Genomic DNA, 57,379 nt, shown 5'->3' on the forward strand with positions numbered 1-57,379 from the left:
GGTCAGAGGCCGGCAAGCCCAAAAAGGAGAAGGCCGCGACTTGACCCGCAACCCCGCGGGCCTGACATTACCCCCACGACCCGGGTCACTTCTCGATGAAAACGCCGGGTCAACTCTCAGTGAAAATCAACACCCGAACGCCAGCCGGTTGAGCGTCGTCGACCCGGTATCCAGCGCGCCGTAGATATACAGCTGCTTGAACGTTTCCGAGCCGTAGCGGCTGTATTCGCCCGCGGTCCGGTTCGCCGCCTGCTCCATCGCCTGAACGATGTCGCTGCCGATCGTCCCGCCGCCGATCGCATCGAACGCGATCGTCGCGCCGGTCTCCGCGCAGGCATCCGCCAGCTTCCGGCGGAAGTCCGCGTCGCCGCTGTTCAGCACATGGGTCGCGCCGATTCCGCGCAGGATCGCCTCCTGCTCGGGCTTGCGCACGATGTTCACCAGCGGGACGCCGTCCGCCAGGCAGATCTTCTGGAGCATCTGCCCCAGGTTCGAGGCGGCGGCGGTATGGACGATCGCCTTGTGTCCCTCCGCGCGCATCGTCTCGACGAACGCCAGCGAGGTCAGCGGGTTGACGAACATCGCCGCGCCGTCCGCGGCGCTGGCGCCCGCCGGCAGCGGCACGACCTCGCGCAGCTTGGCCAGCCGGTATTCGGCGAACATCGCGCCCCCGATCATCCCGACCGTGCGCCCGACCAGCGCCGCCCCCTGCGCGCCCGCCGCGACGACGGTGCCCGCGCCCTCGTTGCCGACCGGCAGCGACTGCCCGATCCGCGCGCGCAGGCTCCCCATCCGCCCCTCGGGCACGCGGAAGCGCAGCGCCGGCCGGTCCGCCGTTCCGACCTCCTCCAGCGTCGCCACGTCCGCCGGTCCCAGCAGCAGTCCCAGGTCGGACGGGTTGATCGGCGCCGCCTCGACGCGCACCAGCACCTCGTTGTCGGCCGGTACCGGATAGGTCACCTGCTCCAGCGTCAGCGTCAGCCAGCCTTCGGCATCGACCGTCGAGCGCAGCTCAAGCCCCGTGACGTCGCTCATCCTCACCTCCTTGTCATGTCGCGACCGGCATGGTCGCACGCGCCCGCATGGTCAAACCCGTTCTCAACGCACGGGAACCACGCTACCGCAGCCGAATGTTCGACCTCGACGCCTATCTCGCCCGTATCGACCTGCCCGCGCGCCCGACCCGCGACGCCGCCGGGCTCTCCCGCATCCAGCACGCGCATCGTCTTGCGATCCCGTTCGAAAACCTCGACGTCCGGCTGGGCCGCACGATCGCGATCGACGGCGCGGCGGTCGCCGCCAAGCTCGTGACCGCGCGCCGTGGCGGTTATTGCTTCGAGCACAACCGGCTGCTGCTCGACGCGCTCGCCGCGCTCGACTTCACCGCGCGGCCGCTGCTCGCGCGCGTCTGGCTCGGTGCCACCGCGGTCCCGCCGCTCACCCACACGCTGTCGCTGGTCACGATCGACGGCCAGTCGTGGATCGCCGACGCCGGCTTCGGCGGCAGCTACGCGCCGGTCATGCCGCTCGCGGAGGGAGCGGAGGGCGAGGCGCCGGACGGCGCGCGTTTCCGCCTGACCCGCGACGATGCGCGCGCGGGGGAGGGCGGCTGGCTGCTGTTGCGCGACGGCGATCCGGCCACCACCGATGGGCGCGGCACGGGCGCCGGCTGGCAACCGCAATACAGTTTCACGACCGCCGCGGTGCACGACAGCGACCTGGCGATGGGCAATCACTGGTCGATGAGCGCACCCGCCAGCCGCTTCACGACCACCACCGTCACCAGCATCATCCTGCCGCGCGGCTTCGCCACCCTCACCGATCGCCAGTACCGCCGCCGCGCCTCGGAGACGAGCACCGAGGCCGAGATCACCGACCCGCGCGTCTACCGCATGCGCCTCAGCATGATGTTCGGCATCGACCTGAGCGCGGCGGAGGTGGCCGACCTCGGGCTGTTCGGCTGAGCCTGCCGTTACCCCATCCACGCCCGTCATTCCTGCCCCCACCCATCATTCCCGCCCCCCACCCGTCATTCCCGCGAAGGCGGGAATCCGGGATTTCTGACGTCTCGGCTCCGTCGAGGAACCTGCGTGTCTGGATCCCCGCCCCCGCGGGGATGACGTCCGCCTCCGCGGGATGACGTCCGTCGAACCTCATTCCGGCATCCCGCTGGCAACCGCTGCTTGGCGATCGGCCCGGCCCCAGCAGTGCGGCGGTCGCCAGCAGCATGGCGGGAAGCAGTCGGCGCATGGTCGCCTCCTCCGGAGACGGAACGTAGCTCGACAAGCCTCACGTCCGTGCGCACCCGGGGCGAGCGGCGGTGGAAGGACTGGCATTTGACGGAGTAATCTCTATCGTGCGGCACAAAGCGCGGGGTTCAAGCGCGCAACATGGATTAGGAGATCGATCGTGAACCACGCATGCCGCACCCGCCCGTCGCGCCGACATTTCCTGGGCGGCGTCGCAGGCGGCGCGCTGCTCGCGGGCACCGCCACGCCGGCGTTCGCGCTCAACACGTCGGCGCCCGCCACGGCCGCGCTCCAACCGTTCGACATGCGCGATGTCGACCTGCACGACGGTCCGTTCCTCCACGCGCAACAGCAGACCGAGGCGTATATCCTGCGGCTACAGCCCGACCGGCTGCTCGCCAACTTCCGCGTCAATGCGGGACTGAAGCCGAAGGCACCGGTCTATGGCGGTTGGGAATCGGAGCCGATGTGGGCCGACATCAACTGCCACGGCCACACGCTGGGCCATTATCTGTCGGCCTGCGCCCTCGCGTATCGGGCGACGGGCAACAAGCAATATCGCCAGCGCATCGACTATATCGCGGCCGAGCTGGCGGCCTGCCAGAAGGCGGCGGGCAGCGGCCTCGTCTGCGCCTTCCCGAAGGGCGCGGCGCTGGTCGCGGCGCATCTGCGCGGCGAGCCGATCACCGGCGTGCCATGGTACACGCTGCACAAGGTCTATGCCGGCCTGCGCGACGCGACGTTGCTTGCCGACAGCCAGGCGGCGCGCGCCGTGCTGCTGCGGCTCGCCGACTGGGGCGTGGTCGCCACCCGCCCGCTGTCGGACGCGCAGTTCGAGGAGATGCTGAAGACGGAGTATGGCGGCATGAACGAGGTCTATGCCGACCTGTTCGTGATGACCGGCAACGCCGATTACCGGCACCTCGCCGAGCGCTTCTCGCAAAAGGCGGTGCTGGCGCCGTTGGTGAAGGGGCAGGACCAGCTCGACGGCATGCACGCCAATACGCAGATCCCCAAGATCATCGGGTTCCAGCGCGTCGCCGAGGTCGGCGGCGACCCGAGCTATCATGCCGCGGCGCAATTCTTCTGGAAGACCGTGGCGCTGACCCGCGCCTTTGCGACCGGCGGGCATGGCGACAACGAGCATTTCTTCGCGATGGCCGATTTCGACAAGCACGTCTTCTCGGCCAAGGGGTCGGAGACCTGCTGCCAGCACAACATGCTCAAGCTGACGCGCCAGCTGTTCCTGCAGGATCCCAGCGCGTATTACGCAGACTATTACGAGCGCACGCTGTACAACGGCATCCTCGCCTCGCAGGACCCGGACAGCGGCATGGCGACCTATTTCCAGGGCGCGCGCCCCGGTTACATGAAGCTTTACCACACGCCGGAGGACTCCTTCTGGTGCTGCACCGGCACCGGCATGGAGAACCACGTCAAGTATCGCGACTCGATATACTTCCACGACGATCGTGCGCTCTATGTGAACCTGTTCGTGCCCTCGACGGTGCGTTGGGCGGAGCAGGGCGTGTCGCTGACGCAGGAGACGACGTTCCCGGCAGCGGCGCGCACGACGCTGCGCTGGTCGGCCAAGCGCGCGACGCCGATCGCGCTCAAGCTGCGCCATCCGCGCTGGAGCCGCACTGCGACCGTGCTGGTCAACGGGCAGGAGGCGGCGCGCTCCGACGAACCGGGCAGCTACGTCACCGTCGACCGCGCGTGGAAGGACGGCGACACCGTCGAGCTGCGCCTGGCGATGGAGCCCGCCGCCGAACACGCGCCCGCCGCGCCGGACATCGTCGCCTTCACCTACGGCCCGCTCGTCCTCGCCGGTGCGCTGGGCCGGCAGGGGTTGACGCCTGGTGCGGACATCATCGTCAACGAACGCAAGTACGGCGAGTATAACGACACGCCCGCCACGGTTCCGGTGCTGGCGGGCGAGGCGGAGGCACTGGCGCGCAATATCCGCCCGGTCGCGGGGGCGCCGCTGGAATTCACGCTGGCGGCGCAGGACGGCACCCCGGTGCGATTGATCCCCTATCACCGGATCGCGCATGAACGTTACGCAACCTATTGGAAGCTTGCCTGACGCCGGCTCGGCATGGCCATGTGGCTTCGCGCGTCCTATGCCGCGCGGGGACACATGGACGAAGGGGGCGCGGATGGAGACGATACGCTATGGCAGCGATGCGCCCGACGCGCCGGACAATTTCGACGAATATTTCACCTTCACCAACCTGTTCCGCTTCAGCCGCATCGCGCCGCCGCCGTTCCATGCGCAAGGCAGCTTCTGGACACTCGGTGATTTCGTGGTCACCGCGCACCGCATGGGCGCGGTCCATGCGCATCGCGGGCCCGAGCAGCTGGCGACCGCGCCCGCCGATCACCTGACGATGATGACGCTGTTCGACGGCACGTTGGTGCACGAGGCGGAGGACCGCACCGTCGCGCACGCCGGCGACGTGGTGCTGGTCGATTACGCGCGCCGCTTCGACTATCGCACCGACGGCCACGCCGGCGCGACCGTCAGCATGCCGCGCGCGCTGGTGGAGAGCCGGCGCGGCCCCATCCTCCGCCACGGCCTGCTGCCGGCTACCGCCGAGACGCGGCTCTTTGCAGGGTTTCTCCAGCATCTCGTCGCGCACTTGCCCGACCTCGCGCCCGAAAGCGCGGTGCCGGTCGCCGTCGTCGTCCACCGGCTGATGCTCGCCGCGCTCGGGCCCGACCATGCGCTGCCCGCACCCGGCACGGCGCGCGCGCGGGCGCAGGCCTATCTCGATGCGCAACCGCCCGGTGCGCTCGACGTGGTGCGCATGACTGCGGCGCTCGGGCTCAGCCGCTCGAAGCTTTACCGTCTCTTCGACGGGGAGGGCGGGGTGCGCGCCTTCGACCGCCGCCGCCGGTTGCGGCTACTCCACATGGCGCTGATCGAGGAGCCGCGCGACACGCCGCTGGGCGTGCTCGGCGCGCGCTTCGGCTTCCTCGACCTGTCCGGCCTCGCGCGCCAGTTCCGCGGCCAGTTCGGCTACAGCATGAGCGAGTTGCGCGATCATCTGTCGCCCGTCGGACGCGCCGCCGCGGTGCAGCCGCTCGACGATTTCCGCCGCGCCTTCGAGCGGCTCTCGCAGCGCACGAAGTGACCGGTTCGCCGCGGCAGCGCGCGTCAGGACGGCGGGCCCATTGTCTGGGACGCACGGCCTCACGGCCGCCGCCTGGGAGCGTTAAAATGATGGAGGCGGCGCGATAGCGCGTCGTCGGGGGGAAGCAACGGCGACCGGCTCGAGGGGGAGCCGGTCGTCGTTGTGCCGCTTCCGGCACCGTCCGATTCCACCCTGGTGACATCCCGCCTGCGTGCTTGCTACACGGCGCGCCCGTGCAGGTTGATCCTGCCCGAGCCGGGGAGGATAGCCGCTTGCCAACGCCGAAGGTCGTCATCGTCGGGGCCGGCCACGCCGGGGCACAGGCGGCGGTCGCGCTGCGCCAGCGCGGGTTCGATGGCGCGATCACGTTGGTCGGCGACGAGCCCGACCTGCCCTACGAACGCCCGCCGCTGTCGAAGGAATATCTCTCCGGGGCCAAATCGTTCGAGCGCATCCTGCTGCGCCCCCCGACCTTCTGGGCTGACAAGGCGATCGACCCGGCGCTGTCGACCCGCATCGTCGCGGTCGACCCCGCCGCGCATCGCGTGACCACCGCGACGGGCGGCACCCTCGGCTATGACACGCTGATCTGGGCCACCGGCGGCGCTCCGCGCCGGCTGAGCTGCGACGGGCACGACCTCGCCGGGGTGCACGGCGTGCGCACCCGCGCCGACGTGGACCGCCTGATGGCCGAACTGCCCGCGACCACCCGCGTGGTGGTGATCGGCGGCGGCTATATCGGGCTGGAGGCTGCGGCCGTCCTGACCAAGCTCGGCAAGCAGGTGACCGTGCTGGAGGCGTTGCCCCGCGTGCTGGCGCGCGTCGCCGGCGCGTCGCTGTCGCGCTTCTACGAGGCCGAGCACCGCGCACGCGGCGTCGACGTGCGGCTGGAAACGCAGGTCGCGTGCGTGCTCGGGGCGGGCGGGCGCGTCACCGGCGTGCGCATCGCCACGGGCGAGGTCGTGCCCGCCGACCTGGTGATCGTCGGGATCGGGATCGTGCCCGCGGTCGCGCCGCTGCTCGCCGCCGGCGCGGCGGGCGGCAACGGCGTGGCGGTCGACCCGCTGTGCCGCACCTCGCTGCCCGACGTCTACGCGATCGGCGACGCCGCGCTGCACGCCAACCCCTTCGCGGGTGGCGCGCAGATCCGCGTCGAATCGGTGCAGAACGCCAACGACCAGGCCGCCACCGTCGCCAGGGCGCTGACCGGCACTGAGGAGCCATATCACGCGGTGCCGTGGTTCTGGTCGAACCAGTACGACCTGAAGCTCCAGACCGTCGGCCTGTCGACCGGGCACGACCACGCCGTGATGCGCGGCGATCCGTCGACGCGCAGTTTCTCGCTGATCTATCTGAAACACGGCCGCGTCATCGCGCTCGACTGCGTCAACGCCACCCGCGACTATGTGCAGGGTCGCGCGCTGGTCCTGCGCGGCGCGACGATCGCTCCCGAGCTGCTTGCGGATACGGCCGTGCCGCTCAAGGAGATGATGGACGACACCCCCTCTCCTCCGGAGTAAGGGGAGACGGCCTCCGAGGCCGCGCTATAACTCCAGCCCCAACGCCGCCCGATCCGCCGTCGCCGCGGCCAGTTCCGCGCGCGCCGCCGCGATCCGCGCCTGCGCGTCGATCAGGCGCACACGTGCGTCATTGGCGGTCTCCTCGCGCTGGTTGACGAGGAAGAAGTCGCTCGATCCCAGCTCGAACCGACGCCGCTCCGCCACCGCCAGCCGTTCGGCCAGCGCGCGCTCCTGCTCCGCGATCGCCGCCAGCCGCTCGGCCGCGCCGACGCCGATCGTGATTCCCTCAACCTCGACCGCGATCTGGTCGCGCAGGAAGCGACCGCGCGCCGCTAGCGCGTCGATCTCCGCGCGCGCCTCGACGATCTTGCCCTTCGCCGCGCGGTTCTGGAGCGGCATGGAAAAGCGGAAGCCGATCGCCGCCTCCAACGGGGTGCGCGACGGCCCGCCCAGCCCGACCGCGCCGACGTCCTTGCCGACCTCGCCGCGCAGGTCGAGCCGCGGTCGCAGGTCGTTCTGCGCCAGCGCCAGCTTCGCCGATCCCTGATCGATCTTGGCCAGCAGCACCTGCAGGTCGGGGCGCCGGGCCGCGAAATCGCCGCGCGCGATCGCCGCGACCCCGGCCAGCGCATCGGCATCGCGCGGCAGCCGCTCGGGCGCGACCAGCACCGGCTCGCCGTTCGCGTCGCGATAATAAAGCGACAGCGCATTGGCCGCGGTCTGGAAATCGCCCTCGGCGCGCACCACCAGCGCGCGGCGGCGGACGAGATTCTGGTCGTTCTCCGCCAGCAGGATGTCGGGCCGCGCGCCCAGCTCGACCTGCCGGGCGATCCCGCCGCGGCGGCTTTCGGACAGCGCCAGCAGGTCGCGGTAGGCGCGCAGCCGCAATCCGGCCGCGACCCAGTTCTGATAGGCGTCGATCGCGCGTCGCTGCACCCCGATCGCCACCGCCTCGCGCTCGAACTGCGCGATGTCGATGTCGCCCGATGCCAGTGTCCGCCGGGTCCGCCGCTCGTCGATCAGCCGGTCGCGCAGCAGCGCATAGAGCGCGCCGACCTTCACCTCGCCGGCGCGATTGGTGTAATTCTCGTCCTCGTAGATCGGGAAGCCGCCGCGGCTGACCCGGTAGCCGCCGTAGACATAGCCGCCGTTGTCGCCCAGCGGCCGGGTGGCGCGCGCCGAGGCGACGGTGCCGTCGTAATAGCCGAGCGCGCGCGACTTGCCGTCCGCCTCGAACACCGTGTCGAACGCGCCCGCCGCGGTGATCGCGCGGCCCTCCGCGGCGCGGATCCTCGCCAGCGCCTCGACGATCTGCGGCGCGGCGCGCGCGGAGGCGCGCAGCACCTCGTCGAGCGTCAGCGGCGCGGCGGTCGGGGCAGGGGCGGGCGCGGGCGGCGGGTTCGCGCGGATACGCTGCGCCGCCAGCGGGGCGGGAGCCAGCGGCGCGACCACGGCCGCGCTCAGGAGCAGGAACCCTCGGATCATTTCGGCTTGCCCGCTTTCGTCGCGACCTTCCGGTCGTCTTCCTTGCCTGCGTCCTCCTTGCCGCCACCGTCCTGCCTGTCGGCGGTGGTCTGGCCGAATTCCAGCGGGAAGTCGTTGAGCTGGCGCCACAGTTCGTAGCCGACCGTCACGGTCTCGCCCTGAACCCAGCCATACACCTTGCCGCCCAGCCGGACGAAGCGCCGCCCCGGCCACGCGGGCTTGCCCGGCATCGGTTCCACCAGGATGCGGAACAGCCCCTGCGCATTGGCATTCGGGTCGATCGTGCGCACCCGGCCGTCGAAGAAGCCGTAGGCGACCGAGGGCCATCCGCTGAACTGGATCGCCGGCCACCCCTCGAACTCCAGCCGCACCGGCCGGCCGGGGCGCAGCAGCGGCACGTCGCGACCGTCGATCAGCAGTTCGACCGCGCGCTCGACCTGCTCGGGCGCCACCGTCGCCAGCGCGGTGCCCGCCGAGACATAGGCGCCGCCCGCCGCCGCGTTCAGGTTCTGGATCCGTCCCTCGCGGGGCGCGCGCACCAGCTGCGCGGACTGCCGATTCAGCTGGACGTCGATGCGGTTCAGCTTGGCGCGCGATTCCGCCAGCTTCGCGCCGGCATCGGTGACCTTGATCTGCGTCTGTTCATAGTCGCGCCGCGACGCCAGTCCCTCGGCATACAGCTGCCGCGTGCGATTGACGTCGAGCTGGGCGACCGCCTGCGACTGGCGCACCGACGCGATCTCGGCCTCCACCTGCGCGCGCTCGGCTGCCAGCCGGGACAGCAGATTGGGGTCGAGGTCGATGATCCGCGCGATCGGATCGCCCTGGCGGACGTGCTGGCCGTCATGGACGTACCAGCGCTCCACGCGGCCGGGCACCAGCGCGGTCACCTCCTGCGCGCGGTCGTCGGGATTGAGCGACACGACCTGGCCGCGCCCCTGCGCCGTCTGGAGCCACGGCACGAAAAACAGGATGAACACCGCCGCCGCCATGCCGACGACCAGCATCCACGCGATCGCGACCGTCACCCGGGGCGGGCGCAGCGCCGCAAGCGTGCGGAAATGCACGAGATGCTCAGGCTGATGCGACATCGCCACCCTCCCGGCCGCAGGCGTCGAGAAGCCCGGCGAGCTGCGCGAAGCGCCGCTGGCCGGTCAGCCCCAGATGGAGATAACCGTCCAGCACCACGTCCTCGGGCCGGCCCGTACACAGCAGCACGGTCGTCCCGTGCTCCTTCAGCAGGCGCAGCGCCGCCAGCAGCCGTTCGGGCGGCAGCAGGTCGAACAACTGCCCCATCAGCAGCAGCTTGGGACGCACCAGCAACGCATTGGCGAGCTTCAGCGCCATCGTCTCGCCCACGCTCAGCGGATAGCCGGTCGATCCCAGCGGCGTGTCCAGCCCCTTGGGCAGGCTCGCCAGCCGTTGCTCCAGCCCGACCGTCGCCAGCGCTTCCATCGCGCCCTCGACATGCGCGCCCGAGGCGAGCCGGAGGTATTCCCGGATCGTCACCTCGACGATCGTCGAGCGATCGAGCACCGTCACGTCGGAGCGCAGGTGGTACATGTCGAACGCGCCCAGGTCGCCGCCGCCGATCCGGATCAGCCCGCGCTCGGGCAGCGCGTGGCGCTTCAGCAGCATCGCCAGCCGCCGCTCGGCGCCGGGCTCGGCGACGGTGACGAGCTGCTCGCCCGCCGCCAGCGCCAGGTCGTAGCGCGCGCCGTCGAATGCCACGTCGGTCAGCTTGACCGATCCGTCGCGCGGCCCGCTGTCGCCCCGGATCTGCGGCTCCTGCGGGATCGAGAAGAGCAGCGACAGCTCCTCCGCGCTCGCGGTCAGGTCGTAGAAGGTGTCGAGATACCAGCCGAATTGCGAGATGCCGTAGAAGACGCCCGACAGGATCAGCTCGGCGGCGACCAGTTGCCCCAGCGACAATTGCCCGCGCAGGATCAACATCCCGCCCAGCAGCAGCAGCGCGGCGCTGGCAAAGGCGTAGATCAGCAGGAACGCGACCGTCTGCGCGAACTGGTAGCGGAAATAGCGTTTGTGCGTGCCGACATAGGCCGCCGTCATCTCCTCCGACCGGTCCATCGCGAAATCGAGATGACGGATCGACTTGTAGAAGCCGTTCGACCCGCCGACGCTTTCCAGCCACCGAGCGGCATTGTGCTTGGCATGGCTCAGCGCGACCGCGCCGCTGATCGCCCCGCGCCGCCACAGCAGCCACACCAGCAGCAGTGCGGCGACCAGCACCGCGTTGAACGCCAGGAACACCGGATGGTAGAAGCTGGTGATCGTCAGCCCGATCGCCGCCTGCAGCATGATCGTGAACGCGCCGATTATCAGGCTGGGTACAGATTTCTGGACGACCACCAGGTCGAAATAGCGGTTGAACAGGTCGCCGCGGTTGCCGTCGGCGAAGAACGGGTCCTGCGCATGGACCGCGCGCAGCGTCGCCTCGGCGACGACGCGCGCGAACAGCCGCCGCTCGAACGCGGCCATGATCCACACGCGCAGCGCGCTGAGCGCGGCGACCATCAGCAGCAGCAGCAACAGCACGCCCGACAGCGCCCACAGCGGCGCGGGCATCGCGGTGTTGGCGACGCTGTTGATGAGCAACTGCACCGAGATCGGCGTCGCGAGCGCCAGCAGGCTGATCGCCACGGTATAGACGATCCCGAGCCGGACATAGGCCGAATCCGGCCCGATGATCTGCCTCAGCCAACCGACCGCATCTCGGAAGCCCAGCCGTTCCGCTGCCAACGTCGTCCCCTTTTTCCGGTTCGTATCTCTTCGTTTCCGGCGAAAAACCGCCGATTTCACGCGATCATTCGCGGGGCGTTGTACGCACTGCAAACGCTATCGTCACGCACAGCTACCGCGAACGATGCGCCCCCGCCATTCGGAATATCGGGACAAGACTATAGATTTTGGCTATAGCATCGATGATGCCAACGCTCCGCCAGCTCGAATACCTCGTCACGATCGCGGACACCGGATCGTTCGCGCTCGCCGCACGGGCCGCCAACGTGGCGCAGCCGACGCTCAGCCAGCAGGTCCGCGCGCTGGAGGAGCGGCTGGGGGCGAAGCTGCTGGAGCGCAGCGCGACCGGCGCGATCCTGACCCCGCTGGGACGCAGCGTCGTGATCACCGCGCGCCGGATGCTCAGCGATGCCAGCGACATCGCCGCGCTGGCCGCCGGTGCCGCGACCGGGCTGACCGGCACGCTGCGGCTGGCCACCACCCCCACGCTCGGCCCCTACCTGCTGTCGCCGATCATCGCCGAGCTGCACCGCATGGCGCCGCGGCTGCGCTTGCACGTGCGCGAAGGGATTCCGGAAGAGCAGGTGCTCGAATTGTCGCGCGGCAACGTCGATGTCGTGCTGGGGCCGCTGCCGATGACCGGCGACGACCTGACGATCGAGCCGCTGTTCCGCGAGCCGTTGCATCTGGTCGCCGCGCTCGATCATCCGATCGACGCCGCCGCGCCCGCCACGCGCGAGACGCTGGCGGGCAGCGCGCTGCTGACGCTCGACCCGCGCCACCATCTGGCGCGACAGGCGCGCGAGGTCGCCGATCACTACGGCATGACGGTAGCGCCGGATTATTACGGCACCAGCCTGGAAAGCCTGCATCAGATGGTCGCCAGCGGCCTCGGGCTGGCGCTCCTGCCCAGCCTGTATCTCCGCTCCGACATCGGCGGGGCGGCGGGGCTGAAGGTGCTGCCGGTCGCGGGCTGGCGCGCGCATCGCTCGATCGCGGCCGCATGGCGGCGCCAGTCGCCGATGGGCGCGGCCTTCCGCCTGATCGCCGATCATGTGCAGGGCAGCGCCCGTCGGCTGCTGGGGCTCTAGGACCTGTCGCCGTGGCTCAGCGTCGACAGGTCCGGCACGAAGGCGGAGGGGACGGGGTCTTGCGCGACCACCCCCAGCCGCCCGCAGCGTCACCAACCGCGCCGGTCGCGTCGCGCCGCGGTCGATATGGAGAACGGTCGCGCCGCCGCGTCCGTGCCCCAGCGCGTGTCGGGCCGGTCGGTCATCGTGAACCGCAACGTGCCCCCGGCGCGGATTTCGGCATCACGCAGGAACGTACGCGTCAGCGGGCGGCCGTTGAGCGCCACCGCGCCGACATAGCGGTTCGACTCCGACAACCCGTCCGCCACCACCGTGAAGTCGCGCCCGTTCCCCAGCCGCAATTGCGCGCGGTCGACGAACGGCCGCCCGATCACATATTCGTTGCTGCCCGGCGCGACCGGATAGAAACCCAGCGCGGTGAAGACCATCCACGCCGACATCTGCCCCAGGTCGTCGTTGCCGCTCAATCCGTCGGGCGCGGCCTTGTACTGGCTCGCGACGATCTGCGCCAACCGCTCCTGCGTCCGCCACGGCGCACCGGCATAGTTATAGAGATAGGCGACGTGGTGGCTCGGTTCGTTGCCGTGGATATATTGCCCGATCAGCCCGGCGATATCCTCGGCATGGCTGTAGTCGACCGTCGACATGTCATAGTCGAACATCGCGTCCAGCTTTCTGATCGCCTTGGCGTCACCGCCCAGCAGCCGGAACAGCCCGGCCTGGTCGTGCGGCATGAACCAGCTGTACTGCCACGCATTGCCCTCGGTATAATCCGAGCCGTAGTTGATCGCGGTCGGATCGAACGGCATGCGATACGTGCCGTCGCTCCTGCGCGCGCGCAGCCAGCCGCTCTTCGCATCGAAGCTGTTGCGCCAGTTTCCGGCGCGCAGGTCGAACCGCGCCGCGATCTCGCCGCGGCCCAGCGCGCGCGCCATCTGCGCGATCGTCCAGTCGTCATAGGCATATTCGACCGTCTTCGACGCCGCTTCGGGCTCGCGGTCGATCGGAACGTACCCCAGCCGCATGTAATCGCCCAGGCCGCCATAAGGCGCATAGCTGGCGCTGGCGACCATCGCGTCCAGCGCGGCGTTCGCGTCGAACCCGCGTATGCCCTTCAGATAGGCGTCGGCGATGACCGGGACGGCGTGATAGCCGATCATCGTCCACGTCTCGCGTCCCGCGAACTGCCACACCGGCAGGATGCCGTGCGGGCTGTAGCGCTGGCTGGCGAGCAGCGAGTTGACGATATCGCTGGTCGTCCGCTCCGGCTGCACCAACGTCAGCAGCGGATGCTCGGCGCGGAACGTGTCCCACAGCGAAAAGGTCGACCGCTGCGTATAGCCTTGCGCCTGATGCACCTGATCGTCCGGCCCGCGCCACCGCCCGTCGGCATCGCTCCAGATGCTCGGCGCGATCAGGCTGTGATACAGCGCGGTGGCGACGATCGTCTTCATGCGCGCCGGCGCATCGAGTTCGACCGCGCCCAGCGCCTCGCGCCATGCGCCTTGCGTCCGCGCGCGCACCGCGTCGAAGCCGCCCGGCTCGGCATCCAGATTCGCGACCGCGCCCGCCTCGTCGACCCCCGACAGCGCGACCTTCACCTCCAGCGGGCGGTCGAGCGTGCCGAAGTCGAGCCGCGCCTCCAGCGCGCGCCCGAGCTTTTCGGCCAGCGCATCGCTCCCACGCCCCGGCGGCGCGAAGCCCTTGTATGCCACGTCCGTGTCGCGATCGAGCAAGGCGTGGCCGGTCAGGGCGGCGGAAAACCGCATCGCGAAGAACAGTTTGCGCCCCGGCGCCCAGCCGCGCGTCTCGCGAAACCCGGTCAGCGTACCGTCGCGGCGCAGGTGCAGCCCCGACCACAGCACCTTGCCCGGATAATTGTAGAGCGACGACCGCAGGTCGACGACCAGATGCGCCGCCGTGCCGGCCGGAAAGGCATAGCGATGCACGCCCACGCGCGTGCCGGCGGTCAGCTCGGCGCGCACCTTAGGCCCGTCGAGCGTGACCGCATAATAGCCCGGCGCGGCGCGCTCGCTGGCGTGCGAGAAGCGCGAGCGATACCCCGGCGTCTCGACCGTGCCGGGGTCCAGCGCGACCCGCTTCCCCGACACCGGCATGACCAGCACGTCGCCCAGATCGGAATGGCCCGCGCCCGAGAAATGCGTGTGGCTGAACCCTTCGATCGTCGGATCGTCGTGTCGGTAACCCGCGGCGTGGGAATAGCAGGCGCGGATCACGCACGAGGTGTCGGTGTCGGGCGACAATTGCACCATCCCGAACGGCGCCACCGCGCCCGGAAAGGTATGGCCTTCACCGCCGGTGCCGATGAACGGATCGACCGCCGCCATCGTGTCGGCGACCTGCGCGGACGCGGACGCGGCGATGCCGGCGGCCATCGCCAGCACCGCGATCCTGCTGCCGGGGGCCTTGCGCATCTCGCTCTCCTCGTCGTCCCGGCGTACTTGGTACTTGCCAAGTGGCTGGCATTAAAACATCAAATTTCGTAATTCAACTTGGGGAACGGGGAGGGGTAGGTGATCCCAGCGATCAACAGGGCCGCGGCGCCGGGGGCACGCGCGTGAGCCGCGAGGGCCAGCGGCTGTCGGGCACCAATCTGGAGCGCGCGGCGGACCACAACCAGCGCGTCACGCTTCATGCGATCCGCGTCGGCGGCGAGCTGACGCGGGTCGAACTGGCCGGGATCACCGGGCTCACCGCGCCCGCGATCGCCAACATCACCCGCCGGTTGTTGCAGGACGGGCTGATCGAGGAGGCCGGGCAGCGGCGCGGCGGTCGCGGGCAGCCGCCGACCCGGCTGACGGTGCGCCGCGATGCCTGTTACGCGATCGGCATCAACATCGACCGCGATCACGTCACGCTGGTGCTCGTCGACTTCGCGGGCCAGACGCTGGCGCGCCGGTCGGAGGACATCGACTTCGCGCTCCCAGGCGACGTGCAGCGCTTCTATCGCCGCTCGGTGCGCACGATGCTCAAGGGCGCGGGGGTCGATGCCGGCCAGCTGGTCGGGCTGGGGGTCGCGGTGCCCGACGATCTCGGCTCGGTCGACCTGCCCGGCCGCCCGGCCGCCTATGCCGAATGGGAACGCGCCGACATGGCCGCGCTCTTCGCGCAGCCGTTCGCGCTGCCCGTCTTCGTCGAGAACGACGCCGCCGCCGCCGCCCTGGGCGAGATGCAGCTCGGGCTGGGGCAGCGCCACGCCAATTTCTTCTACATCCTGCTGTCGTCGGGGCTGGGCGGCGGGTTCGTCAGCGACGGCGCCTATGCGCGCGGCGCGCACGGGCGCAGCGGGGAGCTTGGGTTCATGCTCGCCCCCGACGAGAGCGGCCAGCGCGAGCAGGTGCAACGGCTGGTGTCGCTCTCCGGACTGGCCGAGCATCTGCGCGGCGACGGCTTCGCGCTCGATGCGGTGCTCGGCCGCGCAGACCCTTCGCCGGCGCTGCGCGCCAGCATCGCAGGCTGGGTCGACCGGGCGGCGCAGCGCCTGTGCACCCCACTCGACGCGATCAACTGTCTGATCGATCCGGCGGTGGTGCTCATCGGCGGGCGCCTGCCCGCCGCGCTGCTCGACGAACTGGCGGCGCGCGCGAACGAACGGATCGGCACGGCGACCGCCGCGCCGGAGGTCGCGCCGGTGGTGCGCGCCGCGCTATCGGAGGACGCGCCCGCGGTCGGCGCGGCGATCCTGCCGTTCAGTCACTTTCTGCTCCCCAAGCCCGGCGCGCTGTGGAAGGCGACCGGCACGGAGGCCGCGCACCGTTTTGCCTGAACCGAAGCGGCAGGGCTGGCGCCCCTGAGTCAACTGCTTGTTCTGCTGATCATTTATCAGATTAATGATTGACAATTTGCTTTGGTAATTGCGACAAACGTCCCGTCACCGCGACCGCACGGCCCATCCTCGGTCGTGAATCGATGTCGGAGAACGGCGAGGGGGTCGCGGGCGGGGTGAGAGGAGAGGTCGAGTGTCCGTTCGTGATCGTCGAAGTGCGCCGCTCCGTTGGTCATGCTCTGCCGCTTGATCGCGCGTCTTCCGGCGCCTCTCGCCACCCCGACCACGCCGGTCGGGCGCAGGTATCTCGTCGACGACACCGCCGCGCGGCGGATGCGCGGCCGTGCCGGCCGGTCGTAGGATTTCTAAGAGTCCCCCCTCCGGGCGGCCGCGGTGCGGTCGCCCGCTTTTTTCGCGGGAGGATGGCATGACACGTTTCAAACGCCGTTGGCTGATCGCCGCCGCCACGCTGCTGGCGGCCGGGGCGGTTCAGGCGGCAAACCCGATCGTGCCCGGCTGGTATGCCGACCCGGAGATCCGCATCTTCGCCGGCAGATACTGGATCTACCCCACCTATTCCGATGATCCTGCGACCCCGGCCGCGCCGTCGCGCTTCACTGCGCGGCAGCTGGAGGACCGCAAGCGCCACATGGTGCGCCCGTCCTATGCCATGCAGACCTTCCTCGACGCTTTTTCCTCGCCCGATCTGGTGCACTGGACCAGGCACCCGCGCGTCCTCGACGTCGAGAATATCGCCTGGGCCTCTTATGCGATCTGGGCGCCCTCCGCGATCGCGGCGAACGGCAAATATTACATCGTGTTCAGCGCCAACGACATCCAGAGCGACCGGGAAGTCGGCGGCATCGGCCTCGCGGTCGCCGACACCCCCGCCGGTCCCTTCAAGGACGCGCTCGGCCGCCCGCTGATCGGCGCCTTCCACAACGGCGCGCAGCCGATCGACCCGTTCGTCTTCCGCGACGACGACGGGCAGGTCTATCTTTATTACGGCGGGTGGCGGCATTGTAACGTCGTTCGCCTGTCGGCCGACCTGCGCACGGTGGAGAACCACCCGGACGGCACCACCTTCAAGGAGATCACCCCGCCGGGCTATGTCGAGGGATCGTTCGTCATCAAGCGTCGCGGCGTCTATTACCTGATGTGGTCGGAGGGCAGCTGGACCGGCCCGGACTACCGCGTCGCCTATGCCACCGGCGCGTCGCCCACCGGTCCGTTCACGAAACGCGGCACGATCCTGGCGCAGGACATGAAGGTGGCGCGTGGTGCCGGGCACCATTCCGTGGTCAACGTGCCGGGCACCGACGACTGGTACATCGTCTACCACCGCCGCCCGCTCGGCGACGAAAAGGGCGAACACCGCCAGATCGCGATCGAGCCGCTGCACTTCGCCGGGGACGGGACGATCGAACCCGTCAAGCTGACGACGACGGGCGTCACCACCCCGCGCCCGATCGGCTTGCCGTGATGCGCCGAGCGCCACACCCACCCCGTTCGTGCTGAGCTTGTCGACGCACGTGCCCGGGACACGCCCTTCGACACCCTCAGGGCGAACGGCGAAATATTTACCCGCCCCGCCAAAAGGAACGTCCGCTTGAACAACACGCTGCGCAAGGCGACCGCCACCTTGGTCGCGGGCACGATGATCGCCACCCCCGCGCTCGTGTCCGCGCAGGAGCCGCGACCCGCGAGCGTCGACCTCGTCAACCCGCTGATGGGCACCGATTCCAGCTACGAACTGTCCTATGGCAACACCTATCCGGCGATCGCGCTGCCGTGGGGGATGAACGCGTGGACCCCCGTCACGGGGAAGATGGGCGACGGCTGGGGCTACACCTACGGCGCGCACAAGCTGAACGGCATCAAGCAGACGCACCAGCCCAGTCCGTGGATGAACGATTACGCCGCCTTCGCGCTGCTGCCGATGACCGGCGCGCTGAAGGTGAAGGAGGCCGACCGCGCCTCGTGGTTCAGCCACAAGGCGGAGGTCAGCACCGCTTATGGCTACAAGGTCTATCTCGCCGACTATGACGTCACCGCCGAGGTCGCGCCCACCGAGCGCGCCGCCAGCTTCCGCTTCACCTTCCCCCGGAGCGACCAGGCGCATGTCCTCATCGACGGCTATGCCGGCGGCTCGATGGTGTCGATCGACCCGAAGCGGCGCCGCATCACCGGCTATGTCCGCAACAACCACGGCGGCGTCCCCGCCAACTTCCGCAACTGGTTCGTCGCCGAGTTCGACCGCGACTTCACCGTCTCGCGTACCTTCGACGGGGCAGGGGCAGTCACCACCGGCACGCGAGCGGAGGGCGATCATGTCGGCGCGGTCGTGTCGTTCGAAACCCGCGCCGGCGAGCAGGTCGGCATCCGCGTCGCCTCCTCGTTCATCAGCGCCGAACAGGCACAGCTGAACCTCGATCGCGAGATCGGCCGCGACACCTTCGCCACGACGCAGGCCAAGGCGAAGGCGGCATGGTCGCGCGAGCTGAACCGCATCGCGGTCGACGACCCCAGCCTCGACAACCGCCGCACCTTCTACTCGGCGCTGTGGCGGATGCTGCAATTTCCGCGCGCCTTCCACGAAGTCGATGCCCGCGGGAGCCAAGTCCACTACAGCCCCTATGACGGCCGGGTGCACCCCGGCCCGCTCTACACCGACAACGGCTTCTGGGACACGTGGCGCGCGGTCTTCCCGTTCTTCGCGCTGATGTACCCGGAGCGCGACGGCGAGATCATGCAGGGCCTCGTCAACACCTACAAGGAATCCGGCTGGCTTCCCGAATGGGCGAGCCCCGGCCACCGCAACGTGATGATCGGCTCGAACTCGGCGAACCTGATCGCCGACGCGTATCTGAACGGCGTACGCGGCTTCGACGTCGCCACGCTCTACGAAGCGATGGTCAAGAACGCGACCACCTCGCAAGGCCGCCCCCGCGACGCCAAGGGCAAGGTCCTCACCGCGGTCGGCCGCGAGGGCGTCGAGCTGTACAATCAACTCGGCTACGTTCCCTATGACGTCGGCATCAACGAAAATGCCGCGCGCACGCTCGAATATGCCACCGCCGACTTCTCGCTGTCGCGCCTCGCCGCCGCGCTCGGCAAGCGCGATGACGCGAAGAAATATGCCGCGCGAGGACAGAACTACCGCAAGCTGTTCGACACGCAGAGCGGCTGGATGCGCGGCCGCAACCGCGACGGCTCATGGTCGACGCCGTTCAACCCCTACAAATGGGGCGACGCCTTCACCGAGGGCAATTCGGTCCATTACAGCTGGTCGGTGATGCAGGACGTGGCCGGGCTGATCGACCTGATGGGCGGCCGCGACAAGTTCGTGGCGCGCCTCGACTCGGTCTTCTCCACCCCGCCGATCTTCGACGACAGCTATTACGGGCAGGTCATCCACGAGATCCGCGAGATGCAGATCGTCGACATGGGCCAGTACGCGCACGGCAATCAGCCGATCCAGCACATGATCTACCTCTACGACTGGACCGGCGCGCCGTGGAAGGCGCAATTCCATGCGCGCGAGGTGATGCGCAAGCTCTACGCCGCCGCGCCGGACGGCTATCCCGGCGACGAGGACAACGGCCAGACCTCCGCCTGGTACGTCTTCTCCGCGCTCGGCTTCTACCCGGTCACCCCTACCGTCGGCCAATATGCGATCGGCAGCCCGCTGTTCCGCACCGTCCGCGTGACGATGCCCGGCGGCAAGCTGCTGACGATCGAGGCCGAGAACAACGGTGCCGACAACGTCTATATCCAATCCGCTACGCTGAACGGTGTCGCCCACGAAAAGCCCTGGCTGTCGCGTGAGGCGCTACAGGCCGGCGGCACGCTTCGGTTCGTGATGGGGCCGACGCCCAACAAGAGCTGGGGCGCACGCCCCGCCGACGCGCCCTTCTCGATGAGCGCGCCCAGGTAAGATCGGTCGCCGTCGGCGCCCACACCGTTCGTGCTGAGCCTGTCGAAGCACGTGTCCCGGGACACGCCCTTCGACAAGCTCAGGGCGAACGGAGGTGGTGTTGGTAGAGAAAGCGACAAAATACCGCTGTTCCCAGCCCACGATCTTTGCCACCAGCGGGCACGTGACGGAGGGTCTGGATGCACAAATGGTTTATCGCCGCGGCATTGGCGACGACGGGGTTTTCGGCCGTGGCTGACGCGCAAACGCAAGCGCAGACGAAAGCGCAGAACGCGGCCCCACTGACCCTCCAGCGCGTCTTCGCCGCCCCCGACCTCGCCGGGCCGCAACCGCGCGCGCTGAAGCTCTCGCCCGACGGCGCGCTGCTCACCTTCCTGCGCCCGCGCCCCGACGACAAGGACCGGCTCGACCTGTGGGCGCGCGATACCGCGACGGGCGCGGAGCGGATGCTGGTCGACAGTCTGAAGATCGGCACCGGCGCCGAATTGTCGGAGGCCGAGAAGATGCAGCGCGAACGCGCCCGCATCGGCGCGCTCAAGGGCATCGTCGCCTATGACTGGGCCGCCGACGGGCGCAGCCTGCTGGTCCCGATCGAGGGCAATCTGTACCTCGCCGGTGTCGACGGGCAAGTGCGTCGCATCACCGACGTGCCCGGCGGCGTGCTCAATGCCAACGTCAGCCCGCGCGGCGCGTTCGTCAGCTACGTGCGCGACCAGAACGTCTGGGTCCAGCCGCTCGGCGGCGGCGCCGCCCGCGCGCTGACCACCGAGGGCAAGGGCACCGTCCATTTCGGCGAGGCGGAGTTCGTCGCGCAGGAGGAAATGCACCGCACCGACGGCTATTGGTGGAGCCCCGACGACCGCTACCTCGCGGTGGAGCGCTTCGACGAAGCCCCGGTAAAGGTCTTCACCCGCGCCTCGATCGGCGCGACCGGCACCAGTATCTACGAACAGCGCTATCCGGCGGCCGGTACCCCCAACGTGCTCGTCGACCTCTACATCCTGCGCGCCGATGGCTCCGGCAAGGTGAAGGTCGACCTCGGCACCGATCCCGACATCTACCTCGCCCGCGTCGACTGGCTGCCGGACGGCTCGGCCTTGCTCGTCCAGCGCGAGAACCGCGCGCAGACGACGCTCGACGTGCTGCGCGTCGATCCCGCCACCGGCAAGTCGACCATCCTCTTCACCGAGAAGGCACGCGCGAAAAGCTGGATCAACCTCAGCGACAGCTACCGCGCGATGGAGGACGGCAGCCTGTTGTGGCGGTCGGAGCGCGACGGCTACGCGCATCTCTGGCGCCTGAAGAACGGCCGCTGGACGCAACTGACCAAGGGCGACTGGGTCGTCACCGGCCTCGTCGCGGTCGACGAGCCGAAGGGCCGCGTGTATTTCACGGCCAACAAGGACAACGTCCTCGAACAGCACCTCTACGCGCTCGACCTGAAGGGCTTAGGCGTAACGCGCCTGACCGAGCGTGGCTGGAACAACAGCGTCACCGCCGATGGCGCGGCAAAGCGCTTCCTCGTCACCCGTTCCAACCCGGACCAGCCGCCGCAGACCTATCTGGCCAACGCGACCGGCAAGCGGCTGCAATGGATCAACGAGAACCGCGTCGAGGGCACGCACCCCTACGCTCCCTATCTCGCCGCCCACCGGCCGGTGCAGTTCGGCACGATCAAGGCCGCGGACGGCAAGACCGACCTCTACTGGCAGATGGTCACCCCCGCGCTCGAACCCGGAAAGCGCTACCCGGTGTTCTTCCAGCATTACGGCGGACCCGGTGCGCAGGGCGTCGTGCGCAACTGGAAGAACCCGCTGATCCAGCATCTGGTGTCCAAGGGCTGGATCTATTTCGAACTCGACAATCGCGGCTCGCCGAACCGCGGCGTCGATTTCGAAAGCGCGATCTGGCACGCGATGGGCACGGTCGAGGTCGACGACCAGCGCAAGGGCGCCGCGTACCTGAAGACGCTCGCCTTCGTCGATCCGGCGCGCATCGCCACCTATGGCTGGTCCTACGGCGGCTATATGTCGCTCAAGATGGCCGAAGCCGACCAGAGCCTCTATGCCGCCGCGATCTCGGGCGCACCTGTCAGCGACTGGCATCTCTACGACACGCACTACACGGAGCGCTACATGGGCGACCCGCGCGTTGACGGCATCGCCTACGACGCCTCGCGCGCGGTGATCGATCCCCGGAAGATCACCACCCCGCTGCTGCTGATGCACGGCATGGCCGACGACAATGTCTTCCTCGACAATTCGACGAAGGTCGCTTCGGCGTTGCAGGCGGCCGACATGCCGTTCGACATGATGTTCTACCCCGGCAAGACCCATTCGGCGGTCCGTGACATCCACGTCTGGACCACGATCGAGCGCTTCCTCGAACAGCATGTCGGTGCCGGCCCCAAGTAGAGCTTGCTGGCTTTCCGGAAATTGCGGCGCTACGGCGCATCCGCGACACGAAACGATAGCGTCGGGCAAAGTCGGCGCGTGGAAGGACGGATATGGGGTACCGGGTGGTGGTGGCAGGGGCCACGGGCAATGTCGGGCGCGAGATGGTCAACATCCTCGCCGAGCGGCAGTTTCCGGCCGACGAGATCGCGGTGCTGGCCTCGTCGCGGTCGGTCGGCGACCAGATCGAATATGGCGACACCGGCCGGATGCTGAAGGTCCAGAACATCGAGCATTTCGATCCCGCCGGCTGGGACATCGCGCTGTTCGCGATCGGCAGCGAGGCGACCGCGGTCTACGCGCCGAAGTTCGCCGCCGCCGGCTGCACCGTGATCGACAATTCGTCGCTCTACCGCATGGACCCGGACGTGCCGCTGATCGTGCCGGAGGTGAACGCCGCCGCGATCGACGGCTACAAGGCGAAGAACATCATCGCCAATCCGAACTGCTCGACCGCGCAGATGGTCGTCGCTCTCAAGCCGCTGCACGACGCCGCGACGATCAAGCGCGTCGTCGTCGCGACCTACCAATCGGTGTCGGGCGCGGGCAAGATCGGCATGGACGAGCTGTTCGAGCAGAGCCGCAACATCTTCGTCGGCGATCCCGCCGAACCGAAGAAGTTCACCAAGCAGATCGCCTTCAACGTCATCCCGCACATCGACAGCTTCCTCGACGACGGTTCGACGAAGGAAGAGTGGAAGATGGTCGTGGAGACCAAGAAGATCCTCGATCCCAAGATCAAGGTCGTCGCCACCTGCGTCCGCGTGCCCGTCTTCGTCGGCCATTCCGAGGCGCTGAACATCGAGTTCGAGAACGAGCTGTCGGCCGAGGACGCGCAGAACATCCTGCGCGAGGCGCCCGGCGTCATGCTCGTCGACAAGCGCGAGGACGGCGGCTACGTCACGCCGATCGAAAGCGCCGGCGACGATGCGACTTACGTCAGCCGCGTGCGCGAGGACTCGACCGTCGACAACGGCCTGGCCTTGTGGTGCGTCAGCGACAACCTCCGCAAGGGCGCTGCGCTCAACGCCGTCCAGATCGCGGAGCTGCTCGGCCGCCGCCACCTGAAAAAAGCCGACGAAACCGGCGAGGAAGATTTCCAGGCGGTGCTGACCGCGGATTAACCGCTGCCGTTCCTGTCACCCCGGCCGAAGCCGTCATTCCCGCGCAGGCGGGAATCCAGACCGGCAGGTCCTCGTAAGAGGCGAAACGTCAGAGGTTCTGGATCCCCGCCTGCGCGGGGATGACGGCTGTTAAGGGGTTAATACCCCCGATATCGCCCCGGCCGGTGCCACGCGATCAATATCCCGCTGATCGCCGCCGAGGACACCGCCGACCACCCGACCCGCTCGGCCGGCAGGAAGGCGAGCGCGGTCAGCAGGATCAGTGCGTCGATCGCCATCTGCGTGCGGCCCGCGTTCCACCCGCGCGTCTTCTGCAACCACAAGGTGACGACGCCCGTCCCGCCGATCCCGGCATGATGTCGCGCCAGCGCCAGCGCGCCGAACCCGATCACCGATCCGCCCGCCAGCGCCGCGAACGACGGATCGATATGCGCGATCGACAGGCCTAGCCGCGTCCACGTCCCCAGCGCCGCCACGCCCACGCCGACCGCGACCGTGCGCAGCGTGAAGCGCCGCCCCATCGCCTTCCACGCCAGCCACATGAACGGCAGGTTGATCAACGTGAACAGCACCCCCGTCGGCAGCGGCACCGCATAGGAGATCAGCAGCGCGATCCCCGCCGTGCCGCCGGTCACCAGCCCCGCGGCATGCAACAGCGCCAGGCCGAGCACGACCAGGATGCAGCCGAGCGTCAGCGCATAGGCGTCCTCGATCGCGGAATGGGGCAGGGGTTCGTCGGCGTTCACGCCCGGCCCGTAGCGGGCGCTGCGATGTGCTGCAATGCAGCGCGGACCGCGATGGACGCGCGGGCGCCGTGCCGTTACACCGGCGGCCATGGGCCGCACGATGACCGGAGGCTGCCAGTGCGGCAGCGTGCGCTACAGCGTCGAGGTGGCGGACGACGACGCCTATCTCTGTCACTGCCGCATGTGCCAGCGCGCCACCGGCGGGGTGTTCGCGGCGCTGAAACAGGTGCCGAGGGCCGCGGTCACGTGGGTGACGCGCGAGCCGGATCGTTATGCCTCGTCCGAGATCGCGGTGCGCGGCTTCTGCCGCGAATGCGGCACGCCGCTGACCTACGAAGGGCACGGGTCGGACCAGCTCGATCTGACGGTCGGCAGCTTCGATGAAGCGCACCGGTTGCGCCCGACCGGTCATTTCGGCGTCGAAAGCCGCCACCGCGCGTGGAGCGAAGGGGTCGATCTCCCCGAAAAGCGCACCGGGGATCTTCCGAACATCGCAAAGAAGTGGATGGAAACGCGTGGCAATGTCCCCGACTGACACCCGGTATTTCGATAGTTTCGACGGACAGCGGATCGCGTGGCGCGAGCTGGGGGAGGGGCGCCCCGTCGTGCTGATCCACGGCTTCTTCTCCGATGCGCAGACCAACTGGCTCAAATACGGCCATGCCGCCGCGATCGCGGCCGCCGGCTTTCGCGTCATCATGCCCGATCTGCGCGCGCACGGCGACAGCGCGCGCCCGCACGATTCCGCCGCCTATCCGCCCGACGCCTTGGCACGCGACGGTCATGCGCTGGTCGAGCATCTCGGTCTGGGCGATTATGATCTCGGCGGATATTCGCTGGGTGCGCGCACCACGGTGCGGATGCTGGCGACCGGCGCGACCCCGCGGCGCGTGGTGCTGTCCGGCATGGGGCTCGACGGCATCACCCGCGCCGACCGCCGCGCCGGCCACTTCCGCAACATCCTGACGAACCTCGGGAAACACCAACGCGGCAGCCCCGAATGGATGGCGGAGGCGTTCCTGAAGACCACCGGCGGCGACCCCGTCGCGCTGCTCGGCATCATCGACACGTTCGTCGGCACGCCGGCGGCGGTGCTCGACACGATCGCGCAGCCGGTGCTGGTCGTCTGCGGCAAGGACGACGACGACAACGGCTCCGCCCCCGCACTCGCCGACGCACTCCCGCAGACGCGCTTCGTCGAGGTGCCCGGCAACCACATGAGCGCGGTCACCAAGCCCGAGCTCGGGCAGGCGATCGCCGACTTCCTGGCGCGATAAACAGCGCCGGGGTCAGCGATCTAGGAACGTCGCCACCGTGTTTGCCCCGGCAGTGCGCCGGGGCAACATATCGGGTGACGCCTTTTCGGGCACCGTATTCTCGTCCGCGATCCCGGCCTCGAACGACTTGGACGAGTCGGTGCCGTCCGGCTGGTGCGCCTTGGCCGGCTTCTTGTCCTCCGGCGCAGGGAGCCGCGGCGCCTTCGGTGTCGATCCGCGCAGCGTCAGCAGTGCCGCGGTCGCCGCCGCGCCGATCGCCGCGACTCCGCCCGCGATCGCCGCCGCACCCCATTTGCCGCCGACCTTCTCGATCGCCGCCTCGCCGCGCGACGCCGGCTTGCGCGCGGTCGACCGCGACTTGGCCGGCGTGGTCCGCGTGCGCTTGGCCGCCGGCTTCTTCGCGGGCGGCGCGCCCGCATCGGCGGGCTTGCTCGCCTTCTTCGTCGCGCGCGGCGACGCGGCCTTGGGTGCCGCGGCCTTGCGCGGCGCGCGGCGGCGCGGGGTGGACGGCGTCGCGGCGGCCGGGGCCGGGGTTTCGCTGGAATCGTCGGCCATGAACAGCTCCCTTGTCGATGATTTCGCAGCCGCAACGCACGGGCGCGCCCGTGTTTCCAATGTTCGCTTTCCGGGGTTTAGCGGAACGGCGGCTCGTTGAACGCGCGCAGCTTGCGACTGTGCAGCTTCGCGCCCTCGCGCCGCAGCTCCTCGCAGGTCTCGATCCCGATCCGCATATGCTCGCTGATCGCGCGCTCGTAGAAGCGGTTCGCCTGCCCCGGCAGCTTCAATTCGCCGTGCAGCGGCTTGTCCGAGACGCACAGCAACGTGCCGTAGGGCACGCGGAAGCGATAGCCCTGCGCCGCGATCGTCGCCGATTCCATGTCGATCGCCACCGCGCGGCTCAGCGAGAAGCGCAGGGCCGAGCGCGCGTACCGCAACTCCCAGTTGCGATCGTCGGTGGTCACGATCGTGCCGGTGCGCAGCCGTCGCTTCAGCTCGTCCCCCGATTGCCCCGACACCGTTTCGGCCGCGCGCGCCAGCGCCTGCTGCACCTCGGCGATCGCGGGCACCGGGATCTCCGGCGGCAGCATGTCGTCCAGCACATGGTCGTCGCGCAGATAGGCGTGAGCGAGGACGTAGTCGCCGATCCGCTGCGACGGCCGCAAGCCGCCGCAATGCCCGATCATCACCCACGCCTCGGGCCGCATCACCGCCAGGTGGTCGCAGATCGTCTTGGCGTTCGACGGCCCGACGCCGATGTTGACCAGCGTGATGCCCGTGCGATCGTCGGCCATCAGGTGATAGGCGGGCATCTGCAACCGCCGCCACGCGCTGTCGTCCAGCATCGCGGGATCGTCGCCCGGCGTGAACAGCACGCCGCCCGGCCCCGACAGCGCGGTGAAGCGTCCGCCCTCGCTCACCTGCTGCGCGCCCCAGCGGACGAATTCGTCGACATAGCGGTGGTAGTTGGTGAACAGCACGTAGCGCTGGACGTGCTCGGGCGGCGTGCCGGTATAGTGCCGCAGCCGCGCCAGGCTGAAGTCGGTGCGCAGGCCGTCGAACAGTGCCAGCGGCCGCGTGCCGTCGATCGACGCCCACAGCCCGTCGGCGATCTCGTCGCCGATGAACGCCAGCTCGGTGGTAGGGAAATAGCGCGCCAGTTCAACCGCGGAGGTCGCATCGAGGCTCAGTGCGTGGCTGGCGTCGATCACGTAGGGATAGGGGATCTCCTGCGTCCCCGGCACCGCATCGACGGTGACGTCGTAATCCTCGATCAGCAGCGTCAGCTGCTCGATCAGATAGTCGGCGAACACCGCCGGCTTGGTCACGCTGATGCGATAGTCGCCGGGGCTGACCAGCCGCCCGAACGACCGCAACGGGGTCGGCCGGCCGTCGCCGCCCGCGAAGCGCAGCCGGATCTCGGGATAGGCGAAGGAGCCGTCGCTGCGCGCGGCGCGGTCGGGCACGCTGCCGTCGGCGATATAGGCGCTGATCGCTGCCTTCAGTCGTTCGACGGAGGCGGTGTAGAGCCGGTCGAGTTCCCGGACGAGATCGTTTGCTGTCATGTCGGACGGTTACATAGTCCGTATGACCGCGGCAAGTCGCCCCGCCGCCGGGTGGCGACGGGCGGGGCGGTGACGTCTCAGAGGGTTTCGAGCAGATGGTCGGCGGAGCTGACGCGGAACTCGCCCGGCGCCTCGACGTGCAGCGCCGCGACCTTGCCGTCGTCGACGATCATCGCATAGCGCTGGCTGCGGCGGCCCATGCCGAACTTGCTGCCGTCCATGTCGAGCCCCAGCGCGGTCGCGAAGTCGGCATTGCCGTCCGCCAGCATCGTGATCCCTTGCGCGTCGTTCGCCTTGGCCCATGCCTCCAGCACGAACGGATCGTTGACGGAGGTGCAGGCGATCTCGTCGACGCCCCTGGCCTTCAGCGCATCGGCCTTTTCGACGAAGCCGGGCAGGTGCTTGGCCGAACAGGTCGGGGTATAGGCGCCCGGCACCGCGAACAGCGCGACGCGGCGGCCCTTGAAATATTCGGCGGTGTCGACCGGCTCGCGCCCGTCGGCGGTCAGCCGCGTGATCTGCACGGACGGAAGGGGATCGCCGATACCGATGGTCATTACAGTCTCTCCTGTTGAGCCTTGCGCCGATCGATGGCCGGTCGGGCAGGTCATTTCAAGCTTTGGCAAGCGCGCGCCGAACGCCTAGATCGGGGAAATGGAGCAAGCGACCTTTCTGACCGGCCAGTTCCTGCTGGCGATGCCCGGCATCGGCGACGCGCGGTTCGACCATTCGGTGATCGCGATGTGCAGCCACGACGACCAGGGCGCGCTGGGGGTCGGGATCGGCGCGGTCGTCAATGGCCTCGGGCTGCACGAGGTCTTGGAGCAGCTCGAGATCGCGCCCGGCGTCGCGCCCGATGCCCCGGTGCATTTCGGCGGCCCGGTCGAGCCGCGGCGCGGCTTCGTGCTCCATTCGGCGGACTGGGGCGGGCAGGACACGCTCGACGTCGCGGGGCGCTGGCGACTGTCGGGCACGCTCGACGTGCTGCGCGCGATCGCGGCGGGCACCGGGCCGACGCACTGGCTGGTGGCGCTCGGCTATGCCGGCTGGGGGCCGGGGCAGCTGGAGGCGGAGCTGACGCGCCACGGCTGGTTGAACGTCCGCGACGACACCGACATGCTCTTCGACACGCCCGTCGAGGAACGCTGGACCCGCGGCTTCGTCGCGGCCGGCGTCGACCCGCGGCTGCTGTCGAGCCAGAGCGGGCACAGCTGAGAATATGGCCCCATCATTCCCGCGCAGGCGGGAATGACGGAGGTGGAAACGGATAACAGGCATCGTCCATCACATATAAAGATACCTTTATATTTGATCCGCAGCGCCATCGCCGCTAAGGCGCGCGGATGCCGATCGGTGCGCGTGCGTGCCTTGGTCGGCCTCATCTGAGTGGAGACAACGCCGTGGCTACCGCCCCCCTGAGCGACAAGAGCGTGCTTGCGAAGAACGATTACGTCATCAAGGACATCGGCCTCGCCGATTTCGGCCGCGCCGAGATCAACATCGCCGAAACCGAAATGCCCGGCCTGATGGCGCTGCGCGACGAGTATGGCGCATCGCAGCCGCTGAAGGGCGCGCGCATCACCGGCTCGCTCCACATGACGATCCAGACCGCGGTGCTGATCGAGACCCTGGTCGCGCTGGGCGCGGACGTGCGCTGGGCGACCTGCAACATCTTCTCGACGCAGGATCACGCCGCGGCGGCGATCGCGGCGGCGGGGATCCCGGTGTTCGCGGTGAAGGGCGAGTCGCTCGCCGAATATTGGGACTATGTCGGCGACATCTTCAACTGGGGTGCCGACACCGACGGGACGACCGCCAACATCATCCTCGACGACGGCGGCGACGCGACCATGTTCGCGCTGTGGGGCGCGAAGCTGGAAGCCGGCGCGACCTTCGGCGAACCCGAGAATGAGGAAGAGGTCGAGTTCCAGCGTTCGGTCAAGGCGTTCATCGCCAAGTACCCCGGCTATCTGACGCAGACGGTCAAGAACCTGAAGGGCGTGTCGGAAGAGACCACCACCGGCGTCCACCGCCTGTACGAGATTGCGAAGAAGGGCGAGCTGCCGTTCCCCGCGATCAACGTCAACGACTCGGTGACGAAGTCGAAGTTCGACAATCTCTACGGCTGCAAGGAATCGCTGGTCGACGCGATCCGTCGCGCCACCGACGTGATGCTGGCCGGCAAGGTCGCGTGCGTCGCGGGCTTCGGCGACGTCGGCAAGGGGTCGGCGCAGTCGCTGCGCAACGGCGGCGCGCGCGTGCTGGTGACCGAGATCGATCCGATCTGCGCCTTGCAGGCGGCGATGGAGGGCTTCGAGGTCGTCACGATGGACGAGGCGGTGAAGCGTGCGGACATCTTCTGCACCGCCACCGGCAACGCCGACGTCATCACCGCCGATCACATGAAGGCGATGAAGCCGATGTCGATCGTCTGCAACATCGGCCACTTCGACAGCGAGATCCAGATCGCCGCGCTCAGCAATTATGACTGGACCGAAGTGAAGCCGGGCACCGACCTGGTGAAGTTCCCGGACGGAAAGCAGATCATCATCCTCGCCAAGGGCCGGCTGGTGAACCTGGGCTGCGCGACCGGCCACCCGTCGTTCGTGATGTCGGCGTCGTTCACCAACCAGACGCTGGCGCAGATCGAGCTGTGGACCAAGTCCGAGAACTACAAGAACGAAGTGTACGTCCTGCCCAAGCACCTCGACGAAAAGGTCGCGGCGCTGCACCTCGAGAAGCTGGGCGTCCAGCTGTCGAAGCTGTCGGAGAAGCAGGCCAAGTACATCGGCGTGCCGGTCGAAGGGCCGTTCAAGCCGGATCACTACCGCTACTGATCGCGACGCTGCGCTCGTGACCACGGAAGGGCGGGGCCGCTGGCCTCGCCCTTTTTCGTGCCGGCCGGCGGCGCCGCTTGCCGCTGCGCCGTGCCGCTCCTAGACAGGCAGTTATGCCGCGGAACCCGCACCTTCGATGAATCCCGTCCCGCCGGTCATCGCGGTCGCGGTCGGCGCGGTGGTGCTGCTGCTCGTGCTGGCAGGGGTGGTGCTGATCGCGCTGGGGCTGCGCGCACGCGCCGGCGCGGCCGACGCGGTGCGTGAGCGCGAGACGATCGAGACGCTGCTGAACGCCGCGCCGATGCAGCCGATGGTGGTGCTGCCCGATGGCCGGGTGGAGATGGCGCGGCGCGTCGCCGACTGGCTGGGGTTCAGCGACATCCCCGCCTGGCTTCAGGAGGTGGAGGCCGCCGGCTGGGGGCTGCATGCCAGCGAGGCGCAGGCGCTGTCGCACGGCGTGCTCGGCTGCCAGCGCTCGGCGCGCCCGTTCACCCACACCCTCCACGCGCGGGATGGCGGGCGGACGCTGACCGTGCAGGGCGACCGGCGCGGCGATGCGGTGATCCTGTGGTTCTACGATTCGACCGCCAGCGAGGGCGAGATGCGGCGGTTGCGGGCCGAATGTCACGACCTGTCCGACGCGTTCGACGCGCTGACCGGACTGGTCGAGGCCGCGCCGCTGCCGATGTGGTATCGCGACCACGATCTCCAGCTGGCGATGGTCAACTCGGCCTATGTGACCGCCGTCGAGGGCGTCGACGCCGCTGACGTGGTCGGGCGCGGGCTGGAGCTGGTCGACGGATCGGGGCAGGTGAGCCCGACTGCGGGCGCGGCGGCGGCGCGCGATGCCGGGCGCCCGCAGGAGCGCGTGCTGCCCGCGACGATCGGCGGCGCGCGCCGCTCGCTGCGCATCCATGACGTGCCGCTGCCGGTCGGCGGGGTCGCGGGCTATGCGATCGATATCGAGGAGCTGGAGCAGAGCCACGCGCGCGAGCGCCGGTTCGCCGATGCGCAGCGCGCGATGCTCGACCGGCTGTCGGCGGGCGTGGCGCAGTTCGGGCGCGACCGCAGCCTGGTCTTCTGCAACCAGCCGTTCCGGCGCATGTTCGCGATGCGGCTCGAATGGCTGGCCGACCGGCCGGAGTTCGACCGCGTGCTGGAGCGGATGCGCGAGGCCAATCGCGTGCCGGAGGTGCGCGACTTCCCGGGCTGGAAGGCGGAGCGGCGCGGCTGGTTCGTCGGCGCCGACAGCGCGATCGAGGAGAACTGGCACCTGCCCGGCGGCACGCACCTGCGCGTCGTGGCGCAGCCGATCCCCGATGGCGGGTTGATGGTCTTCTTCGAGGACCGGACCGAGCAGGTCCAGCTGGCGAGTGCGCGCGACACGCTGCTGCGCGTGCGCACCGCGACCTTCGACAATCTGTTCGAGGCGCTGGGTGTCTTCTCCACCGATGGCCGCCTGCAATTGTGGAACAACCGCTTCCGCGCGCTGTGGGATCTGGAGGAGGAATTCCTCACCGGCCACCCGCGCGTCGACGTGATTGCGGAGAAGGTCGCGCCCAAGCTGTCGAACCCGCGCCGCGCGCGCTCGATCGCCGAGCTGGTGCGCATGGCGACGATCGAGCGGCAGCAGCGCGCCGGCCATATCGCGCTCGCCGACGGGCGCCAGTTCGAGTTCGCCGCGGTCCCGCTGCCGGACGGCAACGCGCTGTTCACGATGCTCGACGTCAGCGACAGCCGCGCGATGGAGCAGGCGCTGCGCGACCGCAACGACGCGCTGGAGGCCGCCGACCAGGTCAAGACGGCGTTCGTCGCCAACATGAGCTACGAACTGCGCACCCCGCTCACCTCGATCAGCGGCTTCGCGGAGATGCTCCACGGCGGTTATGCGGGCGACCTGTCGCCGGACGCGATCGCCTATCTCGATGCGATCCTCGATTCGGTCGACCGGCTCGGGTTGCTGATCGACGACGTGCTCGACCTGACCTCGACCGACAGCGGCGCCCGTCCGCTGGAGCGCGCCGACATCGACGTCGCGGCGATCGCGCGCGCCGCCGCGGACGCGCTGCGCGCCACCGCCAAGCGCCACCAGATCGATCTGGCGGTCGAGATCCAGCGCTCGGCCGGGCGGCTGACCGGCGACGCGCGGCGCATCCGCGAAGTGGTCGAGCATCTGCTGCGCCGCGCAATCGGCACCGCGCCCGATCGCGGCCGCGTGCAGCTGGTCGTCGACGGCAATGCCAAGGCGGCGCGGATCGTGGTGACCGACAATGGCGCGGGCATGACCCCCGAGCAGGTCGCGCGCGCCTTCGACCGCTTCGCCGGCGACGGGATCTCCGCGGCGGGCGAGCGCGCGCTCGGGCTCGGCCTGCCGCTCGCCAAGCAGTTCGTCGAGGCGCATGGCGGGACGATCGCGCTGGAAAGCGAGCCCGAGCGCGGGACCGTCGTGACGGTCGACCTGCCGCGGCGATGAGGTCCGGCGAGGAAGGGCTGGCGGATGCCGCGGCCACCGCGGCGCTCGGCGCGCGGCTCGCGACGGTGCTGCGCGCGGGCGACGTCGTGACGCTGACCGGGGGACTGGGCGCGGGCAAGACCAGCCTGGCGCGCGGCGTGCTCGCGGCGCTGGGGCTGGAGGAGGAAGCGCCGAGCCCGACCTTCGCGATCGTCCAACCCTATGACCCGCCCGAGGTGCGGCTGCCGGTGCTGCACATCGACCTTTACCGCCTCGACGATGCGGGCGAGGTCGACGAACTCGGGTTGGAGGAGGCGCGGCTCGACGCGGCGCTGCTGGTCGAATGGCCCGAGCGGGCCGGGGCGGGGCGCTGGCCGGAGGCGCTGGCGCTCGCCATCGCGGTCGACCCGGACGGCGCGCGTCGCTTGACTTGGCGCGCGCCCGACGCTTGGGACGGGCGATGGCCACGATGACCCCGCCGGCAGACGCGCCGGCCTTTCTGGAAGCCCATGGCTGGGGCGGCGCGCGGATCGAGCCGCTCGCCGGCGATGCCTCGTTCCGGCGCTATTTCCGCGTCCATTGCGACACGCGGCGCGCAATCCTGATGGATGCGCCTCCGCCGCAGGAGGATCCGCGCCCGTTCCTCGCCGTTGCCAGCTGGCTGGCGGATCGCGCCTTCGCCGCGCCCGCGATCCACGCGGTCGATCTGACACGCGGGCTGGTGCTGCTGGAGGATTTCGGCGACGTGCGTCTGCGCGAAACGGTCGACGCGGATCCCGGCACGGCGACGGCGCTCTACGGTGCGGCGGTCGACCTGCTCGTGGCGTTGCGCGCGCAGCCCGCCGGGCCGTGGCGCGCCTATGACCGCACCGAGCTGCACCGCGAGGCGGGGCTGCTGGTCGACTGGTATTGCCCGGCGGTCGGCGCCTCGGTCGACCAGAAGGAATATCGCGCCGCGTGGGACGAGGTGCTCGGCCTTGTCGAGGGGGTGACGCCGGTCACCGTCCTGCGCGACTATCATGCCGAAAACCTGATGCTGGTCGGCCCCGACCGCGCGCTCGGGCTGCTCGACTTCCAGGACGCGCTCGCCGGCCACCCGGCCTATGATCTCGTGTCGCTGTTGCAGGATGCGCGGCGCGACGTCGATCCGTCGATCGAGCAGGCGATGCTGGCGCGCTATCGTCAGGCGACCGGCGAGGGCGACGCGTTCCTCGACGCCTATCACGTGCTCGGCGCGCAGCGGAACGCCAAGATCCTCGGCATCTTCGCGCGGCTGTGGAAGCGCGACGGAAAGCCGCGCTACGCCGCGCTGTGCCCGCGGGTCTGGGCGTATCTGGAGCGTGACCTTGCCCATCCGGCGCTCGCCCCCGTCGCGCGCTGGTTCGACGACAATCTGCCGCCCGAATGGCGCGGCGACCCGCTGGTGCTCGCAACCGCGCGAGGCCTTGCGTGACGCGGCCGCGCTACATCCGCCCCGATCCCGGTTCGCGCGTGCCGCGCACCGCGATGGTGATGGCGGCGGGCGTCGGCAAGCGGATGCGCCCGCTCACCGCCACGCGTCCGAAGCCGCTGGTCGAGGTGCGCGGCCGCGCGCTGATCGACCACGTCTTCGACCGCCTGCGCGCGGCCGGGGTCGAGCGCGCGGTCGTCAACGTCCATTATCTCGCCGACGCGATGGAGGCGCATCTGCGCCACCGCGTGCATGATATCGAGGTGCTCGTCTCCGACGAGCGCGCGCAATTGCTGGAGACCGGCGGCGGGCTGGTGAAGGCGCTGCCGCTGCTGGGCGACGATCCGTTCATCGTCGTCAACGGCGACAACCTGTGGCTCGACGGCCCCACCGATGCGATCCGCCAGCTGGCCGATCGCTGGGACGACGCGACCATGGACGCGTTGCTGTTGATGGTGCCCTATGCGCGCGCGCACAATCATCGGGGGCAGGGCGACTTCCACCTCGCCCCCGACGGCCGCATCGCCGGGCGGCGCAAGCCGGGCCGCGTCGCGCCGTTCGTCTTTACCGGCGTGCAGATCGTGTCGCCGCGGCTGATCCGCGACTGGCCGGAGGGACCGTTCTCGACCAACCTGTTCTGGAACCGCGCGATTGCGCAGGGGCGCGCCTACGGACTCGTCCATCAGGGGCTGTGGTCGGAGGTCAACGTGCCGGCCGCGGTCGCGCGGACCGAGGCGCTGCTCGCCGATGGCTGACGCGCCCCCGCCGGCCGAGCGGGGCCTGCGGCTCTATACCATCCCCGCGCACCGCGCCTTCGCCGACGCGCTGGTGGCCGGGTTGCTGCGGCGCTTCGGCGGCGACCGGCTGGCGCTGGCGCGTGGGCTCGTGCTGGTGCCCAACAATCGTGGCGGGCTGGCGGTGCGCGAGGCGTTCGTGCGCGCCAGCGGCGGTGCGCTGCTGCTGCCGCGCATCGTCGCGCTGGGCGGTGAGGAACTCGATGCCGGCGTCGGCGCCGCGCTGGACCCCGCCGACGCCGTCCCGCCGCTGCCGCCCGCGGTCGACCCGCTGCAACGCCGCATGATCCTGGCGCGGCTGGTCGAGGAGGAGCGCGCCGCCGCCGGCCGCCCGGTCGATGCGGCGGAGGCGGTGCGGCTCGCCGGCGAACTCGCCCGCACGCTCGACCAGCTGATCGTCGAGGAGGTCCCGCCCGCGCGCCTCGCCGCGATCGACCCGGGCGAGGGGCTGTCGGACCATTGGGAGACCGCGCTCCGCCTGTTCCGGATCCTGCTCGACCGCTGGCCCGCCGAGCGCGATCGGCTGGGCGCGATCGACGCCGCCGAGCGTCGCATCCTGCTGATCGATCGGCAGGCGGCCCGCTGGCGGGCACATCCGCCCGAGGGGTTCGTCTGCGCCGCCGGCATCACCGATCCCGCGCCCGCCGTCGCGCGGCTGCTGCGCACCGTCGCCGGACTGCCGCGCGGGATGGTGGTGTTCGCCGACCTCGACCTCGCGCTCCCGCAGGCCGAATGGGATGCGCTCGGCCCGCACCAGCCCGATCCGGTCACCGGGCTGCGCGCCCGCGCGATCGAGGTCCACCCGCAATTCCATCTCAAGCTGCTGCTCGAGCGGATCGGCGCCGACCGCGGCGAGGTTACGCGCTGGCTCGCCGCCAGCGAGCATGACGCCGACGCCGCCCGCGCGCGCGCGATCGCCAACGCGCTCGCCCCGGCGCGCTTCACCGCCAAATGGACCGCGCTCGACGCCGCAGACCGGCGGCTGAGCGGCGTCACCGCGGTCGAACTCGCCACCCCCGCCGAGGAGGCGCAGGCGGTCGCGCTGAAGCTGCGCGAGGCGATCGAGACGCCCGGTCTCACTGCCGCGCTCGTCACCCCCGACCGGATGCTGGCGCGGCGCGTCGCCGCGCATTGCCGCCGCTGGGGGATCGAGGTCGACGATAGCGCCGGCCGCGCGCTCGCCATCCTGCCCCCCGGCACGCTGCTGACCGCGATCGTCGAGGCCGCCGCGCAGGATTTCGCCCCCATGGCGCTGCTGACGCTGCTCAAGCACCCGCTGGTGCGCGCCGGGGACGCGCGCGGCGCCTGGCTCGACGGCGTCCGCCGCCTCGACCGTGCGCTGCGCGGGCCGCGCCCCGCGCCGGGGCTGGAGGGGATCGACCGCCACCTCGCCGCCCCCGAGCGCGCCCGCGCCGCGGAATGGTGGCGCGAGGCCCGTCCCCTGCTCGAACCCGTCGCGCGCGGGTTCGGCGAGGGAGGGGGCGTGACGTTGCCGTCGCTGGTCGCCTGCCTGCGCGAGGCGGCGAACCTGCTCGCGGGTGAGGAGGCGTGGCGCGGCCCCGCCGGGCGCGCCGCCGCCGATCTGCTGACCGGACTGGAGACGCAGGCGCCGCTCGGCCCGCGCGCGATCGCGCCCGCCGGGTTCGCGCCGCTGCTCCGTCTGCTGATGGACGAGATCGCGATCCGCCTGCTCCCGCGCGAGCGCCATCCGCGCCTCGCCATCTACGGGCTGATGGAGGCGCGGCTGCAACGCGCCGATCTGATGATCCTGGCGGGGCTGAACGAGGGGACGTGGCCGGGCCTGCCCGCGCCCGACCCGTGGCTCGCCCCGCGCGTCCGCGTCGACCTCGGCTTGCCGGGGCTCGACCGCGGGATCGGCATCGCCGCGCACGACTTCGGCCAGGCGCTGGGTGCCAGGCAGGTCGTGCTGACCCGCGCGCGCCGCGACGCGCGTTCGCCCGCGCTCGCCTCGCGCTTCTGGCTGCGGCTGGAGGCGATGACCGGCGAGCGTTTCCCGCGCGACGCCACGCTCGCCGCCTGGGCGCGCGCGCTCGACGGCACGCGCGTGCCCACGCCCGCCGACCGCCCCGAACCGCTGCCGCCGGCGCACCTGCGCCCGCGCCAGATCTCGGTGACCGAGGTGGACCGGCTGAAGGCGGACCCTTTTGCCTTCTACGCGCGCCGCATCCTGAAGCTGTCGCCGCTCGACGCGGTCGATGCCGATCCCAGCGCCGCGTGGCGCGGCACCGCGGTCCATGCCGTGCTGGAGGCATGGGCGCGCGAGGATGCGTGCGACGCGGACAAGCTGTTGCCGCGCGCGCGCACGTTGCTCGCTGACCCCGCGACCCATCCGCTGCTCCGCGCGCTGTGGCAACCGCGGCTGATCGCGGCGTTCGAATGGGTCGCGGCGAAGACGCTCGCCGACCGCGCCGCCGGGCGCACCGTGCTGGCAGTCGAGGGGCGCGGCAAGGCCGAGCTGTCGGGGATCGAGCTGACCGGCCGCTTCGACCGCATCGACCGGATGCCCGACGGCGGATTGGGGATCGTCGACTACAAGACCGGCAAGGCGCCCTCCGTCGCGGCGGTGCGCGGCGGCTTCAACCTGCAACTGGGCCTGCTCGGCGCGATCGCGGAGGCGGGCGGGTTCGACGGCGTGGCCGGTGCGGCGACCGCCTTCGAATATTGGTCGCTCGCGAAGAAGGGCGACACGTTCGGCGCCGTCTCCAGCCCCGCCGACCCGGCGGGCAAGGGCGGGCGGATCATCACCGACGATTTCGTCCGCATCGCGCGCGACAGCTTCGCCGAAGCGGCGGCGCGCTGGCTGACCGGCGATCAGCCGTTCACCGCCAAGCTGCACCCCGAGTTCGCGCCGTTCGCGGAATACGACCAGCTGATGCGCCGCGACGAATGGTACGGCCGCGATGCATAGTCGCACCCCCCTTCGTCATTCCCGCGAAGGCGGGAATCCAGACGCGCTGCCGTCGCGCCTCCATCGCAGAGGCCGGAGGTTCTGGATGCCCGCCTGCGCCGGAATGACGGAAAGGGCGCGCCCATGACCCCCCGCGTCGTCACCCCGCTCCCGCAGCTCAAGGACGCCCAGCTTCAGGCCAGCCGCCCGGAGGCGCACGTCTGGCTCTCCGCCTCGGCCGGCACCGGCAAGACGCAGGTGCTGGCCGCGCGCGTCTTCCGCCTGTTGCTGCGCGACGTCGAACCCGGCGCGATCCTGTGCCTCACCTTCACCAAGGCGGGCGCGGCGGAGATGGCGGCGCGCGTCAATCGACAGCTCGCCGCCTGGGTGCGGATGCCCGACACCGCGCTCGCCGCCGATCTCGCCGCGCTGGGCGAGCGTCCGACGCCCGCGCTCGTCGCCCGCTCGCGCACCCTGTTCGCGCGCGTCCTCGACGCGCCCGGCGGCGGCCTGCGCATCCAGACCATCCACGGCTTCTGCCAAAGCCTGCTCGCCGCCTTCCCGATCGAGGCCGGGCTCGTCCCCGGCTTCCGCCCGATCGAGCCGCGCGAAGAGGCCTTGCTCCGCCGTCAGGCGCTCTCCGACCTGCTCGTCCAGGCCGAGCGCGAGGGCCGCTCCCGCCCGGTCGAGACGATCGGCGCGCTCAGCGTCCGGCTCGGCGAGCAGGGCGCGGAACAATTCCTCGCCGATTGCGCCCGCGCGCACGACGCGCTGGAGGCGCTGCCCGCCGGCATAACCCCGTTCCTGCGCACCCAGCTTGGCCTGCCGCTCGGCGACGTCGCCGCGCACGTCCGCGCGGCGTGCGAGGACGGCGCAATCGACCGCGCAGCGCTCGACACGCTCGCTGCGCTCAACCGCGCATGGGGCACCAAGAGCGGCATCGACCGCGCCGAGGCGATCGGCGCGTGGCTCGCCGCCGATCCGGACGAGCGCACCGCGACCCTCGATCGCCTGCATCTGGTCTGGGCGAAGAAGGACGGCGATCCGCTGTCGTTCGGCAAGGGACGCGCCCCCGCGGACGCCGATTACGCCGACCATGCGATGCGGATGCACGGCTGGTGCGGCGAACTCCTGTCGCTGCGCATCCGTGTCGCCTATGCCGACATGCTCGGCGCCGCGCTGGAGGTCGGGCGCGACTATGCACGCGGCTATGCCGCGGCGAAGCGCCGCAGCGGCGCGGTCGACTTCAACGACCTGATCGACGCGGCGGTCGCGCTGCTGCGACAGGAGGGGATCGGCGAATGGATCCGCTACAAGCTCGACCAGATCACCGAGCACGTGCTGGTCGACGAGGCGCAGGACACCAACGTGGCGCAATGGACGATCATCCGCGCGCTGGTCGACGAATATTTCGTCGGACGCGGCGTCTATGCGCCCTCGGTGCGGACGCTGTTCACGGTCGGTGACCTGAAACAGGCGATCTTCGGTTTCCAGGGCACCGATCCGATCAACTTCCTTGCCGCCGAACGCTATTTTGCCGACCGCGCGCGCGATGTCGCGGGTGACGACCTGATGCCCGACGACGAACGCGGGCTGCCGTTCGACCGTCTGTCCCTGACCGACTCGTTCCGCTCGACGGCGCCGGTCCTGGAGTTCGTCGATCAGGCGATCGCGACGGTCGGCGCCGGCGGCCTCGGCGCGGCGGAGGACATTCCGCCGCACGCCAGCCGCGTTACCGGGCCGGGCGCCGTCGTCCTCTGGCCACCGATCTCGGCCGGCGCGATCGAGGCGGAGGGCTCCGACATGGGTGGAGGGGGCGAGGAAGGCTGGATCGACGACGCCGTCCGCGCCAACGCCACCCGCATCGCGCAGGCGGTGAAGCGCTGGCTCGGGCCGGTCGAACATGGCGGGTTGATGCTCGACAGCAAGGGCCGCCGCCTCCGCCCGGAGGACGTGATGATCCTGGTCAAGCGCCGCGGCGAACTCGCGCAATTGCTCGTGGCGCGGCTCTACGCCGAGGGCGTGCCCGTCGCGGGCGTCGACCGCCTCCGCCTGTCCGCGCCGCTGGCGGTGCAGGATCTGCTCGCCGCGGTGCGCTTCGTCCTTCAGCCCGATGACGACCTCAGCCTCGCCAGCCTGCTCGTCTCGCCGCTGATCGGCTGGACGCAGCAGCAGTTGATGGAACGCGCGGTCGAACGGCAGGGGTCGCTGTGGCGGCACCTGTCGCGTCACCACGGGACCCAGGTCGCGGCGCTCGCCGATCTGCTCGCCAGCGCCGATTTCGACACGCCGTATCGCTTCCTCGAAATGCTGCTGTCCGGCCCGCTCGACGGCCGCCGCAAGCTGCTGGCGCGACTGGGCGAGGAAGCGCGCGACCCGATCGAGGAATTGCTCAACGCCGCGCTCGATTTCGAGACCGGCTCCACGCCATCGCTGCAACGCTTCCTCGACTGGTTCGAACGCGACGAGGTGGAGATCGTGCGCGACGCCGCCGCACCGCTCGACGCGGTGCGCGTCATGACCGCGCACGGCGCCAAGGGCTTGCAGGCGCCGCTGGTGATCCTCGCCGACGCCACCGCCGACCCCGACGCATCCCCGCGCTCGACGCTGATGTGGACGCCCGACGGGCTGGACAAGCCGATCCCGGTCTTCCGCCCGCGCACCGCAGAGCGCGCCGGCGCGATCGACGCCGCGCTCGTCCAGGTCGAGGAGCGCGAGCGGCAGGAACATTGGCGGCTCTTCTATGTCGCGGCCACCCGCGCCGAGGAACGACTGGTGATCGCCGGCTCGCTGAGCGCCAAGTGGCAGGGCGTGCCGCCCGAGGCGAGCTGGTACGCCGCCGCCGCGCGCACGCTCGATGCACTCGGCGTCGCGGGCGAGGACGAGCGCATCTTCACCGGGCGCAACCCCGCCAGGCCCGTCGCCGCGAAGGGCGGGGCGGGGGACACCGACGAGGCGGCGCTGGCGCTCCCCGACTGGGCACGCCGCCCCGCGCCCGAGGACGCGAAGCCGCCGCGCCCGCTGACGCCGTCCTCGGTCGGCGACGACGCGGTCAGCGACGCGCCGCCCGCCCCCGCCGCGCGCGATGCGGCGGCGCGCGGCACGCTGATGCACGCGCTGTTCGAGCGCCTGCCGCCGCTCGCCCCGGCGCTGCGCGAGGCGGCGGCGCTGCGCTGGCTCGGCGCGCGCGGCGTCGCCGATCCGCACGACGTGCTCGCGCCGGTGATGGCGGTGCTGGGCGACCCCGCCCATGCCGCGCTGTTCGGCCCCGATGCGCTTGCCGAGGCGCCGATCGCCGCCACGCTGCCCAGCGGCCGGGTCATCTCCGGCACGATCGACCGGCTGCTGGTCGCAGGCGGCGTGGTCCGCGCGATCGACTACAAGACCGGGCGCAGCGTCCCCGCCGGGGTCGCCGACGTCCCCGACTATCACCTGCGCCAGATGGCCGCCTATCACGCCGCGCTGGAGGTGATCTTCCCCGGCACCCGCGTCGAGGTGGCGCTGCTCTACACCGCCGCGCCGCGGTTGATCGAGTTGCCCGCCGATCTGCTGGAGCCGGTCAAGCGCCGCTTTTCGGGGCCGGAGCAAAGCTTGCCGCCCGGCGGTTGAGCCGACACGCGCGGCACCCTAGTTTTACGGCATCCAAGGAGAACGACATGCCCACCAAGAAGATCACCGACGCCAGCTTCCAGACCGACGTGCTGTCCGCGGACAAGCCGGTACTGGTCGATTTCTGGGCGGAATGGTGCGGCCCGTGCAAGATGATCGGCCCGTCGCTGGAGGAAATCAGCGAGGAACTGGGCGAGCAGGTGACGATCGCCAAGCTCAACATCGACGAGAACCCCGACGCACCGGGCCAGTACGGCGTGCGCGGCATCCCGACGATGATCCTGTTCAAGGGCGGCGTCCCCGCCGCGACCAAGGTCGGCGCCGAACCGAAGGGCCGCATCAAGGCGTGGCTGGAGGGCGAACTGGGCTGATCGACCGTCACGGCGACGGCACGACAGCGGGCGGTGGCGCAGGCGTCACCGCCCGTTGTCGTGCGTGCAGCGGATGCGCGCACGACGAAGCCTGTCACCCTTCGTCGTACCGTGCCCTTGCTGCCAGGAACCGCGCGAACAGCTCGGCGGGATCGATATCGAGCGCATCGGCGATGTCGCAGAACTCGATGACGTCGACCCGCCGTTCGCCGCGTTCGATCAACGAGATGACCGGCTGGGGGCGGCCCAGCTTCTTGGCCAGCTGTGCTTGCGTCATGCCGGCGCGACTGCGCGCACCGGCGAGCAGCTGGGCAAGTTCGCGACCTGCGCTGGAGAAGAGGGTCTTGGCCAAACTGGAAGCGCACCTTGTGCAGCTTCCATTAGGACGATGAGCGTGTTATTCGATTTTCATATATTAATCTGAGCCTGCGGATACCGCGCGATGCCCTTGAGATCGGATGAACTTCCTGCGCGGACCAGCCGACTCGCCGACATCGTGGTCTGGGTGATCGCAGGCGCGGCATGCGGCGTGTTCTGGCGCGAGCTGGTGGAACTTCTTCTCCGCCTGTTCCGGTAACGCCACGGCATCGACGGCGGAACGCGCATCAGGGAGCGCGGTCGCGGAAGGTGCGCCGACGTCGCGCCTCGACAGCTTCGGGCGAACGACCGGTGATGATCAAGGCTGGGGGACGAGGACCGTCAGCTCCGATAGTCCGCGTTGATCGAAATGTAGCCGTGCGTCAGGTCGCAGGTCCACACCGTCGCGCGGCCGTCGCCCAGCCCCAGGTCGACCCCGATCTCGACCTCCCGACCCTTCAGGTGCGCCGCCACCGGCGCCTCGTCATAGCCGGTCACCGCCAGCCCGCCCTCCGCGACCTGCGTCGCACCGAAGCGGATCGCCAGCCGGTCGCGCTCCGCCGGCTCGCCCGCCTTGCCGACTGCCATCACGACGCGGCCCCAATTGGCGTCCTCGCCCGCGATCGCGGTCTTCACCAGCGGCGAGTTGGCGATCGACATCGCGACGCGGTGTGCCGAACGGTCGCTTTCCGCACCCTCGACCGTCACCTCGATCAGCTTCGTCGCGCCCTCGCCATCGCGGACCACCAGCAGCGCGAGCTGCCGGCAGATATCGGCCAGCGCGGCGCGGAACGCGTCCGCCCCGTCGCTGTCGTCGTCGGCCAGCGGCACGTTCCCCGCGGCCCCGGTCGCGAACGCCAGCACCGTGTCGCTGGTCGAGGTGTCGCCGTCGACCGTGATGCACGAGAAGGTCCGCGCGTTCGCCGCCGACAGCGCCGCTTGCAGGAACGGCGCCTCGACCGCCGCGTCGGTGAAGATGAAGCCCAGCATCGTCGCCATGTCGGGCGCGATCATCCCCGATCCCTTGATGATCGCCGCGATCGTGATCGTCCGCCCGTCGACCACCGCGGTCGCGCTCGCCCCCTTCGGATAGGTGTCGGTCGTCCCGATCGTTTCCGCCGCCTGTCGCCAGTCCGCCTCCGGCGCCACGAAGGCGGCGGCGAGCCCGGCCTGCGCCTTGTCGATCGGCAGCGGCACGCCGATTACGCCGGTCGAGGCGACGAACACGTCGGACGGCCGGCACCCGATCGCCTGTGCGGTCTGCGCCGCGATCGCCTCCACCGCCTCGCGCCCGCGATGCCCGGTGAAGGCGTTGGAATTGCCCGCATTGACCACCAGCGCGCGCGCCTCGCCGAGCACCAGCGCGCGGCGGCACCATTCCACCTCCGGCGACGGGCATTTCGATTGCGTCAGCACCCCCGCCACGGTGGTGCCCGGCGCCAGTTCGGCGAAGGTCAGGTCGGTGCGATCCCACGCCTTGTACTGCGCCCGCGCGACGCGCAGGCGAACGCCCGCGACCGGCGGCATGTCGGGGAAGGGCGTGGCGAGCGGGGAGACGGCGTGCGACATGCGCGTCGCTCTACCGGCGCGACGAGCGGATTTCACCATTTGCTTGGACGCGGTTTCAACAAAATGTTGAGGATCGCGGCGGAGAGCCTATGTCGGAACCCGCATGAACCTGCTGCTGCTCCTCTCCGCGCTGCTTTCCGCGCTGACCGGCGTGAGCAGCAGCGCGCGCCAGCCGCAGGTGGCGCAGGCGGTCGCGCAGCAGGTCAACGCCGCGGCGATCGCCTCTGCCGCGCGCCGAATTGCGGCGCGGCCGGTGCAGATGCCGCCGCGGCTGGTCGACAGCGGCGCTGCGCCGCTCGCCCGCATGTTTGCGCTGACGGCGGTCGAGCCGACCTACGCGAGCCGCCGGCGCGAATAGCGCCGCCTCGCGTCCCCCCGTCACCCTTTCCTGCGCGGCCGCCCGACACCGGCGTGCCTGCGTCGCTTCCAGATACAGGATCACGCCCATGTTCGGCGGTATTGCCAAGTCGCTTTTCGGTTCGTCCAACGACCGCTACGTCAAGTCGCTCAACCCGACGCTCGCCAGGATCGCCTCCTACGAGCCTGCGCTCCAGGCGATGGACGACGCCACGCTGGCGCACCAGACCGTGCTGTTCCGTGAACGGCTGGCGAACGGCGAGACGCTCGACCAGCTCCTGCCCGAGGCGTTCGCGACCGTCCGGGAGGCGGCGACGCGCGTCCTGGGGCAGCGCCACTATGACGTGCAGATGATCGGCGGCATCGTCCTCCACCGCGGCGAGATCGCCGAGATGCGCACCGGCGAAGGCAAGACGCTGGTGGCGACGCTCGCCACCTATCTGAACGCGCTGCCGGGCGAGGGCGTCCACGTCATCACCGTCAACGACTATCTCGCCAGCCGCGACGCCGACTGGATGGGCCGCGTCTATCGCTTCCTGGGGCTGACCACCGGCGTGATCGTGCCGAACCTGTCGGACGAGGAGCGCCGCAACGCCTATGCCGCCGACATCACCTACGGCACGAACAACGAATTCGGCTTCGACTATCTGCGCGACAATATGAAGTACGAGCGCAGCCAGATGGTGCAGCGCCCGTTCGCGATGGCGATCGTCGACGAGGTCGATTCGGTGCTGATCGACGAGGCGCGCACCCCGCTCATCATCTCCGGCCCGACCGACGACAAGTCCGAGCTGTACATCGGCGTCGACGCGATCGTGAAGCAATTGTCCGAAGAGGATTACGAGAAGGACGAGAAGCAGAAGTCGATCGTCCTGACCGAGGACGGCACCGAGCGTGCCGAGCGGATGCTGGAGGCCGCCGGGCTGCTCCAGGGCGCGAACCTCTACGACTTCGAAAACACGCAGGTGGTCCACCACCTGAACCAGGCGCTGCGCGCGAACGCGATGTTCAAGCGCGACACCGATTACATCGTCAAGGACGGCAAGGTCGTCATCATTGACGAGTTCACCGGGCGCATGATGGACGGTCGCCGCTGGTCGGATGGTCTCCACCAGGCGGTCGAGGCCAAGGAGGGCGTGCAGATCGAGCCCGAGAACCAGACGATGGCTTCGATCACCTTCCAGAATTATTTCCGCATGTACCCGAAGCTGGCGGGGATGACCGGCACTGCCGCGACCGAGGCGGCCGAGTTCTACGACATCTACAAGATGAACGTCGTCACGATCCCGACGAACCGCCCGGTCAATCGCGTCGACGAGGAAGACGAATTCTACAAGGACACGCAGGACAAGTTCCGCGCGATCGCCAAGAAGATTCGCGAACATGCCGAAACGGGGCAGCCGGTGCTCGTCGGCACCGTGTCGATCGAGAAGTCGGAACTGCTCAGCGAATTCCTGCGCCAGGAAGGCGTCGACCATTCGGTCCTCAACGCGCGCTACCACGAGCGTGAGGCGCATATCGTCGCGCAGGCCGGCCGGCTCGGCGCGGTGACGATCGCCACCAACATGGCGGGCCGCGGCACCGACATCCAGCTCGGCGGCAATCTGGAGATGCGCGTCGAGGATGAACTCGCCGGTATGCCGGACGGGCCGGAACGCGATCAGGCGGTGGAGCAGATCCGCGCCGAGATCGCCGCCGAGAAGCAGAAGGTGCTGGAAGCCGGCGGCCTGTTCGTGCTCGGCACCGAACGCCACGAAAGCCGCCGCATCGACAACCAGCTGCGCGGGCGCGCGGGTCGTCAGGGCGATCCGGGGCTCAGCCGCTTCTATCTCTCGCTCGACGACGATCTGCTGCGCATCTTCGGGCCGGACACGCTGTTCGCCAAGATGATGCGCAACAACATCAACGACGGCGAGGCGATCGGCAGCAAGTGGCTGACCAAGGCCATCGAGACCGCACAGAAGAAGGTCGAGGCGCGCAACTACGACATCCGCAAGCAGGTCGTCGAATATGACGACGTGATGAACGACCAGCGCAAGGTGATCTACGAACAGCGCGCCGACATCATGGATGCCGATACGGTCGGCGACGTGGTGACCGACATGCGCGCCGAGACGGTCAACGCGATCGTCGGCGAGGCGTGCCCGCCCAATTCCTATCCCGAGCAATGGGATGTCGAGGGGATGAAGACGCGGCTCGCCGACGTGCTGAACCTGACCCCGCCGGTCGACGACTGGCTCAAGGAAGACGCGGTCGATCCGGAGATCGTGACCGAGCGCGTCCAGGCCGAAGCCGACGCGATGGTCGAGGCGAAGGCCGCGGAGCTCGACCCCGCGACGTGGACGCAGGTCGAGAAGTCGATCCTGCTCCAGAACCTCGACCATCACTGGAAGGAGCATCTGTCGACGCTCGACGCGCTGCGCCAGGTCGTCCACCTGCGCGCCTATGCGCAAAAGACGCCGATCAACGAGTATAAGCAGGAGGCGTTCAACCTCTTCCAGCGGATGCTCGACGCGATCCGCGAGGACGTGACGCGCACGATCGCCTTTGCGCAGTTCCAGATGCAGGCACCGCCGCCGCTGCCCGACCTGCCGGACTTCATCACCACGCATTTCGACCCGTTCACCGGCGAGGACAATTCGAACGACATCGACGCCGGCACGCGCGGGCTGGTAACGACCACGATCCCGCCGCTCCAGATCCCGCAACCGACCGCCGCCGACCTCGGCGACGATCCGGCGAGCTGGGACGGCGTCGTCAGCCGCAATGCGCCGTGCCCGTGCGGGTCGGGCCGCAAGTACAAGCACTGCCACGGCGCCGCCTGACGACGCCCGTGCCGGGGAGGGTGGCACCACGCCACGCTCCCTGCGTGCGGGCTTCGGAAGGGCGCGCTGGTGTCGCCTGGCGAGCGGCATGCTCCCGAAATTCGGCAGACGGGCGACAAGCGCGCCAGCGCGCGTTTCTCGACTGGCTGGATCGTCGGTCGCGCGTTCCCTGGGCCGCTATTTTCGCGTCACCCGTGACACCCCGGACGTTATCGACGACACCGGGCGCTCCCGCCGGTGGTTGGTCCCTGTCGCGAGCAGACGGCCCCAACTGATCGCCATCTGCTCCGAGAGCCACCCAACGCGCGAGCCCACGCCTGTGTTCAGGCGATCAAGCCGGACGCAGCGCTTCTCACTGATGGGTGCACGCCTCCGCCGACGTCATCGCGCTGGTGCAACAGTCAAGTGCCTCAACTCACGTCGAAACAGCGGCACTCGCGCCGACGACGCACAAAAAAATAGCGGCCCGAAGGCCGCTATTCCCTGCTTCCAAGAGGGAAGCGTAACAGCTTAGTTGCTGTCCGAGCTGTCGTCTTCGTCAGCGACGACGACGATGCCGGCGACAACCGCCGCAGCCGCCAGAACGGCGACGATCACGCCGCCACCGGCGAGCTCGTTCTTCTTGGCCGACGGAGCCGACGCGCGGACCGACTTGGCAACCGACAGGCTCGCCGCCGAGTTGGCAGGCGCAGCCATCGCCGGAGCGACCGCCATCGTGGCGGCGGCAGCAGCGAGCATGTACTTTGCAATACGCATGATGAACTCCCTTTGCGTGCAGGGCATCTCATAGCCGCGATGTCGGAAATTGCAAGCGCGGATTGCCGCGTTGCATCATGTGTTCAGAACCCAGGTCTCGCTGCGCTCGATCCCCAAAGCTGTAAGCTTTCCAGACATATAGGCGCCGGTGTCCACGCCGATGCGGTTCGGGCGGCGATCGACGTCGGGGGTGATGGTGTGGCCGTGCACCACCATCTTGGGGTGCGGCGCCCGATGCTCCAGGAAGCTGTCGCGAATCCAGCGCAGATCGGCGGGCTTCTGCTCGTCAAGCGGAACGTCGGGCCGGATGCCGGCGTGGACGAAAACGTAATCGCCCGACACGATCATGTCCTCCAGCCCCTCGAGAAAGGCACGGTGCTCGGCCGGCACAAGCGTGTCCATCCGCGCGGCAAGCTGCGGATAATCCAGGGAATCATATTCATCGCGCGCGATGCCGTAGCTCAGCACCGTCTCCTTGCCGCCGACCCGGCAGAACATCCGCAACGCGTCCTTTGCGCCGGACAGGGCGTGGAGGAAGAGTTCTTCGTGGTTGCCTTTCAGGATGCGGACGTTGGGGCGGGTGCGCGACAGGGTCAGCAGGCGATCGACCACGCCGGCCGAATCGGGGCCGCGGTCGACGAGATCGCCGAGGAAGATCAACGACGTATCGGCCGGACCTCGCGCGGCGTCGTCGGCATCGATCATCGCGAGCAGCCGGTCGAGCTCCGCAAGGCATCCGTGAATGTCGCCAATGGCATAGATCCGGCTGTTCTCGGCGGGTGCGAAGACGGCGGGCGCGGGGGCGCGGGACGAACGGAGCAGCTTCTTGAGCATGAAAGACGCAAAACCAGCGATGTCGGGGACACGCCGGTGCTTAAGCGCGTGCGAAAATCATCGCAAGCGTGCAGTGGCAACGCCCAAAATAGCACCGTGTTTTCGTTGGGGTTTCGTTTCGGTAACGAATTGCGGTGCCCGGCCGCCATCGGTACACAGCGCGCGCCAACAGGAGGACCGAATGACCATCAAGCCGGTACGCAAGGCGATATTCCCCGTCGCGGGGCTGGGCACGCGCTTCCTGCCAGCCACCAAGGCGATGCCGAAGGAAATGCTGACGGTCGTCGACAAGCCGCTGATCCAATATGCGGTCGAGGAGGCGCTGGAGGCCGGGATCGAGCAGATCATCTTCGTCACCGGCCGCGGCAAGGGCGCGCTGGAGGACCATTTCGACATTTCGTTCGAACTGGAGACGACGATGCGCGCGCGCGGCAAGAGCCTGGCGCTGATCGAGAACATCCGCCAGCAGCCCGGCTCGCCGGTGTATGTCCGCCAGCAGGAACCGCTGGGGCTGGGCCATGCGGTGTGGTGCGCGCGCGACATCGTCGGGGACGAGCCGTTCGCGGTGCTGCTGCCCGACGAGTTGATGGTCGGTACGCCCAACTTCATGGCGCAGATGGTCGAGGCGTATGACAAGGTCGGCGGCAACGTCATCGGCGCGCTGGAAGTCGCGCCCGAGGAAACCGACAAATACGGCATCATCTCGCCCGGCGCGCGCGACGGCGCGCTGACCGAGGTGACCGCGCTGGTCGAGAAGCCCGCCAAGGGCAGCGCGCCGTCCAACCTGATGATCCCGGGCCGCTACATCCTGCAGCCCGAAGTCATGAAGATCCTGGATGCCAAGGAGAAGGGCGCGGGCGGCGAGATCCAGCTGACCGACGCGATGGCCAAGCTGATCGGGCAACAGCCGTTCCACGGCTTCACCTTCAACGGCGAACGCTACGATTGCGGCGACAAGACCGGGTTCGTCTCCGCCAACCTCGCACTGGCGCTGGGGCGCGACGATATCGGACCGGCGGTGCGTGCCTTCGCCGAGAAGCGGCTCGGTTGACGCTTTACCCGCGTGTCGCGCCGCAAGCGCGGCATGCGGGATCCGGCGGCAGCGCCAGCGTGCGGAAGCGCAGCGACAGGAAGTCGAGCAGCACCAGCCGTCCCGCGCTGTCGTCGCCGAACGGCACGACCTGCCGGATCGCCTCCAGCGCGGCCATGCTGCCGACGATCCCGGTGACCGGGCCGAGCACGCCTTCCTCGGCGCAGGTCAGCGCGTCGCGCGCCGGTGCGTCGCCGACGAAGCAGCGGTAGCAGGGCTTGCCCTCCTCCCAGCCGCGGAACACGCCGAGCTGCCCCTCGAACCGCCCCACCGCCGCGGAGACGAGCGGGATGCGGTGCGCGAGCGCCGCATCGGCGACCAGCAGCCGGGTGTCGAAATTGTCGCAGCCGTCGACGATCACCGCCGGCGCGTCGTCGAGCAACAGCGCGAGATTGTCGGCGGCCAGCCGCGCGACATGCGCGACGGCAGCGACATGCGGGTTGATACGCCGCACGACCTCGGCGGCCAGCTCCGCCTTGGGACGACCGACGTCGGCGGTGGAGAACAGCGTCTGGCGTTGCAGGTTGCTGAGGTCGACGCGGTCGTCGTCGACGATGGTCAGCCGTCCTACCCCGGCCGCGGCGAGATACTGGATCAGCGGCGAGCCGATCCCGCCCGCGCCGACCACCGCGACATGCGCGCGCGCCAGCCGCTGCTGCCCGCTGCCGCCGATCTCCGGCAGGACGATGTGGCGCGCGTAGCGGGTAAGTTCGTCGGCGGTGAGCGTCATGGCGTGGCTTACGGCCGGCAGGTCAGGGCTGGCTCAGCGCGACGCTGGTCACGTACCAGGTGTCGCTGGTCGGCGGGCGAACAGAGTCCCGCGCCGCGCGCAGCACGATGCCGGCCGCGAACTGCTCGACCGACGGGCAGCCGATCGCGCGCGGCACGATCCGCCGCACGCGGCCATTGGGGGCGACCAGCACCGCGAGATCGAGCGGTGGGGCGCCATCGGCCAGCACGCAGCGCCCGGCCTGCACCTCGCGCTGCACGAACTCCTTGAGCTGTACCGGCGCGGTCGCAGCGGGCCCGAGCGAGAGCCGCGGCAACGCATCCGAATGCGTCGGCGGCGCCAGCGCCAGCGCCTGGCCGGCGAGCAGGATCGCCACGCCGATCACCGGCCGGTCGACCCGAAACCGCGCTCGCCGCGCGCGGTGGCGTCGAGCGTGTCGACCTCAGTCAGCGCGGCCACCGTAACCGCGGCGGGCACCAGCTGCGCGATCCGCTCGCCACGCCGGACCTCGAACGGTTCGCTGCCCAGGTTGGCGAGGATCACCTTGATCTCGCCGCGATAATCGGCGTCGATCGTGCCCGGCGTGTTGAGGCAGGTGATGCCGTGCTTGAGCGCCAGCCCGGAGCGGGGGCGAACCTGTACCTCATAGCCTTCGGGAATCGCGATCGCGAAGCCGCTGGCGACCGCGTGGCGCGCGCCGGGGGCGAGCGTCACGTCCTCGGCCGCGACGACGTCCATGCCGGCGGCACCCGGCGTCGCATAGCCGGGCAACGGCAACCCTTCGCCATGCGGCAGGCGGCGCAGCAGGATGGAAACTGGTTCAGAGGGCATCGGCAATCCGGTCCGCAAGTCGTTCCGCCACCAGGCGTTTGGGAAGGCGCTCCCAGCTTTCGACGCCATCGTCGGTGACGAGGTGGACGGTATTGGCATCGCCGCCCATGACATCGCCGGATACGTCGTTCGCGACGATCCAGTCGGCGCCCTTGCGCCGCCGCTTGGCCTGCGCATGGTCCAGCACCTGTTCGGTTTCGGCCGCGAACCCGATCAGCAATCGCGGCCGCCGGACATCCTGCGCCAGCGTGGCGAGGATATCGACATTGCGCGCCAGCCGCAACGGCGCGGGGGCATCGTCGCCCTTCTTCAGCTTCTGCGCCGCGACATCCGCGGCGCGCCAGTCGGCGACGGCCGCGACCATTACCGCCGCGTCGGCGGGCAGGGCGGCGGCGACCGCCTCCGACATCTGCTGCGCGGTTTCGACGTCGTGACGCGCGACGCCGGCAGGCGTGGGCAGGTCGACGGGCCCGGCCACCAGCGTGACGCGCGCGCCGCGCCGCGCCAGCGCGGCGGCGATCGCGAAGCCCTGCTTCCCCGACGACCGGTTCGCGATGTAGCGGACGGGGTCGATCGGCTCGTGAGTGGGGCCGGCCGTGACGAGGATGTGGCGCCCGTGCAGGCGGCGGTCGCCCGTGCCTAACTTCCGCTCGATCGCGGCGACGATCGCGGGCACCTCCGGCAGCCGGCCGGGGCCGAACTCCCCGCACGCCATCGCGCCCTCGTCAGGCTCCATCACCTGTATGCCGTCGCTGCGCAGCTGCGCGACGTTGCGCTGCGTCGCGGGGTGGCGCCACATGCGCACGTTCATCGCGGGCGCGACCAGCACCGGCTTGTCGGTCGCGAGCAGCAAGGTGGTGGCGAGATCGTTCGCCAGGCCACCGGCCATGCGCGCGATCAGATCGGCGGTACCGGGGACGACGACCAGCAGGTCGGCCTCGCGGCTGAGCCGGATATGGCCCATCTCCGCCTCGTCCTTCAGGTCCCACAAGGTGGTGTGGACCTTGTTCTCGCTCAGCGCGGCAAGCGTCATCGCGGTGACGAAATGCGCGCCGCCTTCCGTCAGCACGCAGCGCACGTCATGCCCGGCGCGGCGCAGCTCGCGGATCAGCTCGCAGGCCTTGTAGGCGGCGATCCCGCCCCCGACGATCAGCAGGATCCGCTTCATCGCACCACCTTATCGCACCACCCGCGTCACCGTGATCCGGCGCCGGTCGCGCGCGGCGCGCACGAGGTCGGCGAGCGCGGCGGGCGCCAGGGCCAGCCCCGGCGCGACCAGTGCCACCGGGAGGGTGGCCGAGCGCAGCCCGCCGACGCCGTCGAGCGCGACGCCCGCGATCATGACCCCGAGCACACGCGGCCCGATCGCGTCGCCGACCGTCGCCCAGCCCAGCGCGGCGAGCAGCAGGAGCGGGGCGGCGAGCCCCGCGGGCACGTCCGGGAAGGCCGCGCCGACCAGCCGCGCCAGCGCCGGCCCGACCGGCATCGTGTCGGGAGGCAGCAACACGCCCGACAGCGCGTGGAGGTGGAGCGCGAGCACAGCCGCCGCGACCAGCAGCGCGGCGAGCCACGCCGCCTGCTCGCGCCGGTCGCCGTCGAGCAAGGCGAGCGCGCCCAGCACCGCAATCGTCACCAGCGCGGCCGGGTCGATCAGCGCGGCGGCGCAGGCGACCGCCGCCGCGGCCACGGCTTGCCCGCGATGCCGCACGACGATCGCCAGCGCCGACAGGATCGCCGCTGCCGCCGCATGCGGCGCCGCCAGCCACAGCGCCGCGCTCGCGACGATGCCTGCGGCGAGCAGGCTGACCGCCAGCAGCGCGGCCGAGCTGCGCGACAGCAAGGCGCCGATGCGCAAGCCGCCGGCCCAAAGCAGGATCGTCAGCGCCGCCGCGACCAGCGCGGTCGTCGCCCATGCGGGCAGCGCCGCCTCGACCACCGCCAGCGCCGGGGGCAGCAGCCGCGCGGCGCACGCATCGGGTTCGGCGCGCAGCAGGTCGCGGACGACGTCGTAGAAGTCGCCGCCGTGCCGGATCGTCGCGACCACCGCATCGTGGAGGAACTCGGGCGGGGTCGGCGCGGCAGGGACCGCGAGGGCCGCCGCGATCGTCAGCATGACGACGGCGGCAAGGATCAGGCGCGCGGGGCGGCGCGCGACACCGGTCAGCCGACCGGGCGCGCTCAGCCAGCGTCCGCGCGCCCCCGCCGCTACCATCCGCCCGCCACGACCATGCCGACCACTCCGGCCGCCGCGCCGAGCGCCGCGACCAGCGCATAGCGCCAGCCGCCGCCGACGCGCACGCGCTCGATCTCGCGCAGCGGCGGGCGCGGGGGCGCGCCGCCGGGGGCGGGGTAGCGCGCCTCGATCCGTCGGACGAGGTCGGGAAGCCGCGCGAGCGTGCGCACGTCCTGCACCAGCCGGTCGGCGATCGCGGCTTCCGGGCCCAGCTCGGTGCGGATCCAGTCCTCGACCAGCGGGGCGGCGGTGACCCACAGATTGATGTCGGGGTCGAGCGCGGTCGCGACGCCTTCGACCATCACCATCGTCTTCTGGAGCAGCAGCAGGTGCGGCTGCGTCACCATGTCGAAGTCGCGGGTGATGCCGAACAGGCCGTCGAGCATCATGCCGATCGACATGTCCTTGACCGGCAGCCCGCGCATCGGCTCGCCCACCGCGCGCAGGGCGGTGGCGAACTCCTCGACGCTGTGGTGCGCGGGGACGTATTGCGCCTCGAAATGGATTTCGGCGACCCGCCGGTAATTGCCGGTGATCAGGCCGTAGAGGATCTCGGCCAGCCAGACCCGCGCGCGGCGATCGATCCGCCCCATGATACCGAAGTCGATCGCCGCGACGCCGTTGCCGGGCACCGCGAAGAGATTGCCCTGGTGCATGTCGGCATGGAAGAAGCCGTCGGCGATCGCCTGGCGCAGGAAGGCGTGGACCAGCACGCGCGCCAGCTCGGGCAGGTCGTAGCCGGCAGCGACGAGCGCGGCGCGGTTGGACAGCTTGATGCCGTCGATCCACTCGATCGTCAGCACCTTGCCCGTGGTGCGCGCCCAGTCGACCGCGGGGACGAAGAAGCTCGGCTCCGACGTCATCGTCTCGGCGAGTTCGGAGGCCGAGGCGGCTTCGCGCGTGAAGTTCAGCTCGCGCGCGGTCCAGCGCTTGAAGGTCTCGATGACGAGGCGCGGCTGGAGGCGCGCGATCTCGCCGCCCATCGGCTCGATCTGCGCCGCGGCCCATTCGTAGGTCTCGATCGCGCGCGCGAAATCCTCCTCGACGCCCGGCCGCTGCACCTTCACCGCGACGCGGCGGCCATCGGTGGTGACCGCGCGGTGGACCTGCGCGATCGAGGCGGCGCCGACCGGGACCTCCTCGATCTCGGCGAACAGCGTCTCCAGCGGGCGGCCGAAGCTGGTGCGCATCGTCTGCGCGATCGTCGCGAACGGCACCGGCGGAACCGCGTCCTGAAGGCGCAGCAGGTCGGCGGCGGCGGCGTCGCCGACCAGGTCGGGGCGGGTGGCGAGCGTCTGGCCGAACTTGATGGCGGCCGGCCCCAGCGCCTCGAACGCGTCGGCGTAGCGCGGCACTTCCGGAACGCGCGCGCCGAACCGGGCGAGGCGCAGCAGCCGGCGCAGCCGCGGCGGGGTGTTCAGGTCGCGCTCCAGCCCGCGCAGCGCGCCGTGGCGCGCCAGCGTCCGGCCCCAGGTCAGGAGCCGCCAGGTGTGGACGATGGGGGAGGTCAAATCTTCCAGCCGCTGTGGATCGCCACCAGCCCGCCCATGATCGGCTCGACCCGCGTCTGCACGAACCCGGCATCGGCCACCATCCGCTCGAACGTCGGCATGTCGGGAAAACGGCGGATCGATTCGATGAGATAGCGGTAGCTGTCGGCGTCGTTGGCTAGCAGCTGCCCGAGCCTGGGCACCATATGGTGCGAATAGGCGTCGTAGACGTCCGAGAAGCCCGGCCAGGTGTTGGTCGAGAATTCGAGGCAGAAGAAGCGCCCGCCGCGCCGCAGCACGCGGTGGGCCTCGCGCAGCGCCTTGGGAATGTCGGTCACGTTGCGGATGCCGAACGCGATCGTATAGGCATCGAAGAAGCGGTCGGGGAAGGTCAGCGTCTCGGCATTGGCCTCGGTCCAGACCAGGCCGTCCAGCCCGCGTTCCTGCGCGCGGCCGATCCCGACCTCCAGCATCTCCGGATTGATGTCGGCGACGGTGATCGACGCGCCGCTTTCCGCCAGCCGGAACGCGATGTCGCCCGTCCCGCCGGCCATGTCGAGGATCTGCTCAGCCCGGCGCGGCTTCACCCGGCGCACGAAGCGGTCCTTCCACAGCCGGTGCATGCCCGCCGACATCGCATCGTTCATCAGATCGTAGCGGCTGGCGACGTTGGAGAAGACGCCGCGGACGCGCGCGGTCTTTTCGGTGGGGCTGACGTCTTCGTAGCCGAAGGACACGGTTTCGCTCATGCCCGCCGCTCTAGCGGGGCCGGTGCGAAGCGGCTAGGGGGCGCGGATGCCGGAATTGCCAGAGGTCGAGACCACCGTGCGGGGCTTGCGCCCGGTGCTGGAGGGACAGGTGCTGGCGCGGGTCGAACCGCGCCGCGACGATCTGCGCCGCGCCTTCCCCGCCGACCTTCGCCAGCGGCTGACCGGCGCACGCGTCACGCGGCTCGCGCGGCGCGCCAAATACGGGCTGATCGACACCGATCGCGGCGACTCGCTGATCTTCCACCTCGGCATGTCGGGGCGGTGGCGGGTCGACCCGACCGAGCTGCTGGCGCACGACCATCTGCTCCTTGCGACAGAGGCGGGGCGGACGCTGGCGCTGAACGACCCGCGGCGCTTCGGATCGGTCGACCTGGTGCCGACCGCGCAGGCGAAGGACTTTCCGGCGTTCGGGTTGCTGGGGCCCGAGCCGCTGGGCGACGACTTCAGCCCCGAGCATCTGCGGCGCACGCTGGCGGGGCGACGGCTGTCGATCAAACTGGCGCTGCTCGACCAGCGGATCGTCGCCGGGCTGGGCAACATCTACGTCTGCGAGGCGCTGTACGATGCGCGGATCGACCCGCACACGCCCGCGGGCCAGCTGGATGCGGCGGCGATCGAGCGGCTGGTGCCGGCGGTGAAGCTGGTGCTGGAGGCGGCGATCGCGGCCGGCGGGTCGACGTTGCGCGACTATGCGCGCCCCGATGGCGAGCTGGGTTACTTCTCCAAGCAGTTCGCCGTCTATGGCCGCGCGGGCGAGCCGTGCGCGTGCGGCGGGACGGTGGAGCGGTACGCGGAGGGCGGACGCTCGACCTTCTGGTGCCCGCGCTGCCAGCGGAGTTGACGCTGACGGGCGAGCGGGCTATGGGCCGCGCCTTACGAGGGTGCAGGGCTTCCCCAGCGCCTTTTTCCATCGATTCGAAACTTATCAGAGGACGTTCATGGCGAACACGCCGCAAGCCAAGAAGCGCATCCGCCGCAACGAGCGCCGGGCCGAAATCAACGGTGCCCGCATCGGCCGCATCCGTACCTTCGTGAAGAAGGTCGAGGCTGCGCTGGCAGCGGGTGACAAGGCCGCGGCGACGACCGCTCTGGCCGCGGCGCAGCCGGAGATGCAGCGCGGCGTGGCGAAGGGCGTCCTTCACCGCAACACCGCCTCGCGCAAGTTCTCGCGCCTGACCAAGCGGGTCGCCGCGCTGGCGTAAACCGCGCGCGACAGCGATGCTTTTCGAGCGCCCGTCGGGACCCTCCCGGCGGGCGTTTTCGTGTGCGCTTTCGTCCTTGCCGGAACAAAAAGGCACCTTCCGAAAAGCCTCGGAATCCCCGCGATTCGCGATCGGCAACCCGTGACCGGCTGTTAGAAAATCGCCGTAAAACAATGGTTTGCGAGAAATATGACGCATTTGTGCCGCTGATGGCGAGTCAATCCGCTTTATTTCGGAATCGTACCCGTTCGCGGGGTTGATCGACTCACGCCTCTGTTCCTA

The 57,379-nt window shown here is 69.9% G+C and carries 47 protein-coding genes; 27 read left to right on the forward strand and 20 right to left on the reverse strand.

Translation table 11 applies throughout. The features are described 5' to 3' along the window. Positions 1–126: 126 nt before the first annotated feature. On the reverse strand, positions 127–1,035 hold the full coding sequence (locus J2Y58_RS13835) for an NADH oxidase (RefSeq protein WP_310104048.1): 909 nt from the start codon (positions 1,033–1,035) through the stop codon (positions 127–129). Positions 1,036–1,130: 95 nt separating this feature from the next. Between J2Y58_RS13835 and J2Y58_RS13840 the strand changes: the two genes are divergently transcribed. The 4 genes from J2Y58_RS13840 to J2Y58_RS13855 all read left to right on the forward strand — a co-directional run bounded on the left by J2Y58_RS13840 (position 1,131) and on the right by J2Y58_RS13855 (position 6,909). Then, a complete protein-coding gene (locus J2Y58_RS13840; RefSeq protein WP_310104049.1) occupies positions 1,131–1,964 on the forward strand; it encodes an arylamine N-acetyltransferase in 834 nt (277 codons plus the stop codon). A 589-nt stretch (positions 1,965–2,553) separates the two neighbouring features. After that, a complete protein-coding gene (locus J2Y58_RS13845) occupies positions 2,554–4,338 on the forward strand; it encodes a beta-L-arabinofuranosidase domain-containing protein (RefSeq protein ID WP_310104376.1) in 1,785 nt (594 codons plus the stop codon). 73 nt (positions 4,339–4,411) lie between these two features. Then, positions 4,412–5,389 (forward strand): helix-turn-helix domain-containing protein, encoded by a 978-nt coding sequence (locus J2Y58_RS13850; RefSeq protein ID WP_310104052.1) that lies wholly within the window; start codon positions 4,412–4,414, stop codon positions 5,387–5,389. Between the two features lie 272 nt (positions 5,390–5,661). Beyond that, the gene (locus J2Y58_RS13855; protein ID WP_310104053.1) at positions 5,662–6,909 is read left to right on the forward strand and encodes an FAD-dependent oxidoreductase; all 1,248 of its coding nucleotides are present in this window, start codon (positions 5,662–5,664) and stop codon (positions 6,907–6,909) included. 24 nt (positions 6,910–6,933) lie between these two features. On the opposite strand, the gene J2Y58_RS13860 is transcribed toward J2Y58_RS13855, so the two are convergent. The 3 genes from J2Y58_RS13860 to J2Y58_RS13870 are packed head-to-tail and all read right to left on the reverse strand — an operon-like array spanning position 6,934 to position 11,154. After that, complete coding sequence (locus tag J2Y58_RS13860) at positions 6,934–8,394, reverse strand: TolC family protein (RefSeq protein WP_310104056.1); 1,461 nt, start codon at positions 8,392–8,394, stop codon at positions 6,934–6,936. Then, positions 8,391–9,485 carry an efflux RND transporter periplasmic adaptor subunit gene (locus J2Y58_RS13865; RefSeq protein ID WP_310104058.1) on the reverse strand — a complete coding sequence of 365 codons (1,095 nt, stop codon included), beginning with the start codon at positions 9,483–9,485 and terminating at the stop codon, positions 8,391–8,393. The genes J2Y58_RS13860 and J2Y58_RS13865 overlap by 4 nt, the downstream gene beginning before the upstream one ends. Beyond that, a complete protein-coding gene (locus J2Y58_RS13870) occupies positions 9,469–11,154 on the reverse strand; it encodes an ABC transporter ATP-binding protein (protein WP_310104060.1) in 1,686 nt (561 codons plus the stop codon). The genes J2Y58_RS13865 and J2Y58_RS13870 overlap by 17 nt, the downstream gene beginning before the upstream one ends. 185 nt (positions 11,155–11,339) lie before the next feature. On the opposite strand from J2Y58_RS13870, the gene J2Y58_RS13875 reads away from it, so the two are divergent. Further along, a complete protein-coding gene (locus J2Y58_RS13875) occupies positions 11,340–12,245 on the forward strand; it encodes a hydrogen peroxide-inducible genes activator (RefSeq protein ID WP_310104062.1) in 906 nt (301 codons plus the stop codon). An 89-nt stretch (positions 12,246–12,334) separates the two neighbouring features. Here the strand turns inward: J2Y58_RS13875 and J2Y58_RS13880 are convergent, their stop codons facing one another. Then, positions 12,335–14,680: a GH92 family glycosyl hydrolase gene (locus tag J2Y58_RS13880; RefSeq protein WP_310104064.1), complete on the reverse strand. Its 2,346-nt coding sequence runs from the start codon at positions 14,678–14,680 to the stop codon at positions 12,335–12,337. A 143-nt stretch (positions 14,681–14,823) separates the two neighbouring features. Here J2Y58_RS13880 and J2Y58_RS13885 point away from each other — a divergent pair, with 143 nt between their 5' ends. The 5 genes from J2Y58_RS13885 to J2Y58_RS13905 all read left to right on the forward strand — a co-directional run bounded on the left by J2Y58_RS13885 (position 14,824) and on the right by J2Y58_RS13905 (position 23,546). Continuing rightward, a complete protein-coding gene (locus J2Y58_RS13885; protein ID WP_310104066.1) occupies positions 14,824–16,032 on the forward strand; it encodes an ROK family transcriptional regulator in 1,209 nt (402 codons plus the stop codon). A 427-nt stretch (positions 16,033–16,459) separates the two neighbouring features. After that, positions 16,460–17,515: a glycoside hydrolase family 43 protein gene (locus tag J2Y58_RS13890; RefSeq protein WP_310104068.1), complete on the forward strand. Its 1,056-nt coding sequence runs from the start codon at positions 16,460–16,462 to the stop codon at positions 17,513–17,515. Positions 17,516–17,689: 174 nt separating this feature from the next. Further along, entirely contained in the window at positions 17,690–19,969 is a 2,280-nt protein-coding gene (locus J2Y58_RS13895; RefSeq protein WP_310104379.1) for a GH92 family glycosyl hydrolase, read from the forward strand. Between the two features lie 179 nt (positions 19,970–20,148). Continuing rightward, entirely contained in the window at positions 20,149–22,383 is a 2,235-nt protein-coding gene (locus J2Y58_RS13900) for a DPP IV N-terminal domain-containing protein (RefSeq protein ID WP_310104070.1), read from the forward strand. A gap of 92 nt (positions 22,384–22,475) precedes the next feature. Continuing rightward, a complete protein-coding gene (locus tag J2Y58_RS13905) occupies positions 22,476–23,546 on the forward strand; it encodes an aspartate-semialdehyde dehydrogenase (RefSeq protein WP_310104072.1) in 1,071 nt (356 codons plus the stop codon). 137 nt (positions 23,547–23,683) lie between these two features. On the opposite strand, the gene J2Y58_RS13910 is transcribed toward J2Y58_RS13905, so the two are convergent. After that, positions 23,684–24,292 (reverse strand): YitT family protein, encoded by a 609-nt coding sequence (locus tag J2Y58_RS13910; protein ID WP_310104074.1) that lies wholly within the window; start codon positions 24,290–24,292, stop codon positions 23,684–23,686. 100 nt (positions 24,293–24,392) lie between these two features. Between J2Y58_RS13910 and J2Y58_RS13915 the strand changes: the two genes are divergently transcribed. Continuing rightward, complete coding sequence (locus J2Y58_RS13915; protein ID WP_310104076.1) at positions 24,393–24,827, forward strand: GFA family protein; 435 nt, start codon at positions 24,393–24,395, stop codon at positions 24,825–24,827. Beyond that, the gene (locus J2Y58_RS13920) at positions 24,808–25,569 is read left to right on the forward strand and encodes an alpha/beta fold hydrolase (RefSeq protein ID WP_310104077.1); all 762 of its coding nucleotides are present in this window, start codon (positions 24,808–24,810) and stop codon (positions 25,567–25,569) included. Before J2Y58_RS13915 ends, J2Y58_RS13920 begins: the two co-directional genes overlap by 20 nt. A 12-nt stretch (positions 25,570–25,581) precedes the next feature. Here the strand turns inward: J2Y58_RS13920 and J2Y58_RS13925 are convergent, their stop codons facing one another. From J2Y58_RS13925 to J2Y58_RS13935, 3 genes are all read right to left on the reverse strand, one after another. Beyond that, the gene (locus tag J2Y58_RS13925; protein WP_310104079.1) at positions 25,582–26,124 is read right to left on the reverse strand and encodes a hypothetical protein; all 543 of its coding nucleotides are present in this window, start codon (positions 26,122–26,124) and stop codon (positions 25,582–25,584) included. Between the two features lie 77 nt (positions 26,125–26,201). Continuing rightward, positions 26,202–27,632, reverse strand: a complete 1,431-nt coding sequence (locus tag J2Y58_RS13930; protein WP_310104081.1) for an AMP nucleosidase — start codon at positions 27,630–27,632, stop codon at positions 26,202–26,204. A 77-nt stretch (positions 27,633–27,709) separates the two neighbouring features. Beyond that, positions 27,710–28,189, reverse strand: coding sequence for a peroxiredoxin (locus tag J2Y58_RS13935; RefSeq protein WP_310104082.1), 480 nt, complete (start codon positions 28,187–28,189; stop codon positions 27,710–27,712). A gap of 97 nt (positions 28,190–28,286) precedes the next feature. Here J2Y58_RS13935 and J2Y58_RS13940 point away from each other — a divergent pair, with 97 nt between their 5' ends. The 9 genes from J2Y58_RS13940 (at position 28,287) to trxA (ending at position 42,053) form a co-directional block, all read left to right on the forward strand. Then, a complete protein-coding gene (locus J2Y58_RS13940) occupies positions 28,287–28,847 on the forward strand; it encodes a YqgE/AlgH family protein (protein ID WP_310104084.1) in 561 nt (186 codons plus the stop codon). Between the two features lie 215 nt (positions 28,848–29,062). Next, positions 29,063–30,469 (forward strand): adenosylhomocysteinase, encoded by a 1,407-nt coding sequence (gene ahcY / locus J2Y58_RS13945; RefSeq protein WP_405053109.1) that lies wholly within the window; start codon positions 29,063–29,065, stop codon positions 30,467–30,469. A gap of 136 nt (positions 30,470–30,605) precedes the next feature. After that, a complete protein-coding gene (locus J2Y58_RS13950; RefSeq protein ID WP_310104088.1) occupies positions 30,606–32,942 on the forward strand; it encodes a PAS-domain containing protein in 2,337 nt (778 codons plus the stop codon). Further along, positions 32,939–33,394, forward strand: a complete 456-nt coding sequence (gene tsaE / locus J2Y58_RS13955; RefSeq protein WP_310104090.1) for a tRNA (adenosine(37)-N6)-threonylcarbamoyltransferase complex ATPase subunit type 1 TsaE — start codon at positions 32,939–32,941, stop codon at positions 33,392–33,394. The genes J2Y58_RS13950 and tsaE overlap by 4 nt, the downstream gene beginning before the upstream one ends. After that, positions 33,391–34,374: a phosphotransferase gene (locus tag J2Y58_RS13960; RefSeq protein ID WP_310104380.1), complete on the forward strand. Its 984-nt coding sequence runs from the start codon at positions 33,391–33,393 to the stop codon at positions 34,372–34,374. The genes tsaE and J2Y58_RS13960 overlap by 4 nt, the downstream gene beginning before the upstream one ends. Positions 34,375–34,427: 53 nt before the next feature. Further along, complete coding sequence (locus J2Y58_RS13965; RefSeq protein WP_405053110.1) at positions 34,428–35,126, forward strand: nucleotidyltransferase family protein; 699 nt, start codon at positions 34,428–34,430, stop codon at positions 35,124–35,126. Continuing rightward, complete coding sequence (gene addB / locus J2Y58_RS13970) at positions 35,119–38,094, forward strand: double-strand break repair protein AddB (protein ID WP_310104094.1); 2,976 nt, start codon at positions 35,119–35,121, stop codon at positions 38,092–38,094. Before J2Y58_RS13965 ends, addB begins: the two co-directional genes overlap by 8 nt. A gap of 123 nt (positions 38,095–38,217) precedes the next feature. Next, positions 38,218–41,682, forward strand: a complete 3,465-nt coding sequence (gene addA, locus J2Y58_RS13975) for a double-strand break repair helicase AddA (protein ID WP_310104096.1) — start codon at positions 38,218–38,220, stop codon at positions 41,680–41,682. Positions 41,683–41,729: 47 nt separating this feature from the next. Next, complete coding sequence (gene trxA, locus J2Y58_RS13980) at positions 41,730–42,053, forward strand: thioredoxin TrxA (protein WP_310104099.1); 324 nt, start codon at positions 41,730–41,732, stop codon at positions 42,051–42,053. A 94-nt stretch (positions 42,054–42,147) separates the two neighbouring features. Here trxA and J2Y58_RS13985 read toward each other — a convergent pair whose 3' ends face one another. Continuing rightward, on the reverse strand, positions 42,148–42,405 hold the full coding sequence (locus J2Y58_RS13985; protein WP_310104101.1) for a helix-turn-helix transcriptional regulator: 258 nt from the start codon (positions 42,403–42,405) through the stop codon (positions 42,148–42,150). Between the two features lie 90 nt (positions 42,406–42,495). On the opposite strand from J2Y58_RS13985, the gene J2Y58_RS13990 reads away from it, so the two are divergent. Next, positions 42,496–42,630, forward strand: coding sequence for a hypothetical protein (locus tag J2Y58_RS13990; RefSeq protein WP_310104103.1), 135 nt, complete (start codon positions 42,496–42,498; stop codon positions 42,628–42,630). A gap of 122 nt (positions 42,631–42,752) precedes the next feature. Here the strand turns inward: J2Y58_RS13990 and argJ are convergent, their stop codons facing one another. Continuing rightward, the gene (argJ, locus tag J2Y58_RS13995) at positions 42,753–43,979 is read right to left on the reverse strand and encodes a bifunctional glutamate N-acetyltransferase/amino-acid acetyltransferase ArgJ (protein ID WP_310104104.1); all 1,227 of its coding nucleotides are present in this window, start codon (positions 43,977–43,979) and stop codon (positions 42,753–42,755) included. Between the two features lie 103 nt (positions 43,980–44,082). On the opposite strand from argJ, the gene J2Y58_RS14000 reads away from it, so the two are divergent. Both J2Y58_RS14000 and secA read left to right on the forward strand, forming a co-directional pair. Continuing rightward, positions 44,083–44,337 (forward strand): hypothetical protein, encoded by a 255-nt coding sequence (locus J2Y58_RS14000; protein ID WP_310104106.1) that lies wholly within the window; start codon positions 44,083–44,085, stop codon positions 44,335–44,337. Positions 44,338–44,425: 88 nt separating this feature from the next. Continuing rightward, entirely contained in the window at positions 44,426–47,161 is a 2,736-nt protein-coding gene (secA, locus tag J2Y58_RS14005; protein WP_310104107.1) for a preprotein translocase subunit SecA, read from the forward strand. 510 nt (positions 47,162–47,671) lie between these two features. On the opposite strand, the gene J2Y58_RS14010 is transcribed toward secA, so the two are convergent. Both J2Y58_RS14010 and J2Y58_RS14015 read right to left on the reverse strand, forming a co-directional pair. Then, complete coding sequence (locus J2Y58_RS14010; protein WP_037489251.1) at positions 47,672–47,917, reverse strand: hypothetical protein; 246 nt, start codon at positions 47,915–47,917, stop codon at positions 47,672–47,674. A 75-nt stretch (positions 47,918–47,992) separates the two neighbouring features. Beyond that, entirely contained in the window at positions 47,993–48,751 is a 759-nt protein-coding gene (locus J2Y58_RS14015) for a metallophosphoesterase family protein (protein WP_310104108.1), read from the reverse strand. A 181-nt stretch (positions 48,752–48,932) separates the two neighbouring features. Here J2Y58_RS14015 and galU point away from each other — a divergent pair, with 181 nt between their 5' ends. Next, positions 48,933–49,802 carry a UTP--glucose-1-phosphate uridylyltransferase GalU gene (gene galU, locus J2Y58_RS14020; protein ID WP_310104110.1) on the forward strand — a complete coding sequence of 290 codons (870 nt, stop codon included), beginning with the start codon at positions 48,933–48,935 and terminating at the stop codon, positions 49,800–49,802. 4 nt (positions 49,803–49,806) lie between these two features. On the opposite strand, the gene J2Y58_RS14025 is transcribed toward galU, so the two are convergent. Genes J2Y58_RS14025 through J2Y58_RS14055 form a run of 7 tightly spaced genes read right to left on the reverse strand, consistent with a single transcriptional unit; the run spans position 49,807 to position 55,874 of the window. Beyond that, a complete protein-coding gene (locus J2Y58_RS14025) occupies positions 49,807–50,571 on the reverse strand; it encodes a HesA/MoeB/ThiF family protein (RefSeq protein WP_310104112.1) in 765 nt (254 codons plus the stop codon). Between the two features lie 22 nt (positions 50,572–50,593). Then, positions 50,594–50,947: a hypothetical protein gene (locus tag J2Y58_RS14030; protein WP_310104114.1), complete on the reverse strand. Its 354-nt coding sequence runs from the start codon at positions 50,945–50,947 to the stop codon at positions 50,594–50,596. A 5-nt stretch (positions 50,948–50,952) separates the two neighbouring features. Continuing rightward, positions 50,953–51,402, reverse strand: a complete 450-nt coding sequence (gene dut, locus J2Y58_RS14035) for a dUTP diphosphatase (RefSeq protein WP_310104116.1) — start codon at positions 51,400–51,402, stop codon at positions 50,953–50,955. Continuing rightward, on the reverse strand, positions 51,392–52,570 hold the full coding sequence (gene coaBC, locus J2Y58_RS14040) for a bifunctional phosphopantothenoylcysteine decarboxylase/phosphopantothenate--cysteine ligase CoaBC (RefSeq protein WP_310104118.1): 1,179 nt from the start codon (positions 52,568–52,570) through the stop codon (positions 51,392–51,394). The genes dut and coaBC overlap by 11 nt, the downstream gene beginning before the upstream one ends. 9 nt (positions 52,571–52,579) lie before the next feature. Further along, positions 52,580–53,614, reverse strand: coding sequence for a hypothetical protein (locus tag J2Y58_RS14045; RefSeq protein WP_310104120.1), 1,035 nt, complete (start codon positions 53,612–53,614; stop codon positions 52,580–52,582). Next, positions 53,608–55,146 (reverse strand): 2-polyprenylphenol 6-hydroxylase, encoded by a 1,539-nt coding sequence (ubiB, locus tag J2Y58_RS14050; protein ID WP_310104122.1) that lies wholly within the window; start codon positions 55,144–55,146, stop codon positions 53,608–53,610. Before ubiB ends, J2Y58_RS14045 begins: the two co-directional genes overlap by 7 nt. Further along, positions 55,143–55,874 carry a class I SAM-dependent methyltransferase gene (locus tag J2Y58_RS14055; protein ID WP_310104124.1) on the reverse strand — a complete coding sequence of 244 codons (732 nt, stop codon included), beginning with the start codon at positions 55,872–55,874 and terminating at the stop codon, positions 55,143–55,145. Before J2Y58_RS14055 ends, ubiB begins: the two co-directional genes overlap by 4 nt. Positions 55,875–55,920: 46 nt before the next feature. Between J2Y58_RS14055 and mutM the strand changes: the two genes are divergently transcribed. Both mutM and rpsT read left to right on the forward strand, forming a co-directional pair. Continuing rightward, positions 55,921–56,736, forward strand: a complete 816-nt coding sequence (mutM, locus tag J2Y58_RS14060) for a bifunctional DNA-formamidopyrimidine glycosylase/DNA-(apurinic or apyrimidinic site) lyase (protein ID WP_310104126.1) — start codon at positions 55,921–55,923, stop codon at positions 56,734–56,736. Positions 56,737–56,833: 97 nt separating this feature from the next. Then, on the forward strand, positions 56,834–57,097 hold the full coding sequence (gene rpsT, locus J2Y58_RS14065; protein WP_310104128.1) for a 30S ribosomal protein S20: 264 nt from the start codon (positions 56,834–56,836) through the stop codon (positions 57,095–57,097). The last annotated feature ends 282 nt before the right edge of the window (positions 57,098–57,379 follow it).

Origin of the sequence: Sphingomonas sp. BE138 (genome assembly GCF_031456125.1) — a bacterium.
GTDB lineage: Bacteria > Pseudomonadota > Alphaproteobacteria > Sphingomonadales > Sphingomonadaceae > Sphingomonas.

Excerpts from the sequence above, each read along its gene's own strand:
- J2Y58_RS13835 (WP_310104048.1), bottom strand. The coding sequence starts at position 1,035 with ATGAGCGACGTCACGGGGCTTGAGCTGCGCTCGACGGTCGATGCCGAA.
- J2Y58_RS13840 (WP_310104049.1), top strand. The coding sequence starts at position 1,131 with ATGTTCGACCTCGACGCCTATCTCGCCCGTATCGACCTGCCCGCGCGC.
- J2Y58_RS13845 (WP_310104376.1), top strand. The coding sequence starts at position 2,554 with ATGCGCGATGTCGACCTGCACGACGGTCCGTTCCTCCACGCGCAACAG.
- J2Y58_RS13850 (WP_310104052.1), top strand. The coding sequence starts at position 4,412 with ATGGAGACGATACGCTATGGCAGCGATGCGCCCGACGCGCCGGACAAT.
- J2Y58_RS13860 (WP_310104056.1), bottom strand. The coding sequence starts at position 8,394 with ATGATCCGAGGGTTCCTGCTCCTGAGCGCGGCCGTGGTCGCGCCGCTG.
- J2Y58_RS13865 (WP_310104058.1), bottom strand. The coding sequence starts at position 9,485 with ATGTCGCATCAGCCTGAGCATCTCGTGCATTTCCGCACGCTTGCGGCG.
- J2Y58_RS13875 (WP_310104062.1), top strand. The coding sequence starts at position 11,340 with ATGCCAACGCTCCGCCAGCTCGAATACCTCGTCACGATCGCGGACACC.
- J2Y58_RS13880 (WP_310104064.1), bottom strand. The coding sequence starts at position 14,680 with ATGCGCAAGGCCCCCGGCAGCAGGATCGCGGTGCTGGCGATGGCCGCC.
- J2Y58_RS13890 (WP_310104068.1), top strand. The coding sequence starts at position 16,460 with ATGACACGTTTCAAACGCCGTTGGCTGATCGCCGCCGCCACGCTGCTG.
- J2Y58_RS13895 (WP_310104379.1), top strand. The coding sequence starts at position 17,690 with ATGATCGCCACCCCCGCGCTCGTGTCCGCGCAGGAGCCGCGACCCGCG.
- J2Y58_RS13900 (WP_310104070.1), top strand. The coding sequence starts at position 20,149 with ATGCACAAATGGTTTATCGCCGCGGCATTGGCGACGACGGGGTTTTCG.
- J2Y58_RS13905 (WP_310104072.1), top strand. The coding sequence starts at position 22,476 with ATGGGGTACCGGGTGGTGGTGGCAGGGGCCACGGGCAATGTCGGGCGC.
- J2Y58_RS13915 (WP_310104076.1), top strand. The coding sequence starts at position 24,393 with ATGACCGGAGGCTGCCAGTGCGGCAGCGTGCGCTACAGCGTCGAGGTG.
- J2Y58_RS13925 (WP_310104079.1), bottom strand. The coding sequence starts at position 26,124 with ATGGCCGACGATTCCAGCGAAACCCCGGCCCCGGCCGCCGCGACGCCG.
- J2Y58_RS13930 (WP_310104081.1), bottom strand. The coding sequence starts at position 27,632 with ATGACAGCAAACGATCTCGTCCGGGAACTCGACCGGCTCTACACCGCC.
- J2Y58_RS13935 (WP_310104082.1), bottom strand. The coding sequence starts at position 28,189 with ATGACCATCGGTATCGGCGATCCCCTTCCGTCCGTGCAGATCACGCGG.
- J2Y58_RS13940 (WP_310104084.1), top strand. The coding sequence starts at position 28,287 with ATGGAGCAAGCGACCTTTCTGACCGGCCAGTTCCTGCTGGCGATGCCC.
- J2Y58_RS13950 (WP_310104088.1), top strand. The coding sequence starts at position 30,606 with ATGAATCCCGTCCCGCCGGTCATCGCGGTCGCGGTCGGCGCGGTGGTG.
- tsaE (WP_310104090.1), top strand. The coding sequence starts at position 32,939 with ATGAGGTCCGGCGAGGAAGGGCTGGCGGATGCCGCGGCCACCGCGGCG.
- J2Y58_RS13960 (WP_310104380.1), top strand. The coding sequence starts at position 33,391 with ATGACCCCGCCGGCAGACGCGCCGGCCTTTCTGGAAGCCCATGGCTGG.
- J2Y58_RS13965 (WP_405053110.1), top strand. The coding sequence starts at position 34,428 with ATGGTGATGGCGGCGGGCGTCGGCAAGCGGATGCGCCCGCTCACCGCC.
- addB (WP_310104094.1), top strand. The coding sequence starts at position 35,119 with ATGGCTGACGCGCCCCCGCCGGCCGAGCGGGGCCTGCGGCTCTATACC.
- addA (WP_310104096.1), top strand. The coding sequence starts at position 38,218 with ATGACCCCCCGCGTCGTCACCCCGCTCCCGCAGCTCAAGGACGCCCAG.
- trxA (WP_310104099.1), top strand. The coding sequence starts at position 41,730 with ATGCCCACCAAGAAGATCACCGACGCCAGCTTCCAGACCGACGTGCTG.
- J2Y58_RS13990 (WP_310104103.1), top strand. The coding sequence starts at position 42,496 with ATGCCCTTGAGATCGGATGAACTTCCTGCGCGGACCAGCCGACTCGCC.
- argJ (WP_310104104.1), bottom strand. The coding sequence starts at position 43,979 with ATGTCGCACGCCGTCTCCCCGCTCGCCACGCCCTTCCCCGACATGCCG.
- J2Y58_RS14000 (WP_310104106.1), top strand. The coding sequence starts at position 44,083 with ATGAACCTGCTGCTGCTCCTCTCCGCGCTGCTTTCCGCGCTGACCGGC.
- secA (WP_310104107.1), top strand. The coding sequence starts at position 44,426 with ATGTTCGGCGGTATTGCCAAGTCGCTTTTCGGTTCGTCCAACGACCGC.
- J2Y58_RS14010 (WP_037489251.1), bottom strand. The coding sequence starts at position 47,917 with ATGCGTATTGCAAAGTACATGCTCGCTGCTGCCGCCGCCACGATGGCG.
- J2Y58_RS14015 (WP_310104108.1), bottom strand. The coding sequence starts at position 48,751 with ATGCTCAAGAAGCTGCTCCGTTCGTCCCGCGCCCCCGCGCCCGCCGTC.
- galU (WP_310104110.1), top strand. The coding sequence starts at position 48,933 with ATGACCATCAAGCCGGTACGCAAGGCGATATTCCCCGTCGCGGGGCTG.
- J2Y58_RS14025 (WP_310104112.1), bottom strand. The coding sequence starts at position 50,571 with ATGACGCTCACCGCCGACGAACTTACCCGCTACGCGCGCCACATCGTC.
- dut (WP_310104116.1), bottom strand. The coding sequence starts at position 51,402 with ATGCCCTCTGAACCAGTTTCCATCCTGCTGCGCCGCCTGCCGCATGGC.
- coaBC (WP_310104118.1), bottom strand. The coding sequence starts at position 52,570 with ATGAAGCGGATCCTGCTGATCGTCGGGGGCGGGATCGCCGCCTACAAG.
- J2Y58_RS14045 (WP_310104120.1), bottom strand. The coding sequence starts at position 53,614 with ATGGTAGCGGCGGGGGCGCGCGGACGCTGGCTGAGCGCGCCCGGTCGG.
- J2Y58_RS14055 (WP_310104124.1), bottom strand. The coding sequence starts at position 55,874 with ATGAGCGAAACCGTGTCCTTCGGCTACGAAGACGTCAGCCCCACCGAA.
- mutM (WP_310104126.1), top strand. The coding sequence starts at position 55,921 with ATGCCGGAATTGCCAGAGGTCGAGACCACCGTGCGGGGCTTGCGCCCG.
- rpsT (WP_310104128.1), top strand. The coding sequence starts at position 56,834 with ATGGCGAACACGCCGCAAGCCAAGAAGCGCATCCGCCGCAACGAGCGC.